Source organism: Ensifer sp. NPDC090286 (assembly GCF_044769565.1).
Classification (GTDB): domain Bacteria; phylum Pseudomonadota; class Alphaproteobacteria; order Rhizobiales; family Rhizobiaceae; genus Ensifer.
The window spans coordinates 56,107-113,777 of record NZ_JBIVYF010000004.1 but is presented as its reverse complement, the minus strand read 5'-3'; the positions used below and the strand labels follow the sequence as shown (position 1 = coordinate 113,777).

The 57,671-nt window shown below is 60.6% G+C and carries 45 protein-coding genes and 2 pseudogenes (2 of these 47 only partly in view); 12 read left to right on the top strand and 35 right to left on the bottom strand.

Annotation, left to right across the window (positions count from 1 at the left end):
• The 4 genes from ACIQUG_RS21075 to ACIQUG_RS21060 form a co-directional block, all read right to left on the bottom strand.
• A protein-coding gene (locus tag ACIQUG_RS21075) for an amino acid ABC transporter permease (protein ID WP_402323877.1) crosses the window boundary here: on the bottom strand, positions 1 to 362 show its 5' portion. 304 nt of this gene lie to the left of the window's left edge; the window shows 362 of its 666 coding nt (coding positions 1-362); it begins with the start codon at positions 360 to 362; its stop codon lies beyond the left edge, outside the window.
• A 12-nt stretch (positions 363 to 374) separates the two neighbouring features.
• Complete coding sequence (locus ACIQUG_RS21070; RefSeq protein WP_402323876.1) at positions 375 to 1,043, bottom strand: amino acid ABC transporter permease; 669 nt, start codon at positions 1,041 to 1,043, stop codon at positions 375 to 377.
• Between the two features lie 10 nt (positions 1,044 to 1,053).
• Positions 1,054 to 1,824, bottom strand: a complete 771-nt coding sequence (locus ACIQUG_RS21065; protein WP_402323874.1) for an amino acid ABC transporter ATP-binding protein — start codon at positions 1,822 to 1,824, stop codon at positions 1,054 to 1,056.
• A gap of 63 nt (positions 1,825 to 1,887) precedes the next feature.
• Positions 1,888 to 2,718 (bottom strand): substrate-binding periplasmic protein, encoded by an 831-nt coding sequence (locus ACIQUG_RS21060; RefSeq protein WP_402323873.1) that lies wholly within the window; start codon positions 2,716 to 2,718, stop codon positions 1,888 to 1,890.
• Between the two features lie 203 nt (positions 2,719 to 2,921).
• On the opposite strand from ACIQUG_RS21060, the gene ACIQUG_RS21055 reads away from it, so the two are divergent.
• Together ACIQUG_RS21055 and ACIQUG_RS21050 are read left to right on the top strand one after the other, a co-directional pair.
• Positions 2,922 to 3,641 carry a GntR family transcriptional regulator gene (locus ACIQUG_RS21055; protein ID WP_402323872.1) on the top strand — a complete coding sequence of 240 codons (720 nt, stop codon included), beginning with the start codon at positions 2,922 to 2,924 and terminating at the stop codon, positions 3,639 to 3,641.
• Between the two features lie 2 nt (positions 3,642 to 3,643).
• On the top strand, positions 3,644 to 4,426 hold the full coding sequence (locus ACIQUG_RS21050; protein ID WP_402323871.1) for a pyrroline-5-carboxylate reductase: 783 nt from the start codon (positions 3,644 to 3,646) through the stop codon (positions 4,424 to 4,426).
• Positions 4,427 to 4,847: 421 nt separating this feature from the next.
• Here the strand turns inward: ACIQUG_RS21050 and ACIQUG_RS21045 are convergent, their stop codons facing one another.
• Positions 4,848 to 5,531 carry a GntR family transcriptional regulator gene (locus ACIQUG_RS21045; protein ID WP_402323869.1) on the bottom strand — a complete coding sequence of 228 codons (684 nt, stop codon included), beginning with the start codon at positions 5,529 to 5,531 and terminating at the stop codon, positions 4,848 to 4,850.
• A gap of 185 nt (positions 5,532 to 5,716) precedes the next feature.
• Here ACIQUG_RS21045 and ACIQUG_RS21040 point away from each other — a divergent pair, with 185 nt between their 5' ends.
• Positions 5,717 to 6,826, top strand: a complete 1,110-nt coding sequence (locus ACIQUG_RS21040; RefSeq protein WP_402323867.1) for a mandelate racemase/muconate lactonizing enzyme family protein — start codon at positions 5,717 to 5,719, stop codon at positions 6,824 to 6,826.
• Positions 6,827 to 7,085: 259 nt separating this feature from the next.
• Here the strand turns inward: ACIQUG_RS21040 and ACIQUG_RS21035 are convergent, their stop codons facing one another.
• The 7 genes from ACIQUG_RS21035 to ACIQUG_RS21005 form a co-directional block, all read right to left on the bottom strand.
• Entirely contained in the window at positions 7,086 to 8,132 is a 1,047-nt protein-coding gene (locus ACIQUG_RS21035; RefSeq protein ID WP_402323865.1) for an ABC transporter ATP-binding protein, read from the bottom strand.
• Positions 8,133 to 8,145: 13 nt separating this feature from the next.
• Positions 8,146 to 9,852 carry a GH32 C-terminal domain-containing protein gene (locus ACIQUG_RS21030; protein WP_402323864.1) on the bottom strand — a complete coding sequence of 569 codons (1,707 nt, stop codon included), beginning with the start codon at positions 9,850 to 9,852 and terminating at the stop codon, positions 8,146 to 8,148.
• Positions 9,853 to 9,854: 2 nt separating this feature from the next.
• The gene (locus ACIQUG_RS21025; RefSeq protein WP_402323861.1) at positions 9,855 to 10,748 is read right to left on the bottom strand and encodes a carbohydrate ABC transporter permease; all 894 of its coding nucleotides are present in this window, start codon (positions 10,746 to 10,748) and stop codon (positions 9,855 to 9,857) included.
• Positions 10,741 to 11,673 carry a carbohydrate ABC transporter permease gene (locus ACIQUG_RS21020; RefSeq protein ID WP_402323859.1) on the bottom strand — a complete coding sequence of 311 codons (933 nt, stop codon included), beginning with the start codon at positions 11,671 to 11,673 and terminating at the stop codon, positions 10,741 to 10,743. Before ACIQUG_RS21020 ends, ACIQUG_RS21025 begins: the two co-directional genes overlap by 8 nt.
• Before the next feature lie 73 nt (positions 11,674 to 11,746).
• Positions 11,747 to 13,039: an ABC transporter substrate-binding protein gene (locus ACIQUG_RS21015; protein WP_402324604.1), complete on the bottom strand. Its 1,293-nt coding sequence runs from the start codon at positions 13,037 to 13,039 to the stop codon at positions 11,747 to 11,749.
• A 53-nt stretch (positions 13,040 to 13,092) separates the two neighbouring features.
• Positions 13,093 to 14,091: a LacI family DNA-binding transcriptional regulator gene (locus ACIQUG_RS21010; protein ID WP_402323858.1), complete on the bottom strand. Its 999-nt coding sequence runs from the start codon at positions 14,089 to 14,091 to the stop codon at positions 13,093 to 13,095.
• Positions 14,092 to 14,295: 204 nt separating this feature from the next.
• Entirely contained in the window at positions 14,296 to 14,781 is a 486-nt protein-coding gene (locus tag ACIQUG_RS21005) for a BA14K family protein (protein ID WP_402323857.1), read from the bottom strand.
• Between the two features lie 584 nt (positions 14,782 to 15,365).
• Here ACIQUG_RS21005 and ACIQUG_RS21000 point away from each other — a divergent pair.
• Positions 15,366 to 17,453, top strand: a complete 2,088-nt coding sequence (locus ACIQUG_RS21000) for a PBP1A family penicillin-binding protein (protein WP_402323856.1) — start codon at positions 15,366 to 15,368, stop codon at positions 17,451 to 17,453.
• A 447-nt stretch (positions 17,454 to 17,900) separates the two neighbouring features.
• On the opposite strand, the gene ACIQUG_RS20995 is transcribed toward ACIQUG_RS21000, so the two are convergent.
• The 11 genes from ACIQUG_RS20995 to ACIQUG_RS20945 form a co-directional block, all read right to left on the bottom strand.
• A complete protein-coding gene (locus tag ACIQUG_RS20995) occupies positions 17,901 to 19,139 on the bottom strand; it encodes a saccharopine dehydrogenase C-terminal domain-containing protein (RefSeq protein WP_402323855.1) in 1,239 nt (412 codons plus the stop codon).
• Positions 19,140 to 19,201: 62 nt separating this feature from the next.
• Positions 19,202 to 20,299 carry a carboxynorspermidine decarboxylase gene (locus ACIQUG_RS20990; protein WP_402323854.1) on the bottom strand — a complete coding sequence of 366 codons (1,098 nt, stop codon included), beginning with the start codon at positions 20,297 to 20,299 and terminating at the stop codon, positions 19,202 to 19,204.
• A 443-nt stretch (positions 20,300 to 20,742) separates the two neighbouring features.
• The gene (locus ACIQUG_RS20985; protein ID WP_402323852.1) at positions 20,743 to 22,044 is read right to left on the bottom strand and encodes an alpha/beta hydrolase; all 1,302 of its coding nucleotides are present in this window, start codon (positions 22,042 to 22,044) and stop codon (positions 20,743 to 20,745) included.
• On the bottom strand, positions 22,045 to 22,173 hold the full coding sequence (locus tag ACIQUG_RS20980; RefSeq protein WP_402323851.1) for a hypothetical protein: 129 nt from the start codon (positions 22,171 to 22,173) through the stop codon (positions 22,045 to 22,047).
• A 323-nt stretch (positions 22,174 to 22,496) separates the two neighbouring features.
• Complete coding sequence (locus ACIQUG_RS20975) at positions 22,497 to 23,255, bottom strand: SDR family oxidoreductase (RefSeq protein WP_402323849.1); 759 nt, start codon at positions 23,253 to 23,255, stop codon at positions 22,497 to 22,499.
• 55 nt (positions 23,256 to 23,310) lie between these two features.
• Positions 23,311 to 23,721, bottom strand: coding sequence for a cupin domain-containing protein (locus ACIQUG_RS20970; protein WP_402323848.1), 411 nt, complete (start codon positions 23,719 to 23,721; stop codon positions 23,311 to 23,313).
• A 144-nt stretch (positions 23,722 to 23,865) separates the two neighbouring features.
• Positions 23,866 to 25,353, bottom strand: coding sequence for a cyclic nucleotide-binding domain-containing protein (locus tag ACIQUG_RS20965; RefSeq protein ID WP_402323846.1), 1,488 nt, complete (start codon positions 25,351 to 25,353; stop codon positions 23,866 to 23,868).
• Positions 25,354 to 25,509: 156 nt separating this feature from the next.
• Entirely contained in the window at positions 25,510 to 26,457 is a 948-nt protein-coding gene (locus ACIQUG_RS20960; protein WP_402323844.1) for an MBL fold metallo-hydrolase, read from the bottom strand.
• A 115-nt stretch (positions 26,458 to 26,572) separates the two neighbouring features.
• Positions 26,573 to 28,168, bottom strand: a complete 1,596-nt coding sequence (locus ACIQUG_RS20955) for an MFS transporter (protein WP_402323843.1) — start codon at positions 28,166 to 28,168, stop codon at positions 26,573 to 26,575.
• Positions 28,165 to 29,259, bottom strand: a complete 1,095-nt coding sequence (locus tag ACIQUG_RS20950) for an HlyD family secretion protein (protein ID WP_402323842.1) — start codon at positions 29,257 to 29,259, stop codon at positions 28,165 to 28,167. The genes ACIQUG_RS20955 and ACIQUG_RS20950 overlap by 4 nt, the downstream gene beginning before the upstream one ends.
• A gap of 76 nt (positions 29,260 to 29,335) precedes the next feature.
• Positions 29,336 to 30,088, bottom strand: coding sequence for an SDR family oxidoreductase (locus ACIQUG_RS20945; protein WP_402323840.1), 753 nt, complete (start codon positions 30,086 to 30,088; stop codon positions 29,336 to 29,338).
• Between the two features lie 203 nt (positions 30,089 to 30,291).
• Here ACIQUG_RS20945 and ACIQUG_RS20940 point away from each other — a divergent pair, with 203 nt between their 5' ends.
• From ACIQUG_RS20940 to ACIQUG_RS20925, 4 genes are all read left to right on the top strand, one after another.
• Positions 30,292 to 31,887 carry a winged helix-turn-helix domain-containing tetratricopeptide repeat protein gene (locus ACIQUG_RS20940; RefSeq protein WP_402323839.1) on the top strand — a complete coding sequence of 532 codons (1,596 nt, stop codon included), beginning with the start codon at positions 30,292 to 30,294 and terminating at the stop codon, positions 31,885 to 31,887.
• A 284-nt stretch (positions 31,888 to 32,171) separates the two neighbouring features.
• On the top strand, positions 32,172 to 33,101 hold the full coding sequence (locus ACIQUG_RS20935; protein WP_402323837.1) for an MBL fold metallo-hydrolase: 930 nt from the start codon (positions 32,172 to 32,174) through the stop codon (positions 33,099 to 33,101).
• Positions 33,102 to 33,795: 694 nt separating this feature from the next.
• The gene (locus tag ACIQUG_RS20930) at positions 33,796 to 34,647 is read left to right on the top strand and encodes an alpha/beta fold hydrolase (RefSeq protein WP_402323836.1); all 852 of its coding nucleotides are present in this window, start codon (positions 33,796 to 33,798) and stop codon (positions 34,645 to 34,647) included.
• Between the two features lie 153 nt (positions 34,648 to 34,800).
• On the top strand, positions 34,801 to 35,469 hold the full coding sequence (locus ACIQUG_RS20925; RefSeq protein WP_402323834.1) for a response regulator transcription factor: 669 nt from the start codon (positions 34,801 to 34,803) through the stop codon (positions 35,467 to 35,469).
• Between the two features lie 338 nt (positions 35,470 to 35,807).
• On the opposite strand, the gene ACIQUG_RS20920 is transcribed toward ACIQUG_RS20925, so the two are convergent.
• The 4 genes and pseudogenes from ACIQUG_RS20920 to ACIQUG_RS20905 all read right to left on the bottom strand — a co-directional run bounded on the left by ACIQUG_RS20920 (position 35,808) and on the right by ACIQUG_RS20905 (position 40,584).
• On the bottom strand, positions 35,808 to 36,446 hold the full coding sequence (locus ACIQUG_RS20920; RefSeq protein ID WP_402323833.1) for a response regulator transcription factor: 639 nt from the start codon (positions 36,444 to 36,446) through the stop codon (positions 35,808 to 35,810).
• A 101-nt stretch (positions 36,447 to 36,547) separates the two neighbouring features.
• Positions 36,548 to 36,973 (bottom strand): response regulator, encoded by a 426-nt coding sequence (locus ACIQUG_RS20915; RefSeq protein ID WP_402324603.1) that lies wholly within the window; start codon positions 36,971 to 36,973, stop codon positions 36,548 to 36,550.
• Positions 36,950 to 37,582: pseudogene (locus ACIQUG_RS20910) on the bottom strand (response regulator transcription factor); the annotation flags it as partial. The gene ACIQUG_RS20915 and the pseudogene ACIQUG_RS20910, both read right to left, overlap by 24 nt.
• On the bottom strand, positions 37,579 to 40,584 hold the full coding sequence (locus ACIQUG_RS20905; protein ID WP_402323831.1) for a PAS domain-containing protein: 3,006 nt from the start codon (positions 40,582 to 40,584) through the stop codon (positions 37,579 to 37,581). The pseudogene ACIQUG_RS20910 and the gene ACIQUG_RS20905, both read right to left, overlap by 4 nt.
• Positions 40,585 to 40,935: 351 nt before the next feature.
• Between ACIQUG_RS20905 and ACIQUG_RS20900 the strand changes: the two genes are divergently transcribed.
• Both ACIQUG_RS20900 and ACIQUG_RS20895 read left to right on the top strand, forming a co-directional pair.
• Positions 40,936 to 45,090, top strand: a complete 4,155-nt coding sequence (locus tag ACIQUG_RS20900; protein ID WP_402323830.1) for a PAS domain-containing protein — start codon at positions 40,936 to 40,938, stop codon at positions 45,088 to 45,090.
• A gap of 456 nt (positions 45,091 to 45,546) precedes the next feature.
• Complete coding sequence (locus ACIQUG_RS20895) at positions 45,547 to 46,275, top strand: prolyl oligopeptidase family serine peptidase (protein ID WP_402324602.1); 729 nt, start codon at positions 45,547 to 45,549, stop codon at positions 46,273 to 46,275.
• Between the two features lie 69 nt (positions 46,276 to 46,344).
• On the opposite strand, the gene ACIQUG_RS20890 is transcribed toward ACIQUG_RS20895, so the two are convergent.
• From ACIQUG_RS20890 to ACIQUG_RS20855, 8 genes are all read right to left on the bottom strand, one after another.
• Positions 46,345 to 47,187 (bottom strand): ABC transporter ATP-binding protein, encoded by an 843-nt coding sequence (locus ACIQUG_RS20890; RefSeq protein ID WP_402323828.1) that lies wholly within the window; start codon positions 47,185 to 47,187, stop codon positions 46,345 to 46,347.
• Positions 47,184 to 48,245, bottom strand: coding sequence for a FecCD family ABC transporter permease (locus ACIQUG_RS20885; protein ID WP_402323827.1), 1,062 nt, complete (start codon positions 48,243 to 48,245; stop codon positions 47,184 to 47,186). The genes ACIQUG_RS20890 and ACIQUG_RS20885 overlap by 4 nt, the downstream gene beginning before the upstream one ends.
• The gene (locus ACIQUG_RS20880; RefSeq protein WP_402323825.1) at positions 48,242 to 49,276 is read right to left on the bottom strand and encodes a FecCD family ABC transporter permease; all 1,035 of its coding nucleotides are present in this window, start codon (positions 49,274 to 49,276) and stop codon (positions 48,242 to 48,244) included. The genes ACIQUG_RS20885 and ACIQUG_RS20880 overlap by 4 nt, the downstream gene beginning before the upstream one ends.
• Positions 49,273 to 49,977, bottom strand: coding sequence for a siderophore-interacting protein (locus tag ACIQUG_RS20875; RefSeq protein ID WP_402323823.1), 705 nt, complete (start codon positions 49,975 to 49,977; stop codon positions 49,273 to 49,275). Before ACIQUG_RS20875 ends, ACIQUG_RS20880 begins: the two co-directional genes overlap by 4 nt.
• Positions 49,974 to 50,984 (bottom strand): iron-siderophore ABC transporter substrate-binding protein, encoded by a 1,011-nt coding sequence (locus tag ACIQUG_RS20870; protein ID WP_402323821.1) that lies wholly within the window; start codon positions 50,982 to 50,984, stop codon positions 49,974 to 49,976. The genes ACIQUG_RS20875 and ACIQUG_RS20870 overlap by 4 nt, the downstream gene beginning before the upstream one ends.
• 9 nt (positions 50,985 to 50,993) lie before the next feature.
• Positions 50,994 to 53,498 carry a TonB-dependent siderophore receptor gene (locus tag ACIQUG_RS20865; RefSeq protein ID WP_402323819.1) on the bottom strand — a complete coding sequence of 835 codons (2,505 nt, stop codon included), beginning with the start codon at positions 53,496 to 53,498 and terminating at the stop codon, positions 50,994 to 50,996.
• Between the two features lie 110 nt (positions 53,499 to 53,608).
• Positions 53,609 to 54,625, bottom strand: coding sequence for a FecR family protein (locus ACIQUG_RS20860; protein ID WP_402323818.1), 1,017 nt, complete (start codon positions 54,623 to 54,625; stop codon positions 53,609 to 53,611).
• A gap of 103 nt (positions 54,626 to 54,728) precedes the next feature.
• On the bottom strand, positions 54,729 to 55,244 hold the full coding sequence (locus tag ACIQUG_RS20855; protein WP_402323817.1) for an RNA polymerase sigma factor: 516 nt from the start codon (positions 55,242 to 55,244) through the stop codon (positions 54,729 to 54,731).
• 496 nt (positions 55,245 to 55,740) lie between these two features.
• On the opposite strand from ACIQUG_RS20855, the gene ACIQUG_RS20850 reads away from it, so the two are divergent.
• Positions 55,741 to 56,460, top strand: a complete 720-nt coding sequence (locus ACIQUG_RS20850) for an IclR family transcriptional regulator (protein WP_402323815.1) — start codon at positions 55,741 to 55,743, stop codon at positions 56,458 to 56,460.
• Positions 56,461 to 57,671 (top strand): annotated as a pseudogene (locus ACIQUG_RS20845) (hypothetical protein); it runs 525 nt beyond the window's last position. It abuts the gene before it with no gap.

Sequence of the window (57,671 nt, the reverse complement as noted above, 5' to 3'; positions counted from 1 at the left end):
TCCAGTTGCTCGCGGCCAACGGACTTGAGCGATGCACGGAAGGTCTCGCTGCTGATCGCGCCCATATAGAGCGTTAAAGCGATGATCCCGGATGCCATGTTGGAAAGTTCAACGCCGAGGATCAGCGGCAGGCAATAGAAGATCCAGAACAGCTGAACGAGCACGGGCGTGCCGCGAAAGAACTCTACGTAAACACCGGATACGCCGCGCAGGATCGAACTTTTCGATGTCCGGGCAAGCGCCAGCAGGAAGCCGAGTACGCAACCGAGCACGATGCAGATCAGCGTCAACTTGAGCGTGGTCCAAAGGCCGAGAAGGAGGGCCTCCTGGAACTTGAGCACGATGGCAAAATTGAAGGTCATGGGTCCGTATCCTCAGCTTGCCAAGGCTTCGCGGCGGCGTTCGAGATAGCCGACGATCTGGGAAACCGGGAACGAGACGGCGAAATAGAAGAGCGCGACGATGGTAAAGGTCTCGATCGGACGGTAGGTCTGCGTGGCCAAGGTTTTGCCCTGGTACATCAGGTCCTGAACTGCGACGATGGCGACCAAGGCGCTCTGCTGGAAGATGCCGATCCCGTTGGTGAGCAAGACCGGGATCGAGTTTCGCACGGCAGTCGGCAGCACGATGTAGAGGATACGCTGAAACGGCGTGAGGCCGAGGGCCACACCGGCATCCAGCTGTTCTCTTGGAACTGCCTGGATCGAGGCGCGGTAGGCTTCCGCGTTGAACGCCGCGAGGTTGAGACCGAGCGCCATGATGCCCATCGTGGTCGACCCGAGGAACACGTTGAACAGCATCGGGACGCAATAGAAGAACCAGACGATCTGAATGATCGCCGGCGTACAGCGGAAAAACTCGATGAAGAGCGTAATCGGCAGGCGGACTGCCGCCCAACGGCTCATGGCGAGCAACGCCAAGACGAAACCAAGACTAAGGCCGATCAGGTTGGCCGCAATGGTCAGTTGGATCGTGACGAAAAGGCCATCCCACAACGGTCCGAAGTTACGAACGACAGACGCGAAATCGAAGTTGTAATTCATGGTCCGTCCCTCAGTGTTTGATGTGGAAGACCCGTTCGATGAACTCTCGCGTGCGCTCTTCCTTGGGGGAGCCAAGCACCTGCTCGGGCGGACCGTCTTCGACGACGACGCCACCGGCACAGAAGATCACCCGAGACGCGATGTTCTTGGCAAACCACATATCGTGGGTCACGATGACCATCGGCATCTGCTGCTGGGCGAGCTGCAGGATCACCTGTTCGACCTCGGCCACAAGTTCCGGATCGAGCGCCGACGTGACTTCATCGAAAAGCATCAGCTTCGGATCGAGCATCAGGGCACGGGCAATGGCGACACGCTGTTTTTGACCGCCGGAGAGCTGTGCCGGATAGAAATTTGCCTTTTGTGCCAGACCGAACCGCGTGAGCAGCGCCATCGCCCTTGCCTGAGCTTCGGCCTTCTTCTCTCCCCTTACCTTCATAGGGGCGAGGATGAGGTTGCCGATGACATCGAGATGTGGAAACAGCGTGTAGTGCTGGAACACCATGCCGATCGAGCGTCGAACCTTTGCATCGATCGAAGTTTTGCCTTTGCCGTTCGCAGAGATATAGGGCTTGCCGCCGAAGGCGACGGCGCCACGATCAATCTGTTCAAGCCCCATCAACACCCTGAGAAGTGTGGACTTCCCACCACCGGAAGGGCCTATGACAACGACGCGGTCGCCCGCCTTCATCTGAATATCTAGGCCCTGCAGCACCTTCACGACGCCGCCGTAGCTCTTGTGCAGTCCTTCGATCTTAACCAGCGGAGCGGTATCCGACATCGTCCAAACTCTCCTCCTCGGGGACAGGGCACGGAGCCGCCCTCAAGGCGGCCCCGCCAGGGCCTAGTTGCCGGCCTTGAGTACGTCGTCCACGGCTTTCTTGATCAGCGCATCCACGTGGCCGGTCGCGACCCGCTCCTCGAGGAAGATGTTGACCACTTCGACGTCCGAGGCTGAAAGCTGAAGCGGCAGGCCGAAGGCGACACCCTGCTTTGCGAGCGCCGGCTTGGGGTTAAGAGCGACTGCCCAATCCGGGTTCGACTGGGTGAAAAGCTGGTTGGTATCGGAAGCGTCGACGAGAATATCAGCGCGTCGCGAAACGACCGCAAGGCGGGTCTCGTCGTTGGTCGGCAACCGCAGGATCGTCGCGGTCTTGACCGCAGCGGAGATCGCCTTGTCTTGGGCCGTTCCGGACATGACGGCGAGCGTAACGTCCGCCTTGTCGATATCGGCGACCGAAGCGGCGCCTGCCGGTATTTTCGGGTTTTCCTTATTGTAGGCGAGCGAGATCTGGTACTCCATTGCGGGAATGGAAAATTGCACGGCCATGGCGCGAGCCGGCGTGCGGTTCAATGCCAGCGACACATCCCATTTGCCTGCCTGAAGGCCCGCGACGATGTTGTCCCAGGTCGTATCAACGAACTCAGGCTTTACCTGCAGGGCGTCGGCGAATTCGCGGCACAGGTCGGCGAAGAACCCAGAGTATTCACCCGTTGCCGGATCACGCATCACATAGGGAGGAGCGACGGCGGCGCCGCAACGCAAGTTGCCGCTCTTCTGGACGCCTTGCCAGTATCCTTCCGCTGTCTGAGCCGCAGCGGTATTCGACAGCCCGACCATCAGGGCAAGCGTCGCCGTCGCCCGCAGCGCGGACGTCATCACATTCGAGAGCATGTGCATCTTCCCATGTTTTAGAGCGCTTGAAGCGCGGTTCCACCTGTCGGCTTTGGCCGTTCTTATGATGCTTTTCTTGTCGGCTCCGTGTCGACTGGAAAAATTATGTCGTCTCCGTGTCGACAAAGTCAAGCGGAAATTTTACGATTGCTGCGCCTCGGTTTTTCTGGCCCAATGGCCCTGAATTGCAGAAAGGGAGTTAAGTGTCTGACGAAGTTGAATCGAAGCGGGTGCGCGGCATGGGCTCGAAAAGCGTGTACGACACGCTACGCCATGAGATTTTGGCGCTCACCCTGCCGCCCGGTCAGCTGCTCGATGAAATGACGTTGGCCGAGCGGTTCGACATGTCGCGCTCACCGATACGCGAGGCGCTGATCCGGCTGGCGGGCGAAGAACTGGTCGTGACACTTTCCAACCGCAGCACCATTGTCGCACCCATCGAGGTGGCGAGCTTCCCGAAATATGTCGAAGCCTTGGACGTCGCGCAGCGTATGAACACGCGGCTGGCCGCCGCACTACGCACCGATGCTGATCTGAAGATCATCGCGAAGCGCCAGAAGGAATTCGAGACGGCGGTCAAGACCGGCCAGCACCTGAAGATGTCGGAGGCCAACAAGCAGTTCCATATGGCCGTCGCCTACGCCGGCAAGAATGCCTATCTGGCTTCGTTCTACGAGCGGCTACTCAACCAGGGCCAGCGCATGCTGCATCTTCACTTCGAGTATCTTGAGCGCACCGGCGACGGTTACCTGCTGACGGACGAACACGAGCTGATGCTGGAAGCGATCCGGGCCAAGAACGTCGAGCTTGCTGACGAACTCGCCCATGCTCATACCCGGCAGTTCCAGGACAATTTCATCGCGTTCCTGCGCGAAAATTACACGACCGACGTCTCCTTCGGTCCGCTTGCAGCTGCTGAATAAACATGCCCTTGCCCGAAAAAATTGGATTCATCGGAACCGGCACCATCACCGACGCCATGGTGCGCGGGCTGCTGGCAAAGCCGAGCGCGGCGTCTCAAGTTGTGGTGTCCGAGCGCAGCACGAAAGTTTCCAGCAGGCTCGCCGCCGATTTCCCGCAAGTAATCATCTCCGCAGATAATCAGGCGATCGTCGATGGCTGCGACGCGGTCGTGTTGGCCATTCGCCCGCAGATCGCTGAAGAGGCCACCCGCCCGTTGCGCTTCCGCGATGGTCAGAAGGTGATCAGCGTCGTCGCCGCGACGAGCCGGCCTGCACTGCTGGACTGGATCGGCGCGGATGTTTGCCTCTCGCAGGCGATCCCCCTACCTTTTGTCGCCCGCCGCAAGGGCGTCACGGCCGTCTATCCACCCGACGCGGATACAGCCGCCCTCTTCAACGTGCTCGGCAATGCTGTCGAATGCGAGACGAAGGCGGAATACGACCTCTTGGCCGCCGCAAGCGCCCTGATGGCCACCTATTTCGGCATCATGCACCGCACGACGGAATGGCTTGCGGAAAACGGTCTGCCGGAAGAAAAGGGCCGCGCTTATCTCGCTCCACTCTTTGCTGGTTTGTCAGACGTCGCGCTTCTTGCTGGCGGGGATAGCAAGTTCATCGAGATGAGCCGCGAGTTCGCCACCAAGGGCGGCTTGAACGAACAAGTGTTTCAGGATTTCGACACCTCGGGCGGGTCGGAGGCATTGAGGCGTGCGTTGGCTCGCGTGCTCGAGCGGATCACAAGATAAGGGACCTTTCCGGACGATACATTATGAAACTCCAGGCGCATATGAAGGAAACAAACACGGCACATTCGTCGCGTCGCCCTGCGTTAAACTTCCCGACCTGATTGGATCAATCGGTTGTTCGCCGTCCCTAGAAGTTGAAGCCTATAGTTCAATGGTTAGAGCCGTCGCATGCCTAAATGGTTGCAGGTTCGAGTCCTGCCAGGCCCCACCATTTGTTCTCACGTCACTCCTGTTAGCTGCGGCGCGGCTGGCGACAGCACCGACCTCCATTGGAAGGGTTCTCGAGATCTGACTTCAACGGGCAGTGAAACCATCTAGGAAGCTTTTCAGCAAACCCGGTAGCGCGGGTGAATGGCACGCTCGCGCCGCGCAGCGACACATCTGCCGATTACGACCCGGGCCTCGGATTTGCCTCCAAGGATCAGACCTCGACGCTTTCCTCACGGCTGAGCAGGGCCACAAGTCCGGCGCGTATATGGTCGATATGCGCATACATGAGCCGAGCTCCCTCCTCGAAGGCACCCTGTTCGCAAAGGCGCAGGAGTTCGGCATGCTCTGCGACGGCTCGCTCACGATCGCCTCGGATCGTAGACAACTGAATTCGGGTGTGCCGGTCGCACTCGACGAGCAAGTTGTGAACCGTCAGGACGACGCGTGGACTGTACGCGTAACGATAGAGGGTGAGATGAAACTCAGTGTTCAACTCGTTCCACGCCTCGATATCGAGCTTGTCAATTGACTCGGCGTAGCGCGTTTGGATCAGGTGCAGCACCTTGAGATCCTCTTTCGTCAGCAAGGGAGCCGACCGCTTGAACAGGAACGGTTCAAGGAGAAGCCGCATGTTGAACAGTTCCTCGATTTCCTCGGCTGTGAGCTTCACGACGATCGCCCCCCGATGCGGCAGGATCTTGAGCAGTCCCTCGCTTTCTAGCTGCACGAGAGCCTCCCGGATCGGGATGCGGCTCATGCCGAGATCACCAGCCAAACCGTCCTGCCGCAACTGGAAGCCTGGAGGATAACTGCCCGACAGGATCCGATTGCGAATTTCCTCGGCCGCGGCGGATGCCATTGTTTTGTGCTGGAGGCCTTTTCCGACTGCAGTCATATTCAGTTTCCCGATCGAATTTTGCCGCTGCCTATAGCGAGCACGTGATTTTATACAATATCCGCATCGACCTGCCACCGATGTCTGCAGCGTCTCCTCGCATATGCGCTCGCCGCCAGACTACCGAACGCCCTTGATTGCCGACAATCAATATTTTATACAATATACAATTGATGGAGGATCCAATGAAAATTGTCGGTATCGATGTGTTCAAATACCAGGTCGGCTATGCCCACGGCACCTACGTGATGTCCGGCAACCGCGTCGCGAGCGCCGAAGACGGCACGGTCGTGCGCATCCGCACAGACGAAGGGCTCATCGGCTGGGGCGAAATCACGACGCTCGGCAAGGTCTATCTGCCCACTTTTCCTGACGGCATCCGGACCGCCCTGAAGGATCTCGGCGAGGCGCTGATCGGTGCGGACCCGACCAACATTGGCAAGATCGCGCGTATTATGAACCGCACCCTGATGGGACAGGACTTCGCCAAGAGCCCGATCGACATCGCCTGCTGGGACATTCTCGGCAGGTCTGTTGATCGGCCGATTTCGGCTCTGATCGGCGGCGTCCTCAACGAGCGTTTCCCGATCTATGAAGCCGTGCCACTCGATCGTCCGGAGGCAATGGCGGAGTTTATCGGCGAACGCCGCCGCGCCGGCATCAACCGCTTCCAGCTGAAGGTCGGCAACAATCCGTTCGATGACATCGCCCGCACGCGGGCGAGCGTGGAAGCGGGCGATAGCGAAACGGTGATCGTCGCCGATTCCAACGGCGGCTGGTCGCTCGGCGCCGCCAAGCTGGCGCTGCAGGGAATGGCCGGTCTCCCCGTCTATGTCGAACAGCCCTGCCGCAGCACGGCCGACTGCATTCTCGCCCATCGCGGTTCGTCGGTTCCGCTGGTGCTCGACGAATCCATCGTCAACCCTGACGAGATCTACCGGGCGAAATACGAAGCCAATGCGGTTTCCATCAACCTGAAATTCGGAAAGCTCGGCGGCCTCACCAATGTGGTGAAGGCCCGCGATCTGCTCCAGGACCTGAACATGGCGGTGTCGGTCGAAGATATGTGGGGCGGCGATATCATCACCGCCGCGACCTCCCACGTCGCCGCAACCACGCGCCCGGAATCCCTGCTGATGACGCCGTTTTTTAATGATTGGACGGACGGGCATCTTGCGAACCATTCGCCGCGCTCGTCGGCAGGCTTCGGCTCCGCGCCGGCGACGCCGGGCCTCGGCATCGAGGTCGATGCGGCGCGGCTGGGAGAGCCTTTGTTCACCATTGGCACAAAATAGCCTCGCAGGCTCCGGCGTCGTCGACGGCGCCGCCGGAGCCGTAAGAAGCTTCTCGCCACGGGCAGAATCGTTCCAGCCGCTTGGGAAAGTCAGCGTTTCAGCCAAAGCGCTTTCGCCGCTTTTCAGTAGCGCAAAAAGGGGATTGTCTGCTTCTCGGCCGCGAGCGCCGGTGCCCGAGCGAAAAGGCGGCAAGGCGAATGCTAATCCCTGGTCTTGAAGAGATTCGAACTCGCGACCCGCGTCTAGGGGTACCAAAAGCTCAGTTAACCCGGGCGCCTTCGGCGGAAAACAGATGGATCTTCTGGTTCTTCGGCGAGAGGTATATCTGCTCATCAGGATTAAGGTCCACGCGGCGATGCAACACCAGCACGGCAGTCTGAGTGCCGACGCGCACCAGAAGATGGGTTTCGGCGCCGGTTGGCTCGACCGTAAGCACGGTCGCCGGGATACCAGTTTCAGCAAGCTCCAGGTCTTCGGGGCGAATGCCGTAGGTGCGGGCAGTCCCGCTGCCAACCGACGCCGGTAGTGGCAGGCAAACCCCGCCTGCAATGCAGAAGCCGCCATCGCTGACGGTTCCTTCGAAAAGGTTCATCGCGGGCGATCCTATGAAGGTGGCAACGAAGGTGTTGCCCGGGCGGTCGTAAAGGTCGAGCGGTCTGCCGATCTGCTCGATCCGACCGGCACGCATGACGACGATCTTGTCGGCCATGGTCATTGCCTCGATCTGATCGTGCGTGACATAGACGATGGTAGTGCCGAGGCGCCGGTGCAGTTCCTTGATCTCGCTGCGCATGGTCACACGCAACTTCGCGTCGAGGTTCGAGAGTGGCTCGTCGAACAGGAACACCTTGGGGTGACGCACGATGGCCCGCCCCATGGCGACGCGCTGGCGCTGGCCGCCGGAAAGCTGCTTTGGCAGGCGATCAAGCAATGGGTCGAGGGCGAGGATGCCGGCCGCCTCCTTCACCAGTTTATCGATCGTCGCCTTGTCGCGACCCTGGAGCTTCAGAGAGAAACCCATATTCTCCTTGACCGTCATGTGCGGATAGAGTGCGTAGCTCTGGAACACCATTGCGATGTCGCGCTCCTTCGGCGCAACGTCGTTGACGACGCGGCCGTCGATGCGGATTTCGCCACCGCTGATGTCCTCGAGGCCCGCCAGCATGCGCAGGAGTGTGGACTTGCCGCAGCCGGAAGGTCCGACGAGCGTGACGAATTCTCCGTCCTCGATGTCCACGGAAACGCCGTGAATGACGGAGGCCGCGCCGTACTGTTTCAGAACGCAATCGATCGCTACCGATGCCATTTTTCTTCCTCCTTCAAAGCTTGATTTGCCAGATTTTCGCGCCCATGACGGCGCCGGTCAGCCTTGCTGATCGCGCGGCGGCAAATCCCGGAATGCGCTTGGTGCCTGTCCAGCGGCCGTTGTCGGCAAAGACCTCGATCGAACCGGCGTCGAGGAAGATGCGAAGTTGCGAAGGCCTGGCGCCGGATGCGAGATATCGCGGTGGCGGTTTGCCGGTGCCGGCGTCGAAGACGATCGCAAGACCATCGCTGTCGAGCCTGACGCCAAGTTTGGTGTCCGGGTGCTCGAAAGCGAGCTCGAACGCCGCGCCGGGCTTGGGCAATGCGAGCACGATCTCAACCGCACCGTTTTCGAGTGGAACCGTTTCACCCGCGGCAAGGGCCGTTTCATCGAGCAACCTGTGGCGCAGGCTTTCGACCGCGACGACCGGTGGCGTCAACACGGCGTCCCCGTCGAGGAGTAGGCGACGCGGCAGGGTCAACGCCGTCGGGAAATCGTCCTTCTTGGAAAAATCCGTCCAGTTGGCGAGCCAGGCAATGCCGACCGGCTCATTACCGTCGACGAAGGCCTGGAAGGCGTAGGCGTCGGAGCCGAAATCCAGTTCCTGTTCGAACTCGGCCATGAACGCCCGGCCGTCGAAGCGGCCGACGGTGATAGAGGTTAGGTTGCGCCGACCGGTCGCCGGATCACGGCTCGTCAGCAGACCGAAGATCAGCGCCCAGCGGGTATCCGGATCTTCCGGCTTGCCGCCGACCGGCACCATGCAGGGGCATTCCGCCGCGGTCATGCCGAAACCGTCCTCGCGGTGGATGATGCCGAGGAAGGTCCAGCCCGTCGCGCCCTGCAGATCCGCCGTCTCGTAGAGCAGAACGACACCGCCCGATCGGTCACGACTGCCAAGCAGCATCTTCCAGCGGCCGTCCGGGCCCTTGAACACATAGGGATCGCGGAAATCCTTGGTGAGATTCAGATCTTCCGGACGGACCGGCAGGACCACCTCGGACCGGCCGGCGATGATGCCGTCGCGGCTGAGGGCGGAGAGCTGGATCTGCTCCTCCGGTTCCCGATCGCGAACGTGTTCGGTGTAGAAGACTCGGATATCATCTCCGTCCGGCCCGGAGACAGGGATGGCCGAACCGGAGAAGGCGCCGCCACGACCATCGTCGGTTTCCGAAAGATGGTCCGCCGGAAACAGGAACATCGGCAGATGCGTCCAGCGGACCAGATCCTTGGAGACAGCATGGCCCCAGTGCATGGTGTTCCAACGCAAGCCATGGGGATAGTGCTGATAGAAGAGATGGCCGAGGCCTTTGAAGCGGCCGAAGCCGTTTGGGTCGTTCATCCAGCCGAAGGGCGGACGGAAATGGTAGCCGCCGGCAACTTCAGGCGGCGCCGTGCGGACGTCGTGATGCAGGACGCGGATCCCCTCCTCCAGCACAGTCTGCGGGTGAAACGCATAGGCGACGGAGAGCGCGGTTGTTTCCGCATCATAGACAAGCACCGTGCGACCACCCGTTCCGAGCGTCACCGTGAAGAATTCGAATTCTTCCGCGCGCCGAGTGGTCGGGTCAGCGACATGCCCACGATCGACGGTGACCAAGAGCTTAGCCTCGCCGCCGGCCGTCCGCGCCTTCAGCCAGAGATGCAGCACTGTGCCTGCTGGAAGCTCGGCCTCAGCAATTTCGAGCGCTGAGCTCACGGGTCTTGTTTGGACAGTCATAGTCAACCTTTCACGGCGGAGCCGACGAACGAACTTACGAACCAGCGCTGGAAGGCGAGGTAGAGTATGAGGACGGGGATCATCATCAGCACGGACGCAGCCATGGCGCGGTCCCAGTAGATGCTGTCCTGTCCGAAGAAGGTGGCGATCGCGACCGAGATCGGTCGGGCATAGTCGGTCTGGGTGACGAGCGTCGGCCAGAGATACTGGTTCCAGCTCTCGATCCCCATCAGGATCGAAACGGTCGCAAGTGCCGGCAGGCTGAGCGGCATATAAATCGACCGGTAGATCCGAAACGCCGACGCCCCGTCCATCTCCGCAGCTTCGTAGAGTTCCTTCGGCAGTTGCGCGAAGAACTGGTAGAACAGGAAGACATAGAGCGGGCTTGCGACCCAAGGCAGGATCTGCACGGCGAACGTATCCGTCAATCCGGCGCGCGACATCATCACGACGAGCGGCATGATGATGCTTTCCTGCGGGATGACGTAGAGCGCAACGACGAGGGCGAGCAGGACCGCCTTTCCGCGAAGCGTCCCCCAAGCGAGCACGAAGCCGGCCATCGAATTGATGATCAGCCCGGATACGACGGTGACGACGAGGATCACCAGCGAATTGGCGAGATAGCGGCCATAGGCAAGTTCGCCTGAAAAGTTGGCGATTTCCCGGTAGTTCGACAGGGTCGGCTCGCTGACCCAGAAGGCACGGAAGCTGCCCATGTCCGCAAGGATGCGGAAGCGGTCATCCTTAAGGCTGGCGATCAGCAGCATGAAGAGCGGCGAGATCATTACCAGAGCGATGATGAAGATGCAGATGGTCTGGACGATACGCAGGCCCGTCTTGCTGTTGCCGCGGGGGATCGCCAGCGGGGCTGGCTGGCTGAGAACGAGATCAGACATCGAAGCGCCTCAGGAGTTTGCGCTGGAGAAGCGCGATCAGAAGAACGATGACGAAGAGAATGACGGAGACGGCGGATGCGTATCCGAGTTTCTGTTCCTCGAAGCCGGCGCGCACCATGTAGTGCACCACGGTCTCCGTGCTCTCCTTCGGTCCGCCCTGGGTAAGGATCGCAACCTGGGTGTAAAGCTTAAAGGCCTGGATCGTGGTGATGACCAGCACGAAGACATGGGTCGGACGCAGGCCCGGCATGGTGACGTGCCAGAAGCGGCGAAGCGCGCTCGCGCCGTCGATGCGGGCCGCGTCATAAAGCTCCTCCGGAATACCCTGCAGGCCCGCAAGATAGATGATCATCTGGAAGCCATAGGCCTGCCAGGCCGACAGCAACACGATCGAAAACATCGCCCATTCAGGGTCGCCCAGCCAGTCGATCGGCTGGATCATGCCACCGGACAGGAAACCGACGATCTGGTTGAGCGGACCACTCGGATACTGGAAAAGCGTGCCCCAGATTACGCAGACGACGACCATAGAGGTGATCGCCGGCAAGAAGAACATACCGCGCAGAACGTTCTGCATCGGCAGCTTCTGGTGCAGCAGCAGCGCCGTCAGAAATGCAAGACCGCACTGGACCGGCAGCACCCACACCGTGAAGCGCGTGACATTCCAGAGCGAGGTCCAGAACAGCGGGTCGGTGAAGACCCGCTGGAAATTCAGCAAGCCGACGAAACGCACCGGCGTCGGGCGCGGCACCAGCGGCTGATTGGTCATCGCCGTCCAAAAGGACAGAAGAAACGGCGTGATCAGGAAGACGGCAAGCAGCAGCACGGCCGGTGCGATCATTGCGACCTCCTGCCAGAACCGCTGCCGATCGCGCCGCCTGGCGGGGCGCGGCAGCGCGGCCGCGGACATCTGTTGCAAGGTCATGGTCTCCTCCTCATTTGCTCATCCTCCCAAGGTGGCGCGGGGCCGCCCAGCCAGGCGGCCCAGCAAAGGACGCCTATTGCTGCTCGTCGAAGGGCGGGTAGCCGGCGTTGTCCTCGATATCCTGGTCGATCTTCTTCGCCGCGGCCGTCAGCGCCTCCTGCACGTCGCCTCCGTTGAAGATCTTGTCGACCGCTTGCATGAAAGCCGAGGTGATCGTCGGATAGGCCGGGTGCGGCGGACGGGCGACGGCGGTCTTGGAGGCCTGCTCGAACGCAACGGCAAGCGGCCCGCCATCAGCGTAGAGCGGGGATTCCGCCGCGAAGCTCTTCAGACCGGGATACGCCGACTGGGTCTTCGCATAGTCGCGGTAATCCTTGTCCTTCAGAAGGAAGCTCAGGAATTTTCCGGCGGCTTCAGGGTTTTCGGAGGTCGCCGAGATGCCCCAGATCCAGGTGCCGTTCGGGCTGACGCCCTTGTCGCCGATCTTCGGCAGCGGCATGACGACGATATTGTCCTTCATCGCGGCGGCGGCTTCCGCGTAGAACCAGTGACCACCCATGGCGAGCGCTGCCGGCTGCCCCTCCGCATAGAACTGGTTGGTGCCGGACGACGTGGGAACGATCCAGCCGTTCTTTACCCACGTCTGCATCATCGTCAGCGCCTTGACGCAGGCTTCGCTGTCGAGCGTGCCGCTCGCCTTCCAGGCCTTGCGATCGATCAGGTCGCAGCCAGCGCTTTCAAGCAGCGGGCCGTAGGCATAGGTGATCCACTCGGTCTTGATGCCGTAGCCGCGGAACGTGTCGATCGGCCACTTCACGCCTTCGAGCTTGGAGAGCTTTTCGAGATAGCCTTCGAATTCCTCGCGCGTCCAGGCATCATCGACGGATTTCGGAATGCGTGCCCCGATGGCTTCAAGATACTTCTTGTTGCCGTAAAGCACGACCGAGGAGTCGGTAAGGCCGATCGCATAGAGATCCTTGTCGATCGGATAGGTGCCCTGGGCGATGTTCGAGCCGGTCATGTCGTCGAGCACATCCTTGTCGACAAGCGGCTTGATGGGCTGCAGGTAGCCCGACCAGACGTAGTTCGCCAGAAACGGCGCATCGAGTTCCATCACATCAGGCAACTGCTTGGCCATGACGGCGGCGCTGAACTTCTCATTATAGGCGTCGTGAGGCGCGTAGATCATCTCGACATCGATATCGGGATTGGCTTCCTCGAAGCGCTTGGCGACGTCGCCATAGGCCTTCACCCAACCTGGATCACCCTGGTGCATCACGTGGATGACGGATTTTGCCTCTGCAAAACCCCCACTCCACAAGAGTGCAGAAGACACGAAAAGCGCACCAAGTAAACGATTACCCAAATATGTCGTCATTGATCTTCTCCTCCTATTCAATTCGACAAGAATGCTGGTTGCTAAACCGATGCCCGCACGACCAGATGAAACGGCAGCTTTCGCAAATGCGGCGGCTCAGGCTCCCCTGCGAGCAGGATCTCCATGGCCAGGCGGCCCATCGCGCGGTGCGGCAGGGCCATCGTGGTCAACGGCGGATCCAGCCGCGAGGCCAACTCGACCTGGTTGTCGAAGCTGGCCACCGCAATGTCGTCCGGGATTTTAAGGCCGGCGCGCGCAACGGCCGCATAGACTTCCATTGCGACACGGTCGTTGCCGCACAGGACCGCGTCCGGCCGCTGACCGGTAGCCAGCAATGCCTCGACATGCGAGGCGACGAGGCTCGGAGCGCGATCGCTGTAAACGCTGCGGCGCACGGCCGGAAGCACGCCCATCGGTTCGATGCCTGCCTCTTCAAGAGCGGCGCGAAAACCCTTCTCTCGTAGCGCCCCAGCAAGGATGCCCGGCAGGTTGATGAAGGCGATCCGGCGGCGGCCAGAGGCGAGCAGGTAACGCACAATCTCGCGCGCCCCACCTTCTTCGTCGGGCACCAGTGAGGTCACACGGCCGGAGGCCTCGCGGCAATTGATCATCACGCCGACGGAGCCCGCGAGCGCTGGCGGCAGGTCGATGTCCTTGTGGTACATGGCGGCATAGGCAACGGCACGGGGCCGGAACTGTTGCACCTCGTCGACCACTGAGCCGATTGACTGTCCGCTGCTGTGGTTGACCGCAAACACCGCCATGCCGGCACTGCGCGCGGCACCGTCAAGCCCGCGCACGATTTCGGTGGCGAACGGTGACGTAATCAAGCCATCGGAAACGACGCCGACCAGCGGCAACCACCCCTGTCGCACACCGCGCGCGGCGAGATTGGTCACATAACCGAGTTCCTCGGCGATCGCCTTCACTTTCTGGCGCGTATCATCCGACATGCGGGCGGAGCCACCGTGTAACGCGCCGGAAACCGTCTTTACCGAGACGCCCGCACGCTCCGCGATATCAGAAAGCGAAATTGCCACGATCTTTACACAACCTTAGTTGGGTTATCGATTACCCTATATTTTGATCCGTAGCCGTTTGTCAAGCCCACCGGGATGCGGTCGCCAATATCACCTCGGCGAGTGGGAGGATTTTTTTTGATCAAATTTCCGGCCCAAGGCCGCACCTGTCGGGAAGCGTCTAAAGCGGGCCGGTTTGGTTGTGGAAGCGTGGAGCCGAGCTGATCAGTAGTACGGCGACACGCATTCCTGGCGTGGCCCGTAATAGGGCTGGAAACTGTTGTCGTAGGCCCTGTAAGAGCGATAACGGTCATAGCACCATTCGACATGCGCCGACGAAGCGTTGGAATAAACCCTGCGAGGTGGCGACACGATCGCGCCGCCAATCACCAGTCCGGTCCCGAATGCGGCCAGAGGATACCACCACCCGTCACTGTGCCGACGATACCCGTCGCGACGATAGCGGTATCCCTCGTAGCCATTGTAGTAGCCGTATCGTGGGCCCGCATTGTAACGGCTCCCGTTGTAGCGGAAGTCGTTGTAGCCACGCTTGTGCGGCGGGCCACCGTAATGTCCTGGCTTGTGGTGAACCAGTTCGACCGGCTCGGAAGCCAGTGGCCCCACTGAAACGGGAGACAAAGGCACGGCCTGCGCCGAGACCGCCGACAGTGCCATGGCGGCGGCTGCGAGTACTGCACCGATTCTTTTCATCAAAGTCTCCTACCAAGTGTGTCCAGTGACTGAGTGCTTTTCCCAGAGAGAACGATATGCCCGCAGCACGCGGCACATCGTGAACAGAACGAGAGAACCTCAATTAATTGGCTCCGATCATTCGGCCATTGGACCTTCGTCCTACCGCCGCCCCGCAAAAGTCCTAACCGATCGGACCGGTCACCCTTGTCCACAGAACAACACGCATCTGGCGTGCCGATGCCAAGTCAACCGACATGGTTTTAACGAAATGTGCGGACAGGAACCCAACCAAAGGCGGGGCAAAGCGTTGTTGCCGTACGACCGGAAACCGCCACGGTGCTTTAAAGCTGAACGAGTTTGAACGTTAACAAATGCCGTACCCTCCCAAATCCTCGTCACGAAATGCCACGGGCTCCGACAACCATGGCAAGCCGGAAGTACCTGCAGAGGGTGCCGAAGTAAGGACAAAGATATCGGAGTACGGGGAAGAAGCTGGCCCGTCGACCCAAGATGATGAGACCGAGCGCCAGCCGGTAGCTTTTGAACGAAGCAGACGCGCAACTCGCGCACTCCTTGGCGCGCTTGGCCATGATGTGCGCGAAATGTTGATTGCTGCAACCGTCAAGGCTCGCGCGGCCACTTCCTCCATCAGGATGAAGATCCAGGATCTGGATAGGCCAACGGTTTCGTCCCTCGTTCGCAATTTCGGCGGGTCGCTCAGAACCGTACCGGCAAAGGCAGCGAGAGCGGTTCGTCGTTTCGGGATAATGGCCGGAACGACAACCCAGCGGGCTTGGCAAAGCGACAGTAGATGGAAAACGTCCGTTCTGCTGACCGCCGTTGGCTCTATTTTGCTTGCCGCAACAGTCCTGGTGTGGGCGCTGAAGGATGTCCCCTGGAGCGAGATTCGAGACGGCACGTTAAGGCCAATCGTGGTGTTGGAAACCGCGGATGGTGGGCCGCTCGTCAGACAGGGCCCTTATCAAGGTCCTTACGCAGAGTTTAGCCAATTCCCGCCACAGCTGATCAATGCGGTGTTGTCCGTTGAGGACCGGCGGTTCATGGATCACTTCGGCCTCGATCTCAGAGGCATCGCACGAGCGCTTGTTCGAAACGTGGAAGCCGGGTCGGTGGTAGAGGGCGGCAGCACGATCACCCAGCAGCTCATCAAGCTGCAATACCTTGACAGCGATCGCACGATAAAGCGGAAGATCCAGGAGCTCGTGATCTCCCTCTGGCTGGAGTGGAAGCTGGGCAAGCAGGAAATCCTGACACGCTACCTCAACAGCGCCTATCTCGGCGCCGGCGCAACGGGCATGCCGGCGGCCGCACGTATCTACTTCAACAAGGACATTGGCTCGCTCAACCTTTCGGAATCGGCACTGCTGGCGGGATTGCTGCGGGCGCCGAGCCAGTGGAACCCGATCGACAATTTTGAAGGTGCCCGAAAGCGTACATCCGTCGTCCTCGACGCGATGGTGGGTAATGGCAAGATCACGGCATCCGAGGCCGCTCAAATCAAGGGGAGCTTCGCCACGCTCCATCCGACGACGCCGACGCCACGGTCCGGGAGTTGGTTCGCGGACTGGATTTCGCCGCAGGCGAGCGAAACCGCCGGTGGATCACCGGGCTCGACCACAGTTCGCACGACGCTTGACCCACGGCTGCAAAGGATTGCCGAAAAGGTCATCAGGAACGCCCTGGACACCCAGGGAAAGGCTGTAGGGGCATCCCAGGCGGCCTTGGTTGCGATGACGCCGGACGGAGCGGTTGTCGCCATGGTCGGGGGGCGCGACTATAAAGAGAGCCAGTTCAACCGCGCAGTCACGGCGAAACGGCAACCGGGCTCTACCTTCAAGCTGTTCGTCTACTATGCGGCCCTTAAGGCCGGGCTCTCCCTGTCCGATCAAGTCCTGGACGCGCCAATCGACATCAATGGCTGGTCACCGGAGAATTCCGGCGGTCGCTATCGTGGCTGGGTCACGCTCGCGGAAGCCTTCGCCCGGTCGCTGAATGCGCCAACCGTAGCGCTCGCCCAGGAGGTGGGCATGGACAAGGTGATCGCAGCCGCGCGGGAACTCGGGATCGATGCGCCACTTGCTGACACACCAGCACTGGCCCTCGGCACTTCAGAGGTCAGCTTGCTCGACCTGACGAGCGCTTACGCATCTGTGCATTTGGGCAAGGCGCCTGTCGAGCCTTGGGGCATCATCGGGTTTCAGGCGGCTGGTCAAGCAAGGGCATTTCGGGTCGGCTCGCAGGCCAACCCGAGCGTTGATCTTTCCGCCTATCGGCCAGATCTCCTTGCGCTTCTGCAGTTGGTGGTCCAGCGCGGAACAGGGCGCGAAGCCGACCCCGGCGCATTCGCAGCTGGGAAGACCGGTACCAGCCAAAACAATCGCGACGCCTGGTTTATCGGCTTTACGGAGCCACTTGTTGCAGGGGTTTGGGTCGGCAATGATGATGATACCCCGATGAAGGGTGTTACCGGCGGCGCCTTGCCAGCGCATATTTGGCGGGACTTCATGCGGGAAGCAATGGCGGCGCCGACCACACGAGCGCTGGCGGACGGTGGAACCTCACCTCAGAGCTGCAACATCATGGCTTGCTCCCGCAGCTACCGTTCCTTCCGGCCATCCGACTGCAGTTATCAGCCTTACTCCGGCGGACGGCGGCTCTGCGAGAAATGATCAATGCAGATCGCTATTCGCGCTGGCCACTCGTTGGCGCTTCACGTCGATATTCAACGAAGACTCCGGGCGATCCTTGTCCCCCTCTCTCGCCTTCCAAATGCTGCCAGTGGGTCGAACGAAACCATCGCCCCGCCATTGTCCGCTGATAGTAGGACGGCCAGAGTGATCTCGCGGCAGCAACGTGACGTCAATCGGTCGCCCGACCCCGTTCTAAAGATAACGGCGATCGCGTCCTTGAACACTTTTGACAGTCCGGCGACATTTAGTCCAGACGCGGCCCAAATGCGGTTTGGCAGGCACTATACCGGCCCGCCAAAGTGGCCGTGGAATTGACTGCCGCTTTGCGCACGCTTGCCTCCACCGTCCCGGACCATAACAAATCTCGGATCACGATTGCTGCCGCGATCCGAGCGCCATCGAGTGTTGGACACGATGATAGACGTGTTACCAGGACAGAGGTCTGTCGCCATTCTCATCCTGGATGCGGGTCGGTAGCCCCATACCGTTTAGCAGTTTGATAAATGGAATGGGCGGGAGTTCCTCGACGTTGACCATCCTTTTCGCGTCCCACTCACCCGTGGCCACGAGCAGGGCGGCTGCAACGGGTGGGACACCCGCAGTGTAGGAGATGCCCTGCGAACCGACTTCTGCATAGGCTTCCTTGTGGTCGGCCACGTTGTAGATGAAAACTGTCTTTTCCTTGCCGTCCTTCAGGCCCTTTACATAGTCGCCGATGCAGGTCTTGCCTTCGTATCCCGGCGCGAGCGAGGCTGGATCAGGCAGGCAGGCCTTGACGACCTTAAGCGGGACGACCTCCTCGCCGTCGACGAGCTTGACCGGTTGTTCGGAGAGCAGACCGATCGATTTCAGCACTGTGAAGACGTTGATATAGTGATCGCCGAAGCCCATCCAGAAACGCACATCAGCGCCGTCCATGTTTTTGGCCAACGAATGCACCTCGTCATGGCCGCACAGATAGGCCATGCGCTTTCCGACGACCGGCAAGTCGTATTCCTTGCCGATTTCGAACATGCGGTTCTCCTGCCACTCGCCCTTTTGCCATGAATAAACGACGCCGGTGAATTCGCGGAAGTTGATTTCCGGGTCGAAATTGGTTGCGAAATACTTGCCATGAGTCCCGGCATTGATATCGACGATGTCAATGTCGGTAACCTTATCCAGATACTCGTCCTTTGCGAGGCGCGCATAGGCGTTGACGACGCCCGGATCAAAGCCGGCGCCGAGGATGGCGGTGATGCCTCTCATCTCGCATTCAGCGGCTCGTTTCCACTCGTAGTTACCGTACCACGGCGGGGTCTCGCAGATCTTGTTCGGTTCTTCGTGGATCGCGGTATCGATATAGGCAGCGCCGGTGTCCATGCAGGCCCGAAGCACAGACATGTTGAGGAAGGCGGTGCCGACATTGATGACGATCTCGGATTTCGTCGCCGTGATGAGCGTCTTCGTGGACTCGACGTCGAGCGCGTCGAGAGCATGGCCCGTAAGCACGCCCGGCTGTTTCATCGCACCCTTCTCGTGAACAGAGGCAATGATCGCATCGCATTTCGATTTCGTTCGCGAAGCGATGTTTATGTCGCCGAGAACATCGTTGTTCTGGGCGCATTTGTGCGCAACGACCTGGGCGACGCCGCCTGCGCCGATGATGAGTACATTCTTTTTCATGATGAGGACGAGTTCCTTATATCCAATCGTCAGAAAGTCCTCCTGCCGGCTGAGGGCCAGGATCAGGAGAGGCTCTGTTCGTAATCCGCGTAGCCGAACTCGCGGACCGTCCTGAGGCTGCCATCAAGTTCGCGGATGGCGATTGCCGGCATTTTCACGCCGTTGAACCAGTTTTTCTTGACCATCGTGTAGCCGGCAGCATCCTGGATCGAAAGACGATCGCCGACGTTCAGCTCGTTCGGAAAATCAAACTCGCCGAAGATATCGCCGGCCAGGCAAGATTTGCCGCAGACCATGTAACGATGAGGTCCCTGGTTCGGAGAGACCTTCGCGCTCTCGCGGTAGATCAGAAGATCTAGCATGTGCGCTTCGATGGACGAATCCACCACGACAAGGTCCTTGCCGTTGTAAAGCTTGTCGAGCACGGTGACTTCCAGCGTGGTCGATTTGGTGATCGAGGCCTCACCCGGTTCCAGATAGACCTGCACTTCATAGTCGCCAGCAAAACGTTTGAGGCGTTCGGCGAACCTTTCGAGCGGATAGTTCTCTCCGGTAAAGTGGATGCCGCCGCCAAGGCTGACCCAACGAACCTCTTTCAGGAGCGAACCAAACTTTTGCTCGATATGGCCGAGCATTCGCTCAAACAGATCGAAATCGCTATTCTCGCAATTGTTATGAATCATGAAGCCCGACACCAGGTCCATGACCGGTTCCACTCGCCTGAGATCCCATTCGCCGAGACGCGAGAAGGGCCGGGCGGGATCGGCAAGATCGAAGCTCGATGAGGAGATCCCGGGGTTCAGACGAAGGCCGCGGGCGATGACCGAGGACTGAGCCTTGAATCGTTGAAGCTGGCCGATCGTATTGAAGATGATCTTGTCCGCATGAGAAACGACCTCGTCGATCTCATAGTCTGCATAGGCAACGGAATAGGCATGTGTCTCTTTACCGAAACGCTCGCGCCCCAAGCGCACTTCGTTAAGCGAAGACGAGGTCGTACCGTCCATATAATCGTGCATGAAATTAAAGACGGACCACGTGGCAAAGCACTTGAGCGCCAGCAGGGCCTTGGCTCCCGATAGCTCACGAACAAGTGCGATCTTCTCCAGATTGGAGAGGAGCCTGCCTTTGTCGATAACGTAGCACGGGGTTTGAATCACGATGAACTCCCTCAGAGTGAATGGAAGATACGCTAACCCTACCGTTGGCAATCAAGGCTTCGGCTCGCATCACAAACAACACCCAAACAGGGAGAATGCGTGCGGGAAGGACCCTGAGCTGCTGCGAGGCAGAGGACGTTTGGTTAAGATTTCAGATCATTGGTGCGGCGGTAACCGCGAAGGTGGCGCGTTGTTCGGGAGGAGTTCCTGGAGACCCCGAACGCAAACCAGGTGTCACCTGCGTTCGGGCTGCGAACCGTTTTTAGAGCGCGAAGGCTCTCTACGAAGCTGGACGATGGCGTTTAGCATAGCGGTTCATCGCCTCCCGGCGCCACAAAGTCAACCTCCAGCCGGATGTTAATACCGACACGGGATTGGCTTCCACTTGGTACATTATGTGATCGCCTCACAAATGGACTGTCTCTTCCAAATCCTTGGGACAGTCATCGCACCGCCTGTGGGGTATTCGACGTTCGCCAGAATGGGCGTCTGATTTCGATGAGCTGGCGTCGGGGATCGCCAGATTTGGCTCTGTCGCGAATGAGCGCGACCAAGTCCGCCCTGATGGTGGCGTCGGACAGGAAGTAGCTGTGGCCGATAAAGCCGTCGCCGCCGGGGTATTCGACGAAATCGACCAGCCCTCCCATATGCGATCCTGCCCATCTGGACGCCGCCTCGCTCCTGTCGCGAGGAAGATTGCCGACGGCGAGCTGACCAAGCCGTAGGGCGCTGCCGGAGATCAGCGTCGAGGCTTTCAACGCCTCGTCCCTTGGCGACGAATAGACCGTAAGGTGCATCGAGCCTTGAGCGGGCAATGTGTTTGGCGTCGATTTGCTCCCGAATGCAAGATCGGGGTCGGAGACCCAGGCGAACAACTTGGACGACGCGACATCGAGATCGATATCGGGGGCGAAAAACACAGCATTCGCGATCTTGTAGCGCTGCCAGAGCGAGGATCGGCTGACATAGGCTTCGATGGCAAGCTGCTGGACGACGCTCGCCAGCACATCGGTTCCGCGACTATGCGCCAGGAGGTGAAGCCTCTCTACGCCCTTCGTTGCGGCGATGACGCGAACGGCCTTCTTGAAGTCCGCAACCGCAAACTCGCTCGACTCACGGTCGATGCTGTAGCCGAAGAACGAGCCGCCGACGCCTCCGGCGGGCCAGGTCAGGACAATGCAGACAAACTGGTTTTGCAGCGAACGGCAGATCTCATCGGTGGCGAGTGCCGCGTCGTCGAAGCTGTTGTTGTATCCGTGAACGAAGACGACGACTTCCTTACGTCCGGCCGTTGCGAGACGCCGGGCGATGTCCGCCTGCAGTGATGCGACAGCCTGTTCATGTGCCGCAACTGCTTGCGGAGTGCGACGCAGGCCGTTCGCCGTTGCCACGATCCCGTAGGGCGTTGCCGGAAACCGGCCGGTCTCGGAAATAGCGTCGACCCGGAATTCTCTCTTGCCGGCAGAAGAAGAGCGTCTTGGGGCGATCGATACCGATCCGAAGCTTAAGTAGATCGCCCGCTTGGCGCCGTATGACAGCCTGTTGCCGGAAACGACCGTCGGCGCGCGGTCGGTGATGTAAAGGAGTTTGGATGCCTCGGACCCTTGCTGCTTTCGGACAGGCTGCGCGCCGCGCGATGCCGGTGACGTGGCAGCGGGCAGCGCTGTGAGCGATGCACGCTCTAAGGCACAGCCGACAAGGCAGACAAGCATGAAGAGCCCCGCCATTGCCCGACGAAAATCCATCTAGAGACCGTCCAATCCGTAGACCTTGTCGGCCGAGTCAGGAACGGCGCAGGCCGCGACACTGATGCGGTTCCAGGCACAGATCACCATGATCCGGAAGGTGAGATCGGAAATCTCCTCATGCGTCATGGTGCTTCGTCCTCCGCCTGACATGATCGACCGACATCGCCGCTCGTCATCGTGCCGGAAACCCGCCGCGTGCGGCAGCTATACATCCGTTTATGCGCCGTCCGATCGCCGACCGTTCCTCTGAGGTGGGGCAGACTGAAAACGGGATCTTCATGATGTCATGCGGTCATTCATTCAAGGCTGGCCGACCCGGCTGCGGCCACCCAGCGCCCACTCGGACCAGCACGCCGGCAGGATAGCCGCGGCAGCTTTGCCTTGCACCGAAGACAAAAGGCGTCGGGCCGATGCGCTTTTCGTTGCCGCATCGGCCCGACGGCGCGATCTCAGGCGGCCGCCTGAGGTTGTTGGGCATTCCAACTCCTGAAGTCGAGCTTACCCAGCTTGGCGGATCCGAGAGGAACCAGCGACTGATCGTCGACGCGCGAACCGAAGTACTTGGCATCCGGGTCGGCAACGACCTTGCGGCTATCGCCGACGGCTGCCAGATACTCGGAAATGAAGTCGCTCATGGGCTTCTTTTCAGGCCCGGCGATTTCGATCGTCTGGTTCTCAGCCTTGCCGATCGTCGCTTCTGCGACGAACGTCGCGACGTCGTCTGCAGCGATCGGCTGGAACGCGCCGGACGAGACCTTTGCGGTCCTGTCGACAGTTGCCTCATCGGCAATGCCGCCGAGGAACTCCAGGAACTGCGTTGACCTTACGATGGTGTAAGGAACGCCGCCCTTCTTGATCAGGCTCTCCTGTGCGACTTTGGCGCGGAAATAGCCATTGTCCGGCGATCGTTCGATACCGACGATGGAGAGCGCGACGTGGTGGCCGACACCGGCCGCCCGCTCCGCCGCAAGCAGGTTCGAGGTCGACCGCTCGAAGAACGAAAGAACGGCGCTCGGCTCAAAGGACGGAGAATTGCTGACGTCGAGGACCACCTGGGCGCCGGCAAGCACATCGGCCAGGCCTTCACCCGTCAGTGTATCGACGCCCGTGGAGGGTGCCGATTGCACAACGTCGTGGCCGTTGCTTCTGAGGCGTTCTGCAACTTTTGACCCGATGCGGCCAGTGCCGCCGATAATGACGATTTTCATGGTTCTGCTCCTTGCAGGCTCGTCTGAGGATCGCGTTAGATTGAGAAGAAGGGTGCTACTTCGCGGGCAACACCATGTCCGTTTCGGTCGTATCAAGAACGAAAACGGCCAAGATCTTCGCCGGCTCGCTGTCGCTTGCGTTCGCGCTGACGCGGTGATGATCGCCCGGGACTTCGATCCAGTTCTCGCCGGTCTTGTAGACCTTCACGTCGCCGTCGTTGATCTGGCTCTTGATGCTGCCTTCGATCACCGTCGCATAGATAAAGGCGCTCTTGGGGTGGGTGTGTGACGGGTTGTGGCCGCCAGGGCCATATTCGACCAGAACGCCGCGCATGCTCTTTCCCGGCACATTCGGAAGCGCGTGGTCGAACACCACTGTGACCTTGGCATTATAGGGCTCGTCGGAGGCCGCTACCGGTCCGGTGATCAGCGTTGCAAACAGCAAACCAATCGCTAGTTTTCGCATGGATTTCTCCTCCATTCACGTTGTTGGCAATGCGTGGGATGGTATGGCGGGCCTGCGGAGAGAAACAGATATACGTAGGTTTGCCGCAGCGGCGATTGTGTATCGGCAGCGGCGCGATCGCGTACGAACCGCCGTGTCGCCGCCTCAGCCGTTCGCGCTTTCACGCTGGCTTCGAAAGATGGAGCGGATGGCATGAAGCAGGTCCAGCTTGCGCCGCTCGCGCTGGTTCGCAGGCAATTGCGAACCAGCTCCGATCGCTTCGCGTTGCGCCAAGTGGGCCGCGAGATCCTCGGCAATTTCCGGGCGCTTCGCCAAAAGCGGCGCGAACGCGTACTGATCAACTTCGTAGACGGTAAGGCGGGTCACGGCATGGAGGTCGTGCTTCTCCTTTACCCCGGCCAAAAGGCCGTCCTCGCCAAAGAAATCACCGGGGGCGAGGCGCGCGATTTCGACATCGCCGCTCTTCAGCGCCACCACGCCGTTCTTAATCATCATCAGGCTTTGGAGCGACCGGCCTTCGCGGACGATTTCGGCACCGGCGGCAAAGCTGCGCGGCGTCGCCGCAGCCGCAAGTGTATCGCGTTCTTCCTGGCTGAGATTAGAGAAGATCGGGATCGCGTCGATCAGGTCCTGTGCCGGCGCGACAGCGTGCTGCAGGTCGGACCTGCCAGGACCTTGCATGAGCGTGCTCTGTGGCGGTAGAGCCAGCTGAACGCCGTTTGCCCTGCAATGCCGATAGACCAGGTCGATGATTTCGTTGCGCGCCGGGCCACGCTGGGCCGGGCTTGTGACCCGAAACTGGAGTTCCACCGTGATGGCGCTGGCATCGATCCCCACAAGCCCCACCGTTGGAGGTGGCTGCTTCACGATCGCGTTGCAACTGTCGAAAACAGCATGCATGACGTCGACGATCATGCGCGGCATGTGGGTCGGAGCCACGCGAACCGAGACGATGATCTGGTGGTTCTCGTCGGGCTGGCTGATGTTGGTCAGCCCCATCTTTGCCAGGACGCTGTTGGGCAGGACGACGAGATTGTGGGCTGCGGTCAAAAGATGCGTCGACCGCCAGTTGCTTGAGACAACCCGGCCTTCCGTTCCGTCACTGAGGCTGATCCAGTCACCAAGGACATAAGGGCGACCGAGGGTCAGTGCTATGCCCGAGAAGACGTCACCCAACGTGCTCTGCAACGCGAGACCGAGAATGATCGCAATGACGCCCGACGTTGCCAGCAAGCCCCCGATTGGCACGCCGAAGACGAATGCCAGGATCGAGAGCAGCACGCCGAGATAGACGACTGCAACGACCAGATCCTGGATCAGTCGCGCTTCCCGCGGTCGGCCATCGAGGACAAGGTAAAGCCGAATGAACCCGATCGCCGCCCAGGAGAGATGCACCCACCAGAGCGTCTTTGCCGCCACGAGCAGTGTCTGCGCGCCGTCGAGATCGGTCCGGTCGTAGCGAAACGGATTGAGGCGGGTGTAGGCGAACACGGCCGTCATCGACGCGAAGAAGGCGATCTGCACCACCAGCCGCGCCGTTGGGCGCGCCCTGCCCTGCAGATGCCAGACGACAATTCCGGCGATGCCCAGAACGCAGACGAGGACGGGGAATAATTGGGGTTGCTGGTCCATTTCCACTCCCTGCGAGGCGACTTTTCTCCCTCCGCGACACTCCCTGCGAGGCCGCCCTTGTGGCCATGAAACGCAAAACCATCGGCCGTGCTCTGCTCCGGGATGGAGAACAAGACGAACCGATGGTCCTTGCGCGCAATCGCTAAGCTTGAGACGTCAGTAGTCCCAGAACACCGGAACCCACCGGAAGCGATCGCCGTCGATCGCTACATGACCGACGGACGGGAAAGGCAGGTGCGTGGCCACCAGCGACGATCCCGTCTCGGCCAGTTCGTTCATGAGACGCACCCGAACGCGAGCTGCCTCCTCGGGGTCGTGTTCAAAACCGTTGAACCAATCGGGATGGTCGAAGGCGACGGCGAACAGGGCGTCGCCGGCAAACATCAGCCGGTCGCCTCCCGAAGCCACCCGGACCACGCAGTGCCCAGGCGTATGGCCGCCGGTGCGCTCGGCAACCACACCCGGCGCGACCTCGCACTTGTCTTCGAAAGGTCGAAGATGGTTGCGGTACTCGTTCGCAAAGCGTTTGGCAGTTTCCCTGAGCGCATCCGGGAAACCCTGCGGCATGACCGCGTGGGTGAAATCAGGCGATTCCCAGAACTTGATCTCGGCGGCGGCGACATGTATCCGCAAATCCGGGCGCAGTTGCTCCTTCACGCCATCAACCAGCAACCCGCCGATATGGTCCATGTGCATGTGCGTAAGCACCACATCGGTCACGGATCCAAGGTCGATGCCTGCGGCCGTCAGTCTTCTGATCAGTTGGCCGGCCCGCGGCAGGTTCAGGTCCGGATCCAGGCCAAGCCCGGCATCGATAAGAATGGTTTGTGCGCCGCTTCGCACCACGACCACGTTCAGCGACCAGTCGAAGGCGTCGGCCGGCAGGAACATGCCGTCGAGCCAGGCTGCCCGATCGGCGGCGTCGGCGTTGTGTCCCAGCATCGTGGTTGGCAATGGCAAAACCCCATCGCTGACGACCAGGACCTCGATGTCACCGACCTTGACTGCATAGCGCGATGGAACCAGCTCTTCCGGAGCCGACCGACCGGACAGCGCGGGTTCGACGATCGTATTCGTGTGAGATCTTGCTTCTGCCGGCGTCATGATGTCCTCCTGTTTTCCCTGATGAGACGTGTGGTTCTCGGTTGATGTGGTGGACTCTAGGTTCGAGCGACGTTGACGGTCGAGCTATACCTCGGTTTAGGGCTGTCCCGTTGGGTCAGCGGTCGGGGTGCGTGTGGCGTGCCTTGGCGCGCCGGGCCAGGCCGACCTTGATGGCCACGAGCACGGGCGCTGCGAAGACGAACAGCAACGCGACGGCGTTGAACGCCGTGTCGAAAGCGATCACGATGGATTGCCCGGCAACGGCCCGGCCGAGAAGCGCCATCGCGGCCCGACCGGCAGGAGCGGCATCCATGCCCCGTGCCGCAAGCATGGCAGTCGTTGCAGCCAGACGTTCGATGACGGCCTGGCCTCCGGCATTGACGCTCGCGCCGAGGACTACGACATTTCCCGCGACATTGTGGTCGATAAGGGTCTGAAGCCCGGCAACGCCGACAAGGCCGCCGAGCTGGCGCCCCGTGTTGAACAGTCCGATCCCGGAGGCGAGGTTTCGCCTGTCGAGATTGGTAAAGGCAATCAAGGTAATCGACAGAAACAGGAACCCAAGGCCAAGGCCGCGCAAAAGGATCGCCGCCATCATGTCGGGGGCACCGCTTTCACTCGTCGACCCGGACAGCATCCACATCGCCAGCATAATCATCACAATACCGAAGGGCACGGTCGCGAACGGGGGAAGCCGACGGACCTGCATCAGGAAGGCGGACAGGAGCAGGGCCGCAACGAAGAGGGCGCCGCTTGGCAAAAGAAGCAAGCCCGCCGCCGTCGGCGTAAACGCCAGCACGGACACGGCAAAGGCCGGGATCAGGAACGCACTGCCAAAGAGTGCGGCCCCGGCGACGAAACTGACGATGAAGGCGAAGGCGAAATCGTCCGATCCGAACAGGGAAAAATCGAGCAGGCCGGTGCCCTTGCGCAGCACCTGCTGCCCGAGAAAAAGCAGCAGCGAGGCCGCGCCTGCGACCGAGAGCCAAAGGATGCGCGGCTCTTCCAACCAGTCCCAGCGGCTGCCCTGGCTGAGGACATAGCTGAAGCAGAAAAGCGCGACCGAAACCAATAACAGCCCGACCCAGTCGAAGGGACGTCGCCTCGTCGCGGCGGGTGCCGGATCCTCGACCATCAGGAGAAGTCCGGCGGCGCCGAGAGACAGGACGACATTGCAGTAGAAGATCCAGGTCCAGGACTGGCTGTCCAACAACCACCCCTGAAGCGCCGGGGCGAGCGTTGCCGGCGCGACCACCGCGCCCATGGCAAACAGCGCCTGAAGGATTGGCTGATGGGCGCTCTTGAAAGCAAAGAAGATGGTGGTCTGCCCTGCAACGAGCAGAACGCCGCCGGCAAGACCTTGAATGACCCTGAGAACAATCAGGAGATCGAGCGACGTCGTCGCGGAGGCAATCCCTGACGCGATCCCCATGATGAGTGTCGACCCGATGACGAGACTGAGCGGCCGAATGCGGTTGAGCATCGAAGCGGCGGCCATGAAGCCGATGAGCTTGAAGGCCGTGTAGCCGACGTCGAGCCAGGCGAATTCGTCCGTCGTTGCATGGATGTCGCCGATGATGTCGCCGCGGCTGAGCGAAAGAACGGTGCTGGCAATCGCCTCCGTCAGCGCCGCGAGCACGATCCCGGCGACCATCAGCGCGCCTGACGCAGACGCCTCGCGATTCTCCGTAGCGGCTACGTGCGCGGTCATGACCCACTCCCCAGGTCCACGTCGACCCTCGCAGACAGCCCGGGCACAAGGCGCCCAGCCAAGGGGTTGCGCGCAAATCGGATCTTGACCGGTACCCGCTGGACGACGCGAACGAAGTTGCCCGTTGCGTTGTCCGACGGCAGCAGGCTGAAGGCGGAGCCGCTGCCGGGCGCAAAGCTGTCAACCTGGCCGTCAAGGACCTGCCCCGGATAACCGTCGATGGTAATCCGCACGCGCTGACCCGGCTGGATACGCTCGAGTTGCGTTTCCTTGAAATTGGCGACAACCCACACGTCGTCGACCGGAACGATGTCGAGCAGGGATGTGCCGGGTGCAACGAAACGGCCGACGCGGACCTGACGGTTGCCGATGACGCCATCGACCGGGGCGCGCACCATCGTGCTTTCGAGGTCGATCTGGGAAAGGTCGCGTGCAGCCTCCGCCTGGGCCACGGCCGCGACGGCGGCCTCACGCTGGGCCGCAAGGACGGCGATACGTTGCTTCTGCGCTTCGATCGTCGCAGAGGCCGCCGATACGCTTGCCTCGGTCCTCGATCGCGCCGCGTCGCTTTCATCGACATGCGCCTGGCTGATGGTGTTGCTGCGGATCAGCTCGCGGCGCCGTTCGTACGCCTTGGCAGCGAGGTTCATTTCCGCAACGGCCGAGCGTTTCTGGGCTTCGGCCTGGCGAATAAGGGCGTGCTGAAGCTCGGTCTCCGCATCGACATTGACCAGTCGAGCCCTGGCGGCTTCGACATTGGCCGCAGCCTGTGCGAGGCGAGCCCGATAATCCCTGTCATCGATCCGGAAGAGCACATCTCCCGCCCGGACGCTCTGATTGTCCTGAACTTCAACGGCCACGACATAGCCGGCAATCTTCGGAGCAAGCGACGTCACGTCGCCGCGAACATAGGCATTGTCCGTCGATGCCTCGCCGCCCGGACGGGCCCAGGCCCAACCGCCGACGATGGCAACAGCTGCACCCAGGCACATAAGCATGCCCAGCTTTTTCCGCTTGCTGGATCGCTTACCGGCAGCGCCCGTCGAGCCGCTTTCCGTGGCGGTGGCAATCCTGTCCTCGAGCGTGTCCATTGTCGTGGTTCCCGTTGAATTTCGTCGGCTGCGTCGCGCGGACGTCGCCAGCTTGCGGATGTGAATGCTTGCGATTTTAGAGCCCGGCCTGTCGGCCGACCCAGTCGGCGAAGCGGATTTCGCCGAGCCGCGGGTGGTTGCCGGGGGTCAGCGACCGGTCATCGAGCAACGCGCCGAAATAACGAGCGTGCACATCGGGAACGACCTTTCGATCATCCTTTGTCGCCCGCAGGAAATGCCTGACGACCTCATCGAGCGGCATGGCTTCCGGTCCGGCGACCTCGATCGTTCCATTGACCGGCGCCGCGACCGCGATATCGGCGAGCACCGCGGCGACGTCGTCGGACGCGATGGGCTGGAACAGCGCCGGAGAAAGTCGAACCTCGCCGTCCACCATCGCCGACTGCGCAATGCCGCCGACGAATTCAAAAAACTGCGTTGCCCGCAGGATGGTGTAGGGAGTGCCGGATGCCTTGATGAGGTTCTCCTGCGCGACCTTCGCTCGAAAATAGCCGTTGTCGGGCAACCGTTCGCTGCCGACGATCGAGAGCGCGATGTGGTGGCGAACGCCGGCCGCAGCTTCCGCCGCCAAGAGGTTGCGCCCCGACGTCTCAAAGAATTCGAGAACAGCCTTGTCGTCCCAAACGGGAGCGTTGGCGACATCGACGACGACATCCGTGCGATCCATCGCTGCAGCCAGGCCTTCACGCGTGATCGTATTGACGCCCGTGTTCGGTGCGGCCGCAAGCACGTCATGGCCACGCGCGCGCAGGCTCTTCACAAGTTTCGATCCGATAAGGCCGGTGCCTCCGATGACGACGATCTTCATGGGTTCACTCTGCTTTTTCTCGGTTGCACCATTGCTGCCGATGTGTGCCGAGTGTGTACGTGCGCGCCGAAGAAGTCCTTGGACCCGTCTTGAATTATCCTTGAGAATAGCTTGATTGTCCGTCCAAGCGATTGTGTGATCGCAACGCAATGCCTTGAGCACGCGCTTTCGTGGTTCAAGGGTAGGTAGGCCAGGAGGCTGCGGTGCAATTCAAGTTTGCGGGCTATCTGCTTCATTCGGAACGCCGGGAATTGACCCTGCGTGGGCAGGTGGTCGCCGTCGGCCCGCAAGTCTTCGACCTGTTGCTGCACCTCCTCGAAAACCGCGACAGGGTCGTCGGCAAGGATGACCTGCTGCGCGCCGTCTGGGGCGGCCGCATCGTGTCGGAATCGACGATCACCAGCCACATAAACGCCGTTCGAAAGGCCATCGGCGATAGCGGCGAAGAACAGCATCTGCTGCGCACCGTCGCCCGCAAGGGCTTCCGCTTCGTCGGTGATGTCAGCCTCGTCGACGATGGCACCGACGCCCCTGCGCAGGGTCTGGGCATCGTCGATGGCAGTCCTGGTGAAGCGCGCGTGCCGACGCCGGCGCTCCCCTTGCCCGAAAAACCCTCGATAACGGTCTTGCCCTTCCAGAACCTCAGCGGCGATCCGGAGCAGGAGTATTTTACCGACGGCGTGGTAGAGGAGATCATCACCGCACTCTCGCGGCTCCGCTGGCTGTTCGTCATCGCACGCAATTCGAGCTTTACCTACAAGGACCGGACCGTGGAGGCAGCCGAGGTCGGCCGCGAGCTTGGCGTGCGCTACGTTTTGGAGGGAAGCGTGCGCAAATCGGGAAACAAGGTCCGCATCACCGGACAGCTCGTCGACGCCACGACCGGAGCGCATCTCTGGGCCGAGCGCTTCGAAGGCACGTTCGACGACATTTTCGAGCTGCAGGACGGGATAGCCGAGAGCGTCGTCGGCGCGATCTCGCCGCAGCTCGAGCGGATCGAGATCGAACGCGCCAAGCGCAAACCGACCGAAAGCCTCGACGCCTACGACTACTATCTTCGCGGCATGGCAAAACTGCACAGCGGCACCCGCGAGGCGCTCGAAACCGCGCTGCCTCTCTTCTACAAGGCGATCGCGCTCGACGACGAGTTTGCCTCCGCCTATGCCGGCGCCGCCTGGTGCTTCTTCTGGCGCAAGCTCAACGGCTGGATGACCGACCGCACGGCAGAGATCGCCGAGGGGGCGCGGCTGGCACGGCTCGCGGTTGAGCTTGGCCGGGACGACGCTGTGGCGCTCACGAGAGGCGGCCACGCGCTTGGCCATCTCGCCGACGATCTCGACGCCGGCATCGCGTTGATCGACAGGGCCCGGCTGCTCAATCCGAACTTCGCACTCGCGTGGTTCCTGGGTGGCGTGCTTCGCGTATTTCGGGGTGAGACGGAGAGTGCGATCAAGGATCTCGCCCATGCCGTTCGCCTGAGCCCGCTCGATCCGGAGATGTTCCGCATGCAGACGGGAACGGCAATTGCGCATTTCTTTTCCGGAAACTACGACGATGCGCTGGTCTGGGCCGAGAAGGCACTTGCGAACCTGCCGACCCTGCTCGCCGCCGTCGCACTTGCCGCGGCCAGTCATGCGCTTGCGGGACGTCCTGAAGAGGCAAGACGGTACATGCAGCGCCTGCAGCGGCTAGATCCGGCCCTGTGCGTTTCCAATCTGCGCGATTGGCTGCCGATCCATCGACCGGACGATTTCAAGCGGTTTGCCGACGGCTTGCGGCTCGCAGGATTGCCGGAATGACCTTCGCCGCTCGTGGAGCGTATTGAGCGCTTCTGCAATTGTCGGGAACCTCGACCCCGACGGGTTGGTGATGTCACGACCGATCGACGCCCGCCTGCGCATAACGACGGAGGTTAAGCGATCGCCTTGACCGCCGAAACTCTATGCATGTTTGCGGAGACCCTACCCGCTCCATCCATCGCTAGCCCATACTCAGGTGTAGCTCGACCGCCGGAAAACCCGAACCTAGACTCCGCGATGTAACCCTGACCGGCACATTTCAACCGCGAAGACAGGAGCACATCATGTCGAATGCACAATCAAGTTCCCGAAAGATCGCCCCGCAGGAAAGACTTGCAGCAGAAGAGCTGGTTCCGTCACGCTATGCGGTAAAGGTCGGTGACGTCGACGTCCTGGTCATCAGCGATGGCATCTTGACCCCACCGGCCGAGTCGATGGCCACCAACGCCGACCCCGAGGTGCGCGGTGCGTGGCTGGACGACAGGTTTCTGTCAAAGGTTGCCTTCGACTGGGCGCTGAACGCCGTTGTCGTGCGCAGCGGCGACCAGACGATCCTCATCGACAGCGGCCTCGGCGAGGAGTATCCCGATTTCCCGCGGGCCGGACAGTTCGTCCATCGACTGGAGGCCGCCGGCGTCGATCTTGCGGCCGTGACCGACGTGGTGCTGACGCACATGCACTTCGACCATGTCGGTGGGCTGCTGGTCGAAGGCGTCAAGGAGCGCATGCGCCCGGACCTTCGCGTCCACGTGTGCGCCGCCGAGACCAAATTCTGGCAGGCGCCCGACTTCTCGCTTACCTCCATGCCGCCGGCGCTCGCAGACCTGGCGCGCAAGGCATCCCTTGAATTCATGTACGCGTATCGCAGCCATCTGCGGACTTTCGACGAAGAGGCCCAAGTGGCGCCGGGAGTGGTGGTGACCCGTACCGGCGGTCACACCCCGGGGCACAGCGTGGTCCGCATTTCGTCCGGCGGCGAGCGACTGATGTTCGGCGGCGACGCCCTGTTCCCCGTCTCCTTCGACCATCCCGAGTGGCACAACGGCTTCGAACACGACCCCGAGGAGGCGACACGGGTGCGACTGCGGCTTATGAAAGAACTTGCCGAGACCGGCTCCTGGCTGGTTTCCACGCACATGCCGTTCCCATCGGTCGGTCGTGTAGCAGCCGCCGGCAACCTTTATCGCTGGGTTCCGGCCTGGTGGGACTACTAGCCGACGACGTCCGTCGGGAGCGAACAGACGACTGCTCTGGGTGAGAACAACCGGTCGATTGCTGCCCACGGCGCGCCGTGCGGTATCAATCGGCCGTTTGCCTGTCTTATGGCACCGTTGGCACAACACCGCCATCCCGCGCGAAAGGGCCGACGCGTCGATCGTCAGAGACTATGCAGAAGGCCATGGGATTAGAGCAGAATACCGAGCCCCCTGAGCAGATGCTGCACTGGCTTGCGACAGGCACATGCGAAAGCCCTTGGGAAAGAAGGTTCTTGCCGAACTCTGCGGCTGCTCGTGCGCTGCGGAGTCGCGCTGAGCAGAGCGACGCTTCATCTTCGTTTGCACCATCCGCAATGGCTGAGTACGCGCATGACCTAGGTGCGCGGACAATCGGTCGCGACGGTCCAGACCATCGCTTACGACGTCGAGGCAAGTGACGCTTTTCATCAATCCTCGGGCCGCCGCCAGCGGTCGCCGAAACCAAGGTATACCTTTCTCGTCATGCGCCAGGTGCTAGCGTCTTCACGTCGCATGCCGGCCGTTACTCCCGGAGAAACAGGGCTCCCTTGAGGGCGTCGAGACGGTCTTCCCGTAAACCGCGGCACCCCCGCAGGACCGCGTCTCGGGCGCTGAGCATTGCGGCTTGAACGCATCACTTCATACGGCACGACCAACACGGAAAGGAATGGCCATGACAGCCGAGCAACCCGGTCACGGATACGTAACCACAGAAGACTCGACCAGGATCTTTTACAAGGATTGGGGTCCGCGCGACGCGCAACCGATCGTGTTCCATCACGGCTGGCCATTGAGCGGCGATGACTGGGACAGCCAGATGCTCTTCTTCCTCGCAAGAGGCTATCGCGTCATTGCCCATGACCGTCGCGGCCATGGGCGATCGGAGCAGGTTAGCGGCGGCCATGACATGGATCACTATGCCGCCGACGTAGCCTCCCTCGTACGGCAGTTGGATTTGCGCAACGCGATCCACATCGGCCATTCGACGGGCGGTGGCGAAGCGACCCGGTACGTTGCCCGCCACGGCAAGGGGCGTGTGGCCAAGCTGGTCCTGATCGGCGCGGTGCCACCGCTGATGCTGAAGACCCCGAACAATCCCGAGGGGCTTCCGATCGAGGCGCTTGACGGCTACCGCGAGGCGCTTGCGGCCAACAGGGCGCAGTTCTATCACGACATCGCAAGCGGCCCCTTCTACGGCTACAACCGGCCTGGCGCCGCGCCGTCTGCGGCGGTCAGCCACAATTGGTGGCGACAGGGGATGATGGGGGCGGCCAACGCCCACTACCTCGGCGTAAAGGCCTTCTCGGAAACCGACTTTACCGAAGATCTCAAGGTGATCGACGTGCCGACGCTGGTGCTGCATGGCGATGACGACCAGGTGGTTCCGCTCGCGATATCCGCCCCTCGTTCCGCCCAGCTTCTGAAGAACTCCACCCTCAAGATTTACGAGGGCTTCCCTCACGGCATGGCGACCACGCACGCAGATGTCATCAACCGAGACATTCTCAGCTTCATCGCCAAGTAGCGTGCGGAAGGGCGCCTCCGGCGCCCTTCGTCGCCACACGGGGATCGGACACAGAACGGAATTTCGAGCGGCTGCGAAAGCCGCCGCCGATCTCGAAGCAAAGGCAAACCTTCGTTCTATAGTCAGCGACACCAGGTCGGATAAAATGGGCGGATGTTGGTTGTTGACGATCAAGGGAGCCAAGCGATGTCTGAATGCTCAAACCCCATCGAAGCGGCCACCGACGTGAGCGTGGTCCACATCATCGACGACGATGAACGGATTCGCTCGGCGCTGCTGGAACTCTTCTGTTCCTCAGGAATACAGGCCGAAGCGTTCGTCGACACAGCGGATTTCGACGAACGGGGCGATCCGCAGGCCGTCGGATGCCTGTTGCTCGATGTGAACCTGCCCGGTGTGAGCGGTATCGAGTATCAACGGAAACTGTCGGATGCTGGCTTCGACCTTCCGATCGTTTTCATGACCGGCAATGGAGACGTTCCGACGAGCGTCACGGCCATGAAGGCAGGAGCCGTCGATTTCCTGCTGAAACCCTTCGAGGCGGATGACCTGCTTTGTGCGGTCGCCACAGCTTTGGAAGAAGGGAAAAAGCTGCGGGAAGTGGCTGCAAGGAGAAAACATGCCCGCCAGTGCGCCGCCAGCCTCACCCCGCGAGAGAAGCAGGTCATGAAGCTTGTTACCGAAGGCCTCATGAACAAGCAGGCCGCCTACGAGCTGGGGATCAGTGAAATCATGGTCAAGCTTCATCGCGCAAGCGCGATGAAGAAGATGGAGGCCCGGACCTTCAGCGACCTCGTCAGGAAATCGGAACTGCTGCAGTGAAGTCGCGAGCGGAGGTAAACACGGCAATGCTCGACCGCATCTTTTTTCCGGCTGTCATCGCCGCAATGCGTGTCGGCACGTCACGTGTCCTCAACGAACAGCGCTCTAACGGACTTGACGGGCCAAACGAACGTATAGTGATGCGGCTGCGTGAAAGTCGTTAGGCTTCCATTATCATCCTTCGCCGGCGCCTTCGTTAGGAGGTGATGATCGGAGTGCCGCCGTCCCCTCCCCGCGGTACGACCGCCAAGGCCGGCACACCTAGGGGCCGTTTGCCTGAAGGCAGGCGGCCTCTCTTTCCCCAGCGAGGGTCGAAACCTGCGGGGCTCGTCCATTGCTCAATTCCGTCGCAGCTGTTCCGTCTTGCGCACGAGATCTGCCAACGAACGGCACTGCATCTTGCGCATGAGGCTCATCCGGTGGAGCTTCACGGTCATTTCGCTGATGCCGAGCTGGTAGGCGACCTGCTTGTTCATCAGGCCACTGACCACGGCAAACATCACCTCCTGCTCGCGCGGAGAAAGAGTATCCGCCAGCGCCTGGATCCGGTCGCGCTCCGCCTCGATTTTGCGGCGCTCGGCGTCGAGCCTTATGGCACGATCCACGGCCTCGAGAAGATCCTGGTCGGAGAAAGGCTTCGTGAGGAAGTCCATGGCGCCAGCTTTCATCGCCTTTACGCTTGTCGGAATGTCTGCGTGACCCGTCAGGAAGATGACAGGAAGCCTGCTCCCGGCAAGCAGCAGATGTTCCTGCAGGTCCAGGCCGGTACCACCCGGCATACGCAGATCGAGGACAAGGCAACCCGGCGCCCGAATGTCGGCAGCCTCCAGGAACTCCGGGCCGTTCGAGAAGGCGGTCGCCCGCTTTTGGGTCACCGTGAACAGATCGAGCAACGCTTCTCGCATCGCCTCGTCGTCGTCAACGACGTAGACGATGGGTTCGGCGGGCTCTTGCGTCTTGGTTTGAGCGTGTGGCATCAGATTGACCTCTGTTTCATCCCGCACGGATCATCGACACGACGAGCACGCGTCCGCCATGACGGTGCGCGTGCGAAATGACCGTCGGCTGGAGCGGCAACTCAGGTTCCATCGCGTCCCTCCATTTCTCGGTCGCCCAACGCGGCGGCGAGCGTGGACAGCAGAACCTGCGCGTCGAAAGGTTTTCTGAAGCAGCAAGTCCGGTCGCGCGCACTCAGCTGATCGGCGATCTCGTGGCGTCCGGTCATCAGGAAAACGGGGAGATTCGGCTCTTTCGTCTTGACCAGGTCCCTGAGCTCGAACCCGTCCATGCCGGGCATGCCGATATCCGTAATCAGCGCATCCAGACCCGGCAGCCCGGCGGACAGGAGCGATCGGCCGGACGAGAAGCTGCGGGCCGAGTAACCGGCCGACTCCAGCAGATCCTCCAGCGACTCCAGCAGTCTCGGATCGTCGTCGACGATCGCGACGACCTGCCGATGCGGCAAAGCCATCGATTTCACGCCTGTCTTGCGGGCATGTGTGATGGGTATCTTCAAGCGTTCGGCGATACGCACGAGGTCGGCAAAAGAGCCTGCCTTCATCTTCTGCATCACATTTCGCCGGTGGATCTGCAGGGTCACCTCGCTAATGCCGAGTTCTGCGGCCGCCTGCTTGTTGAGCAGCCCGCTGATGACCAACGGCAGCACCTCGCGCTCACGCGGTGTCAGATCAAGATAGCGTCGCCTCAGCTTTCCAAACTCCGCGCGCTCGGCTCGCCTCTTCTCGTCCTCGGCAATGGCCGCATGAATGGCGGCCATCAGATCCGCGTCGGTAAACGGCTTGGTCAAGAAGTCGACCGCGCCGTCCTTTATGGCCCGCACCGACGAACGGATGTCTCCATGACCGGTTATGAACACGATCGGCGGATGCTCCCCTGTTGCAATTTCGCTTTGGAGATCCAGACCGTTGATGTCCGGCAACTCGATATCCAGAAGCAGGCAGGCAGGCGCATCCGGTTTTTCCGAATTGACATAGTCTCCGGCCGAACCGAAGGCGATCGCCTGGATCCCGTGGGAGGCCAACAGCTCGCACAGTGCCTCACGGATCCGATTGTCGTCATCGACGATGAAAACTGTGTACTCGTCATTCGTCATGCCGCTGCTTCCACTTCGATCGGCAAGGTAAACGTGAAGGTTGCGCCTTTTGTTTCATTGTTTTGCGCCCATAGCCGCCCCCCGTGCGACTCGATGATCGAACGACAAATTGCCAGGCCCATCCCCATTCCGTTCACTTTCGTCGTAAAGAAGGATTCGAATATTCGTTCCGGAAACTCGACACCCGTGCCGTGGTCGCTGACCTCTGTCGCGACGAAATCCCCCACGCGACGGACCCGGACGCGAACGACGCGGTCGCGGACCGCAGCGTCCATCGCATCCATGCCGTTGCGAATGAGGTTCACCAGAACCTGTTGGATATGCACCTGGTCAACCGCAACGTAGGGAAGGGTTTTCTCGATATCGACGTCGACCCGAGCGCGACGGCGCATGGCCTCTTCCGCGATGAGGTGAACGGCTTCGGCAACGACGGTCACGAGATCGGTATCGCTTTGCGGCTCGACACGCTGCTTGAACAGGGCGCGAATGCGGCTAACGACTTCTGCGGCGGAGTTGGCGTCGCGGATAATGCGTTCGGCCGTGATCTTTGCCCGCTCGAGATTGGGTGGTTCGGCCAGCAACCAGCGGTGACAGGCATTGGAGTTGGCGACGATCGCTGCCAACGGTTGGTTGACCTCGTGGGCGATTGAGGCCGAGAGCTCCGCCAGGCTCGCCGACTGGCTGGCTCTGGAAAGCCTTTCCTGCGCAAGACGCAATTCGTTCTCTGTCTGCACCTCGCCGTCGATATCAAGGCAAATGACGTTCCATTGGATGATCTCGCCTTCCAGATTGCGCATGGCCGCCGCTCTGGTCTCGACCCAGCGATAAGCACCATCAAACCTGCGCAGACGGTGCTTGCGCGCATAGGGTTCGCCGGTCGCCAGGCAATGCGCATACCGCTCCTTGACGCCGGCGATATCGTCGGGATGCACCCCGGCATCGAGCGTCGCGTCCAGCCGTGACTTCCCGACGCCGTCCAGCTCTTCAAGATTATACCCGAGAAATTCCCGCAACTGCTGGCTGCGATAAACCGGCTCGCCGTTTGGCGAGGCACAGTCGATCATCGCCGGCAATGTTTCCACGAGTTGCCAAAGTGAGCGCTCGCGCTCGCGGAGCGTCTCCTCGACGCGCAACTGATCATCGATATCATGCGACAGGCCGTACCATTGCACGATCTGTCCATTTTCGTCGCGCAAGGGTTCCGCGCTGCTCTCAACCCAGCGATAGACGCCATCCGATCGACGCAGGCGGAACCGTTTTGAAAAAATCTCGCCCGTCGCAACAGAGTGTTTCAACGCCTCCTCAAGGCCGGATGCGTCGTCGGGATGGACGCCCCCCCGGAAGGCAGCGGCCAGGCGGCGTTTGTGTGGCGGATCGGAATTCGCCGCATCCAGACCGAGAAAGCGCATCAGCCGCTTGTTGAAGAACGTTGGCTCGCCCTGACGGTTCAAGCGCCAGAGCAGGCTTGGAACGATGTCGACGAGCTGTAGGAGTTCCCTTTCGCGTTCGCGCAACGCATTTTGCGCGCGCATCTCATCATCGATGTCGATCGAGATCGCATACCAGTTTACGATCGCGCCCTGCTGGTCGATCAGCGGCGCCGCACGTCCGTCGACCCAACGGTAGACGCCGTCGGAGCGGCGCAACCGGTATTTCATGCCGTAAGATTCGCCCGTCGCAACGGAATGGCGGACCGCTTCCAGGAGGCGAGCGGAGTCGTCCGGATGCACGAGCATTTCCATCGCCGTCGCCAGCCTGCTGTCAGCCAACGTTTCCAGGTGTGCCAGATCTTTCCACCCGTAGAAGTCAAGCAGACGCTTGTTGAAGAAGGTCGGTTCACCCTTGGGCGTCAGTCGGCGGATGTGGACCGGGACCATGTCGACAAGCTGCGAGAGTTCGAGCTCTCGGCCACGCAACGCCTCAACGGTCTTCTTGTAGACATCGATGTCGAGCGCTATGCCGAACCACCCGACGATGCGGCCTCGCGCGTCGCGCGCGGCCCGGGCGGCAGTCCTGGCCCAGACATAACTCCCGGACACGCGGCGGAAGCGAAACTCGACGTTGAAGTCATCGCCCGTTTCCAGGCATCGGTTCCATGCCGCCGCGATGCGCTCGTAATCGTCCGGATGCAGCAATTGCTTCCAGGCCGTGTAGCCTTCGTCAACCGAGACGTTCAGTTGCTCGGGAGTGACACCGAGCGAGTTCTGCGCAAATGGATGCAGGTAAATCCAGCGTCCACGCGCATCGAACGCCCAGCCGTTGCCGAATATGCTTTCGACAGCGCGCGCAGACCGCAACGGTTCTGGTTCGCCAGCGGTATCGGATGCCGCAACCATGTGGGGCTCGCGATCCGTCACCAACTCATCGATGTCGACGCTGACGCTGTACCCGGGCTCGGCGCGGGTTTCCGTCCACCGGTACTTGCCGTCGGGCTGCCGCTGTCTGTGCCTCGTGACCTGGGGAACGCCCGTCCAGAATGCACGCGCGGCGGCATGCGCCGCCGCAGTTCGGTCATCGGGGTGAATTTTGCTCAGCGAGCTTGGCAATTCCTGCACGGCCTGCTCCGCCATGTCGGCAAAACGAGCAGCGTCGGCGGACGTTTCGATGTCGATTATCGCGCCGTACCAGCCAAGGACGTGATCGTCACCGTTGCGCAAGGGCTGAGCAGACGTACGGCTCCAACCGTAAGCGCCGCTCGCGCGCAGAGTTCTGTGTTCGATGCTGAAATGCTGGCCGGTCTCAAGGCACGAGCGCCAGAGCGCGATTGACCGCTCGTAATCATCCGGATGGATCATACGCCTCCAGCCGAGCGGACCACCATCCGACTGCGAGCCGAACTCCTCGAGCGTAAGCGCCAACCGCGACAGCACCGCAGGGCTGACGCAGACGATCTCTCCGGCCGCATTCGCCGCCCAGGCGTTGCCGACCACACTTTCGATGATCCGCACCGCCTGCATTGCTTCCAGCCCGATTTCGTCAGGTGATCCGAACGCCTTCGTCATTGCCTTCTCCTGCAGGACGAGGAAAGCCACTATCAGCGCTCTGCATAGCAGTAATTCTCGAGATTCGGACTGCGCGAACCAGCCGCCATCCTATTCTCGCCGCGCCTCGCCTGCATCCTATGGAAATCTATGACAACTGGGCGGTATATTCTAAGCTGTACTTCAGCATAGGCGAGGAGTAGCACCCAGCCTCGCCTGCCAGCGTGCACCTCATGGACTTCCATAGGCTGCGGCGTGGCCGTGATTGCGATAGGGTTGAGGGAATGGCTGGTTCGCCCCGCCGGACTTCGTTTATAGTGGCTTGGTAGGGCCGACTGTGCCCAGGCTTTCTCTGTCCGATCGGAGCAGCCGATGGAATCCGCTTCTAAAGCAATTGGCGACCGCCATCCACAGACAGTCAGCCATCCGGAGCAGGCGCTCGAGCGAACGTCGCCCGGGCACGCACGAAGTGCGTTGCCGCGTCCGTCGACCACCGCCCCGTCTGCCGAGCGGTCTTCATCACTATGGCAGCGGTTCCGATCAAGCCGCCCGCAGTTCTTGCATCTCGTGGCGTTCTTCGCCGCCTACGTGCTGGGCTGCGGTTTTGCAAATGTGCTTGCGATCGTCCCGGGCATCACTGTTTCGATCTGGCCTCCAGGCGGCGTGTTCATGGCAACGCTTCTCCTCACGTCTCCCTACAGCTGGCCATGGTGGATCATCAGCGGTTGCCTTGCCGAGATGTTTGCCCAGTTCGTGTGGTTTCACAGCCCGCTTCCCGCGGGATTGTTGATCTTCGTCGGCAACGCGCTCTGCGCTTCGGCCGGCGCTATGCTGCTGAGCAGCGCCACCGGTCGCCCTGTCCGGCTGGAAACCCTCCAGCAGGTCCTGGCTTTCGTCATTTTGGGGGCGGGCGTAGCCCCCCTCGCAAGCGCGACCGTCGGGAGTGCAACCCTTGCCTGGTTCGGCGTGAAGTCCCAGACGTTCGCGTCGGTGTGGCCATTGTTCTGGATCGGAGATGCAACCGGCATCCTGCTGGTAGCACCGCCGGTGCTCGTCCTCGTCCGCTCCTGGCGGGGAGAAACCGGCCTGTCGGTGACACACTGGACCGAGGCTGCCGTTCTCTGTTTCATCTTCCTGGGCGTTGCTGCCCTTTCCTTGAGTGCGCGCTTCTTCCCCTCGCCCTACATCATCCTGCCGTTTCTGCTTTGGGCCGCCGCGCGTTTCGAATTCCGAGGTGCCGCGGTCGCCTTGACGCTGCTGGCGCTGATTACAATGGCACTCACGATCTCCGGAGACAGTCAGTTTATCGGTGATGCCGGATCGCAAAGGCAACAGCAGGTCATGCTGCAGCTCTTCCTGGTGATTTCCGCGTTCTCGGCGCTCGTCGTTGCGGCCATTTCAAGGCAGCACCAGCTGGCGCTGCTCACCGCGCGCCAGAGCGAACTGCGGCTGCAACGCTTGATCGACGCCGTTCCGGCTCTCATCTGGAGCGCCACGCCCGACGGAACGCCGAGCTATCTCAACAAGTGGGCCACCGACACGACCGGGCTGGCGTTGACGGATCTGATTGCTACCAGTGGCAAGCGATCGCTGACGGATATTCACCCGGATGACCGCGCCGCCACCGACGAGGCGCTGAAACGCGCGTTCGAAGAGGGCACGACCTTTGCGGGAAGATACCGTCAGCGGCGCGCGGATGGTCCCCATCGCTGGGTCGAGAGCCGGGCAGCGCCCTTGCGCGACGAAGCCGGAACGATTTTGCAATGGTACGGCGTTTCGGTCGACATCGAAGAGGCCGTCAGCGCGCAGGCAGCACTCAGCGAACGGGAACAGGAGCTGCTGCAGCTTGTGAACATGGTGCCAAGTCACGTTTGGCGCTTGACGCCTGATGGCGAGCCGACCTTCTTCAACAAACGCATGGTCGACTTTCTCGGCATGGACATTTGCGACACGGACAAGGCGGGCAAGACCCGACTGGTGGCCATGGTCGAAGCCTCCGTGCATCCCGCCGAGGCAGATGCGTTCGTCGAGTCGCTTCGACGTTGCCTCGATACCGGTGAGGCCTTTGCCATGCGGTATCGCCTGCGCCGCGCCGATGGCGTCTTTCGCTGGATGTCGAGCCGGGCAGAGCCGATGCGGGATCACTCCGGCAACATCGTCCAATGGTACGGCATGTGCCATGACATCGATGACCTGACGCATGCCGAGGACGCATTGCGCCGCAGTCAAAGGCAGCTTCAGCTGATGATCGACGCAGTGCCGGTCCGCATCTGGAGCGCGACGCCATCTACAGGCTCGGTCTACTTCAACAAACAGTTCAGAGACCGCTTCCGCTCGGTTGTCGCGAGCTTCGAGGCGCACGGGGAGCAGAGCATCGAAAGTCTGCTCCAGAAGCTGATCCATCCGGACGACGCTTCAGCCGTCGGGAACACGCTGCAAAGATGTTTCAAGACCGGCAGCAGCGCAAGCCTGCGCTTTCGCTGGCTCGAAATTGAAAGCGGATATCGCTGGGTGGAATGCCGGGTCGAACCGCGCCGCAATCAGGAAGGAGAGATCGAGGAGTGGTATGGCGTTTCGCTGGATATCGACGATCAGATGCGTGCACAAAACGCATTGCACGATCGCGAGCGCGAATTGTCCCTACTCGTCGACATGGTGCCGGCCTTCATAGCCCGTCAGACCGCCGGCGGTGAATTGAGCTTCCTGAACAAGCGGTTGGTTGACTTTCTCGGATTCGACACCATCAACGCCGACAAGCCGGGAATAACCCGCGCGGGCGCAATGATGCGTGCTGTCGTCCATCCGGACGATATCTCATCCGTGCGGGAGAATGCCACGCACGGCTTCTCCGCCGGTGAACCCTTCTCCAACAGATATCGCATGCTGCGCGCCGACGGGGCGTACCGCTGGGTGGATGGTCGGTGTGAACCACTGCGCGACCAAGATGGGACCATCGTACAGTGGTATGCCGTTGCCATCGATGTCGACGACGAAGTGCGGGCCCAACAACGGCTCTTCGATCGAGAACGCGAACTCTCGCAGTTGGTAGACATGGTCCCCAGCCCACTCTGGCGGCTAGACCCAGATGGTGAAGCGGTCTTCTTCAGCAAGAGTCTGATTGAATTCCTCGGATATGACGTGAAGGACTATTCGGGCACCGGCGGCGTTCTCGCCGCTGCCATTGCGGCCGCGCTTCACCCGGATGACGCAGCGAAGATGGATGCCACGCTTAGAGAGGCTTTCGTCACCGGCGAGAACTTCTCCTTGAACTACCGGCTACGCCGTGCCGACGGCGTCTATCGTTGGATGTCGGGCCGCGGCGCCCCCTTGCGGGACGCCAGCGGTCAGATCCTGCAATGGTTCGGCATTTGTCACGACATCGACGATCAGCTGCGTGTCGAACAGGTGTTGCGCGAGCGTGAGCGTGCGCTTCGACAACTCATCGAAACCTTGCCTGCAATGGTCGAATGCACTGACGCGAACGGTGATCCCGTCTACCGCAGCGAGCAGCTTCGCGAGTATCTGGGATACAAGTTGGAAACGCCGGACGCCTCAGGAGAAGCACGACCGTCGAGCGCGCTTGGTGCTGCCGTCCATCCCGACGATACGCCTCAGGTCCTCGAGAACGGCGGCCATGCCTTGTCCACCGGCACACCCTATGCGCAGAAGCATCGACTTCGTCGGTCGGACGGGGAGTATCGCTGGGTGGAAACCCGAGCAGCGCCCATGAGGGACGCCGATGGGATGGTTGTCCAATGGAACGTCATTTGCATCGACATAGACAGCGAAGTTCGGGCCCAGGAGGATTTGCGGACTGCGCGCGATGGTCTCGCGCGTGCGTCTCAAGCCGCTAGCCTCGCCGAACTTTCCGCCTCGATCGCTCATGAAGTGAACCAGCCGTTGGCGGCGATCGTAACAAATTCGCATGCATGTCAACGCTGGCTTTCTGCTGAACCGCCAAACCTTGAGCGAGCACAAAGGACGGTGGAACGCATTACGCGCGACGCAAATGCCGCCGCAGACGTCGTGAGCCGCATCCGTGCGTTGTTCACGAGGTCCGTGGAACCCGGGATGAGCACAACGGTGGACAGCGTTGTTACCGAAGTTCGCAGCCTTTTGATCGAGGAAGCCATGCGGCGCCGCGTTCGCATACAGGTTGACGTCGAAAGCGATCTGCCTCCGGTCGCCATGGATCGCGTGCAACTTCAGCAGATACTGGTCAACTTGATCCGAAACGGCATAGAAGCGATGGCATCCACTGCTGATCTGCGACTGGTCAGCCTGCATGCGACCCGTATTGATGATGCGATCCGCATCATTGTGAGCGACCGTGGCGCGGGGGTCCAAAACCCCGACAGGATATTCGAACCCTTCTTCACCACGAAGAACGACGGTATGGGCATGGGTTTGGCGATCTGCCGTTCGATCGTCGAGTCTCACGGCGGACGTCTGTGGGCAGAAATGAACGAACCCCAAGGCTCGAGGTTCGTCTTCACATTGCCGATCGAATCCAGCGCAACGACATGACGGCTGCCTTACTGGACCACTTCAGACGAGAGGTGCTGTTTCTGGCAAACAAAGTTTTCACCCGAAATCGCAAAGCGGAACCCATTGCTCACGCATAATGTCAGCCGTTGTCGAACCTATTTCGCCACGTTGAAACTGATTGCGCCGAACTCGCCGAGCCGAAGGGGGCTCAGCAGCGGTTGCCGTTCCGGTCGATACATTATGCGACGCTTTGGGCCCAGAAGGTGAACATGGCGGCAACGCTGCCGGGCCTACCATACTACGTCACTCGCATCCACGAACACATCGACTCTGCTCTAGAACACCTTGGCCGTTGAGTTGTCGGTGCTTTTCACAAGATGCCTTCTCGACAAACGGCGCCATCCCCGGAGTGTGAGACTTGAGTTCGAGTTCTTCGGCCCCATTTGTGCCCACAGGTCCGACATCATGAGGAGGTGATCGATGAGGCGGAACATCATGGGACTGGTTTTCACGGCCATAATCGGAACGTGCAGTGCCACCGTGACGCATGCCGAGCAATTGGCAGCGAGATCAAGCACCAGCATAAACAGTGATCTCAACTATCTCCTGTACACACCAGACGACTATGCGTCGTCCAGCAGCGCATATCCGCTCGTTGTATGGCTACACGGCGGCGATCAAGGTGGGGCTGATATCGAGAAAGTTAGATCGAGTGGCATTCCGAAACTGATCGCGGGGGGGAGAAAATTCCCCTTCCTAGTGTTTTCGCCCCAGAATCCGAGCGAAGAACTGCTTTATCCGATCGAGAAAGTGAAGGCGGCACTCGACGAGGTTATGACGAAGTATCGTGTCGATCGCTCCCGCGTCTATGTCATGGGCTTCAGCCGCGGCGGTTTCGGAACCTGGGCCATGGCTGAACAGTTTCCCGAAACATTCGCAGCTGTCGTTCCGATCGCTGGCGGCGGTAATCGTCACTACCTGAGCAGGACAAACGAAAGGGCGGCGTTCTGGGTGTTCCACGGCACGAACGATGGAGTCATCCCTTTGTCGGATTCGGTTGTGCTTTATGAACGCCTCGTGGGCCTGAAACGCAATGTTCGATTGAGTGTTCTGGAAGGCGTGGACCACTCAGGTGTCGAGTGGGCCGCTCTAAACGAGCCGCTGCTTTGGGATTGGCTTTCGAAACAGCGACTTGAGCTCGCGGCTGAACCTACCACGCCTTGAGGTGTACCGCGGATGCGCGCGAGGTTGCACAAGGCAACCTAGCGCACTTCCGAACGCTCAGAGGAGAGATTAGCTCTCATGCCGATCACCTCTCGCGCGATCGGAAGAGTTAAGGCGAACCGAAGTTGTACCTTGTCGGCCTTTCGGCACAATCAGTGGCGTTTCAGAAACCGGATCGGAGATGATGACGGACGACAGGCCGAACACCTCCTCGACCAGCTGCTCGGTAACAATCGCCGATGGTCTGCCTTGTGTAACGATCGCGCCGTTCTTCATCGCGATCAGATGCGTCGCATAACGGCAGGCGTGGTTGAGGTCATGCAGAACTGCGACAATGGTATGCCCTTGCCGGTTTAGATCGGCCAAAAGATCCAAAAGTTCCACCTGATGAGCGATGTCGAGAAATGTGGTGGGCTCATCCAGGAGCAGGATCGGAGTTTCTTGGGCCAGAACCATGGCGATCCATACCCTCTGGCGCTGGCCGCCGGAAAGCTCGTGCACCAGCCAGCTCGAAAGCTCGGAAACGCGGGTCGCATGCATTGCCAGGATGACAGCTTCCTCGTCGGCCTTCGACCATTGTCGGAAGAAGGACTGGTGCGGATAGCGGCCTCTTGCCACCAGGTCAGCAACGGTAATACCTTCCGGTGCGATGGAGTTTTGCGGCAGGAGGCCGAGACGGCGTGCAACCTCCTTGGGGGCAAGATCGGTCATGCTCCTGCCGTCGAGGATCACCTGGCCTGCCGACGGTGTAAGCAGCCGCGACAGAGCGCGCAACAGCGTCGACTTACCGCAGGCGTTCGGCCCCACAATGACGGTGAAGGCACCATCCGGAACGGAGACCGAAAGATCCCGTGTGACAATCCGCTCGTCGTAGCGCAAGGTCACATTGTCTGCGTGAAGGCGATCAGTCATCTGCGCCCCTCCCCAACCAGTAGCCAGATAAAATAGAACCCGCCTATGCTCACAGTCATGACGCCGACGGGGAGCTGGACGTTGAACGCGTTTTGCGCGCCCCAGTCGGCAGCAAGAAGCAAAAGGCCGCCCATGAGAGCGCTGGGGATGAGGGTGACACCGGCCGAGCGCGTCAACCTTTGGGCGATCTGCGGAGCTGACAGGGCAATGAACGGAATGGGACCGGCTGCGGCCGTTACCGTCGCGGTCAGAGAAACGCCAACCACCATTAACAGCAGCCGCGCCCGGTTGGCGTTGACACCCGTCGCCCGAGCCGCGTCCTCACCCATTTCAAGCTGGCGCAGCGGCCGGCCGAAAAGAAGCGCCAATGGAAAGAGCAAACAAAGGGCAATGGTGACCGGCATGAGTTGTTCAAAGCCGAGGCCGTTGAGCGAGCCGGCGCCCCAGATGGCCGCCCCGAGCGCCAACTCAAAGTCCGCTTCGCGGATCATCCAGGCATTGACGGCAGACAACATGGCAGCCACGCCAATACCAACAACAATAAGGCGGAAGCCATGAATGCCTTGCCGATAGGCCAGAAGATAGACAGCGACCGCCGTTACGACACCACCGGCCACTGCCCCCGCTGCCGTCTCGTAGTAGCCGCCCGACAGAAGCAGAATAACCACCAGGGAACCGGTATAGGAGCCAGCCGAAAACCCGATAATGTCGGGTGAACCGAGAGGATTACGGGTGAGGCTCTGGAAGATCGCCCCACTGATGGCCAATGCCGCGCCGAGGGTGAACGCCAGCGCCACCCGCGGCAGTCGCCATTCGACCACAATCATCCGGACCTTCTCATCGCCTCGGCCGAAAAGTGCGCTGAATACGTCAGCAAGCGCGATCGGGTACTTCCCACTGGCAAGCGATAGCGCGGCGACGACAGATATGGCCACGACGAGCACCAGGCCAACGAAAATTGAAAGCCTGTCGAACCGGGCAGACAGGCGGCCGCCGCACCGCCGCACGATCAGCATGGATCGCCGGAAGTCGACCGCGGATCGCAATTCGGAGTTCATAGGCCGCTCGCCTGCCTGCGTCGGGCCAGCAGGATCAGTGCGGGAGCGCCGAGAAACGCAGTGACGATGCCCGCCTCCAATTCACCCGGAAACAGGATGAGACGGCCGACGATATCGGCGGCCAGCAACAGAACCGGCCCGTAGATGATGCTCATCGGAATGATCCAGCGTTGATCTGGCCCGACGAACCACCGCACAAGATGCGGCACCACCAGACCGACAAAGCCGATAGGCCCAACCGCCGCCGTTCCCGCGCCCGCGAGAAGGGTCACGGCCAGGAGCGTCAAAACCCGGGCGCGCGGAAGAGTTGCGCCGAGCGCGCCCGCAAGATCATTGCCCAGCGCCACGACGTTGAGAGATCGAGCGACAATTAACGCCACAGCAAGACCGGCCGCGATGAACGGTGCGACCGCCGTGACAATCGCGGTGTTTCTCCCGGCAATCGAGCCGATCGACCAGAAGCGCATGGAATCGAAAGCTTCCGGTTTGAGCAGTGCGATACCCGAACCGATACCGCCAAGGACAGCGGAAAGCGCAACGCCCGACACGACGAGGCGACCAGGCGTTGGACCGTCCTTGCCCGCAGCGCCGAGTGCGTAGACGGCAAGCGTGACGAGGCTCGCGCCGACAAGCGCGAACCATAGGTAACTCTCTATCGAATGGAAGCCCAGCAGACCGACCGCCAGCGTAACGAAGAAGGCCGCACCGGCATTGACGCCCAGAATACCCGGATCGGCCAGCGGATTCCTCGTTGCCGCCTGGATCAGCGCGCCAGACACGCCAAAGCCGGCTCCGCAAAGGAGACCAAGCAACGTGCGCGGTAAGCGATGGTCGCGGACGATCATGTGCTCGGCTAACCGCCCATCATACGCAAACAGAGCGTCGAAAACCGTCGATACCGCGATCGGTCTTGCCCCAATGACAAAGCTCGCGAGCACCGCCGCCGCCACGAGTGCAAGACCAAGAAGAAAGACCGCCAGCCGCCTGCGACCAGCGGGAAACTGCACACCTTCGAGATCAATTGCACTCATGAGCGAGCCTGCCCATGGACCCAGTAGCCGACCGATGTGATGTGATCCTTGTCAAACCCCATGACGTCGCGGAGGTACTTGCGGCTTTGGGAAACGGCTTTCGCTTCCCCCGCGATCCAGACGTACCCTGGTCCGTCCGGAAACCTCACGGCCCGAGCAATGTCAAAGAGCCGCGTCCTCTGATTTCCGCACCCAGCCGTTTCGTGCCATTGCAGGGTAACGTGGCAGGCTGTTTCGATGATCTGACGCTCATTCTCGTGCGGAATCTCAACGTGAGCAATCACACTTATCTTGTCCGGCAACTCTTCGAGAATCCGTCCGACAGCGGGAAGCCCCGTCATATCGGCGATAAGGGCAATATACCCAGCATCTGACGGCGGATTGAAGCGAAAACGGGGAGCGAGGAGGCGTATCGCGTCTCCCTCACGGGCCTGTTGCGCCCAGTTCGTCGCGATACCGATCTCATGTTTTACGAAATCGATGGTCATCTCCGCACGGGCGGAATCCCAACGACGAACCGTATAGTAGCGCCCCGTCCCCTCTTCATCGTCGTCAGTCGGAAACGATAACCAGACAAACTCATCGGGCCGGCCGGTGCTGGCGAAACGATGAAGGTCGCCACCCTCCAAAACGATCCGGATCATCGATGCGGTAACGGCTTCACGATGCTTGACCCTGGCCGTGAGGTAATCGTGGGTCATGGTGTTAGTTGCTCGGTGAGTACGATTGCTTTCGACAACCGCGAAACGAAATCCGGAAATCCGTACGGAATCGATAGAACGCTTGGATTTGATGTCACCCACATCGAGATCGGATCGTCCAGAGCGATAAATCCCCCTTTGCGAACCGGCGCGTATGACTGGAAGAGCGACTGCCTCTCGAGTTCGCCTTTTGCCCCGGGAGGAAACCAGACGATCAGCAAATCGGTCTCAACGTTATCCAATTGTTCAAGGCTGACGGACGTGCCTATCTTGCCGGAATTGGACTCGGCCAAAGCTTCGACCTGTGGCGAAATTTGCAGGCCAAGATCCATCAGCGTCGAGACGCGAAGATCCGCCGGCAAATAGACACCGAGGGAGCTGCTGCCAGGGAAGTATGAGCCAAAAACAAAAGTCTTGCCGGAAATATTCGGATGGGCTGCCCTCAGTTCCTGCAGCCTGGATTTTGCCTGCTGGATGCGAGTTTTCGCAAGATCAGGTTTTCCAAGACACAAACCCGCCAACTGGGTGATTTCCTGCCAATCGGCCTGCAGCGGACCAGATCGATAAGCGACCGTGGGAGCGATCGAGTTCAATCGGCGCCAATCGTTGATGTCGATGTTCGTTCGCACGGCAAGGATCGCGTCGGGCTTGAGAACAGCGATCCCTTCGAAATCAGTCTCGCTCTGCGAAAATAGAACAGGTTTCGCTTCACCGAGCTCCCTTTCGACCCACGGCAATATCCCGCTTTCGAACTGGTCATAGCGGGGCATGCCGATCGGGATCGTGCCGAGAGCAATGAGGGCGTCTTCGCCGCCCCACCCAAGCGTCACTATGCGCTTGGGTGGGGCGCTAATGATCGTGTCCCCGAAGACATGGGAGATCGTGGCAGGAAATGCCGTTTCGACCGACGAAGTCGCGCACAATGCTCGGGGCAATCCGAGTGTCATCAAGGCCGATACGACAAGCAGGCGTCTTCCTCGGTCGACCGGTGACTTCTGTCCCACCATGCCGATACCTCAGAATGTCGCTTTGAGGCTCAAGGTGACAGAACGAGGCTCTCCGTAGAAGTTGCCCCATCCCGGCGCGCTGACGGTCTGATAATATTTCTTGTCGAAGATGTTATCGACGTTCACCGCTGCGGAGAAATGATCGTTGATATCGTAGCCGATGCGCGCGCCCCACACCGCGTAGGCGGGCTGCGACACCGTTACGGCACCCGATTTGCGGCTGCTCTCCGTCTGGAAGCGAACACCGCCACCGAGGCTGAGGCCCTCGAGCTGATCCTTGAACTGATAGTCGCTCCAAACCTTGACGATATGTTCGGGATTGTAGGTTGCGAATGACTGGGCGACGTTGTTTTCACCCTCGAGGTACTTCGTGTGAGCATAGGTGTAACTCGCAGCCAACTGAAGATTGGGGAGGATCTCACCGCTCGCCTCGACTTCAAAGCCTTCGCTGCGCACTTTGCCGCTGGCGACGTAGCATTCGCCCCACATGCCGGTCGCGCACGGATAATTGTCGGCGTCGAACTCGGCCCTGTTCTTGTTGTCGATGCGGAAGAGGGCAAAGGATGTGTTCAGTTGTCCGTCGAGCAGGCTACCCTTGACGCCCACTTCGTAGTTGGCGCCTTCGATCGGCTTCAGCGCTTCACCATCTGCGGTCACCGCGTCCTGTGGCTTGAAGATGCTCGTATAACTCGCATAGACCGACCAGTCGTCGGTGAGGTCATAGATGATGCCGCCATAGGGCGTGAAAACGCCCTTCTCGCTGTAGGGGCTGACGTAATCCTCCCCCGTCTCGCGGTAGCGGGACGTCATCTTGTACCAGCTCAACCGGCCTCCCAGAACGACGCTGAGCGGATCGGTGACGCTCAGTCGCGTCATCCCGTAGATACCTTCTTGACGAACTCGGGTTCTGACGTCGGCGCCGCGATAGCTATTTGACCGGATCCAGGTATCCGACACCTCCGGAATACGCACCGGGTCGAAAACGTTCTGGCTGATCCCCAACTGAGCCAGCGAGGTATCATTGTCGCTGACAAGACTGTTGGTACTGGCGCCGAAGGTGAGTTCGTGCGTGCGGCCCAAAAGGTCGTATTGACCATTGACGTAGGAATCGAGCGCGATATTTGCCGAATTCATGTCGAAAATGCCGGCGTACATTCTGGAGCCGGAGAGCGTCGTCGGGTCGATGGCACCCTCGGAATACCCGTACTTCACGTCGTGCTGTTCGTTCCAATAGTTGAGAGACGTCTTCCACGTCCAGCGGTCATTTAACTCGTGTGTGACGTCCGCAAAGAGGGATAGCTGCTCGGTGTCCCACCGGTTCCAGCTCTGTCCGAGGCATGTGTCGCGGGGAAGACCGATATCGGAGCCATCCTTGTACATCGGAAGTCCGTGGAAGCAGGGCGTCGATGTCTTGTGCTTGTAGCTTCCACCGAAGCCGACAGTGGTGTCATCGGTAATATCCGCTTCAAGAATTCCATAGAGGAAGAGGTTCCGGCTTTTCGCCAGATCGGTGAAGTATTCGCGATCATTGAAGGAACCAACGAAGCGGCCCCGCAGGCTGCCTTCGGAGTTCAACGGCGCCGTCGCATCGACGACCGTGTTGAAGTTCTGATAGGAACCGATCTCCTGGGTGACCGTCAGCTTCTGTTCGTCCAGAGGGCGCTTTCTGACCAGGTTGACGGCAGCACCGGGATTGCCAGCGCCCTGGAGCAGGCCCGTTGCTCCACGAAGAACTTCAACCCTGTCAAAAGCAGCCATGTCCTCCGAAAAACTGTTGGCTTGGGGATAATAGACGGATCTGTTCACGCCATCATACTGGTAGGTATCGACCATGAAGCCGCGCGCATAGACATAGCGCGCACCCATTGGACTGTCATACATCGCGACGCCCGGGGCTTCTTCCAGCGCATCGTCGATGGTGACGACGTTGCGGTCGTCCATCTGCTTGCGGGTCACCACCGAGACCGACTGCGGGATATGGCGAATGTCCTGTTCGCCCTTGCCGATTGTGACCTCGTCGCTCGTATAGGAATTTGAGCCTTCTGTCGTAGCACCCTGCCCGACGGCGACGATCGGCGCCAGCGCGGTGGCGCCGCCGGTCGTCGTCGCACCACTCACGGTCGACGCCACCACGAGCGCGGCGGTCCGCGACCCGGACATGCGCACATTTATGCCAGTTCCGGACAAGAGCGTTCGGAGCGCCTGCTCAGGCGACATTTGGCCGGCTATTGCCGTCGAGCGCTTCCCATTCACGGCATCGCTTGTGTATCCGACATCCCAGTCGCTTGCTTTCATGAAGTCTGACAGTGCCGACGCAAGTGGCTGCGCCGGTATGTTGAAAGCGATCGCCTGGCTCGACTGCTGCTGCGCATGCGCCGCAGATGACACTGCGACCAAGCTGGTGGCGAGGACGGTGGAAGCAATCAGCGCGTGGACAACACGAGAGAGTGAGTAGTGCCTCGCCGCCTCGGCTCGTCCTGATTTCTTACCTCGCGCCAGATCATGCCCCGTCATTGCAATGCCCCTCTCAACCAATTTCGAGCGGGCCGGACTTCGATGCTGGAAAGCGGCCCCTGTAGTGAGGACACGCGGGGAAGTTCGATCTCACAAAAAAAGTTGAACTTTTAACGAAGGATTAGAATACCACCGGGCAACCGCGTCACGTTCAAGCCAACCGTTGTCGCTAATGAGCGGATCGCCCGCTCCGGATCGTCCAGGCGATAACGGCCGTTCACCCTCACATTGTCGAAACCGCTTTCGGCCCTTACGACAGAGTGGCGGTAATAGCGGGCGAGTTCACGGACCACCGCCTTGAACGGCTGGTCCTCGAAGACGATCTGGCCCTGCAGCCAGGCAAAGGTCACCGAACCGTCGATCGCTTGCACCGCGGAGATTGCGGATGCGGTCGCTCTGATCGCTTGCCCCGGTTCAAGATCCGCTTTGTCGCTCGGATCCGCCAGGCTTCTCACTTCGACATGCCCGCGCTCCAGCGCAACGGCATCCTCGTCGTCATCGCGCCGAACGGAGAAGGCGGTTCCCGTGACTTCGACTTCTGAAAAGGCGGCTGTTACCTCGAACGGACGCGCAGAATCGTGCACCACATCGAAATAGGCCTCGCCCTTCAACAAGCGGACCAAGCGCTTATCTCCTTCAAAGTCGAACGCAATGGCGGAATCGGTATTTAGAACAACCTTCGACCCATCTGGCAGGTTGATCGCCTGCTGAACGCCCGCCGCCGTCACATAGTCCGCCTGCCACTGAATGCTAAGGGCCGGATATTGCTGAATGCCGATCGCAATCAGTAGAGTGGCAGCCACCGCACCTATCCATCGCGCAAATGTTCGTTTTGGCCGGCGGAACTCAAGGACCGTTGCCGCCAAAGCTGCATCTCCGCGTCCAAACTTGTGGCCAAGGATGCGCGCAACCTCGTCCGCCTCGGGTCGCGCCCAGGCAGCAGCCACCTCGTTGAACGCGCGATCGTGGGCGGGGCTCGCGGACCGCCATTCCTCAAATCTTTCCGTGACGTCGCGATTTTCCGGCTCGCCTTGCAACAGGAAGAACCAGTTCAGGGCAGCATCCGTCACCGCGTCCGGATGGACGAAGCTCTCTTCACTGGCGGAATTTGGTCGATCGTGTCCCACTCAATTCAATTCCGTCACGGGTTCGGCGAAAACAACGGCCTTATACATGAGACAGTTGCCGCCATGAAATCTCACAAAAACCTTAGATTCGAGCATTAGCACATCATCCTCGGTCGATCCTGGCGAGCGCTTCCATGCAATGGGCGTGGGCCATCTTGAGGTCGTTGAAGACGGTATTTGGCGACACTCCGAGATGCTCGGCGATCTTCGGATAAGGCCATTTTTCGATCTTGCTCAAGGCCCACACTCTTTGCGCCCGCTCGGGAAGCTTGGCCATGGCCGCTTGTAGCTGTTGGAGACGCTCGCGGTGAAGGAGTTCGGCTTCCTGGGACGGGGCAGTCGAGGCGACATTCTCGACGTCCGTCTCGCAGACATCACCTCGTTCGATCTCGCCTCGAACCTGACGGCTCCGTTTGTGGTTCAGTGCAAGGTTGCGAGCCGTCTGAAAGAGAAAGGCTTCAACATGCTCGACGGAGCCCCCCTCGACGGCCCTGCTGACACGCACGAAGGCTTCCTGGGCGACATCTTCTGCAGCCTGAGGATCGGCAACGATGCGCTTGACGGACCTTATCAACGCCATGCGGTTGCTCAGGAATATGTCGGTGAAGCTCGCGCCCACGCGGCTACCTCGTTCCGCGTTACAAGGAGGAGGTCAATTCGAGGCCAGCCTCGCTTTACGCTCCGTTGAAGCGCTCCGATAGCGCGCGAAAGCGAAGATGACAATAGTGGAGTATCTTACTCATATTTATATTCGCGACGGAATTGCCTTTTTCGGGCGAATTCCTTTTGCGATCCCATCGCCACACCCACTGCTCGATAAATCCTTTCCCAAGCCGCCATCGGGTGCCCGATTGGACAGATGCAAAGTAGGTCCTGTCCGCCAACACATTCCGACATCCGGCGCTTGCTAACGCCGTGGTTCTTTGCGCGGAACCTTCGAAATTTTCCCCTCAGCAATTCGGACGATAAGGCCTTGCTTGGTCGCGCACGTGTGCCTGGGCGCAGATTTTTTCATGCCCACAGGATTCCCAAGTTGACAGATATCAACACATCGTCCAACATATATATACAACGTCTTCTAATGTTGGACAATAGCAAAAAGAAAGAAAATCCGAATGGCAGTCCGCCCTCTTTCATCCGTGCTGAAGACACTTGCTGCATTTGACTGTGTTGCGGCCGCTGCAGAACCGATGCGGCTGGCCGAGATCGCCAAGCAGCTCGGTGAAGCCCGAGGCGCTGCCCATCAGCGCCTCGTCACACTGGTTGAAGCCGGCTGGATCGAGCAGACGCCAGATGGTCGCTACCGGCTGACACTGCGGGTCGTCAGTCACGCGGCGATGGCGCTGGAGCAGTCCAATCTCGGCGCGCGTTTTGCGGGTGTACTCGAGGAAATGGTGACGCAGAGCGGTGAAACGGCCTCGCTTGCAGTCCTCGATGGCAAGGATGCCGTCATCGTTCGTCGGGTGGAATCGCGCGGTGTTCTTCGGGCCGACCTCAAGGTTGGCGCGCATCTCAGGCTCGATCGTACCGCCTTCGGCCGCGTGCTTGCCTCCCACGCACGCCCAGAGATCATTGAGCGGCTGCGTGTGCAGGACGTCAGCCTTCCTGACGACGACATGATGGCGCTGGTTCGCCAGCAGGGCTATGCGATTTCGGAAGTCGAGGGCCCACGCACTGTCTCGGCTGTCGCCGCCCCCATCCTGGACGCCCAGGGCGAATGCATCGGCGCACTGGCCCTTTCAGGCCCCTTCCAAGGTTTTGACACTGAAAAATGCGCTGGGATCGTCGTTGCGGCAGCGGCGGCGAGCTCCGGGCGTATGCGAGGAGACCAATAAATGACCGCCCTTAGACGACCCGCTCCCGAGCCGGACGCTTACCGCATCGCGCGGCTGATGCGTTCAGCCGGAGAAATGATGGCGCCTGAACGCCTGGCCGCCATCCAGCCGTCCCGCATCAGCGCGTCGCGCGCGCTGCTGAGCCAAGCAATCCGGGGACGCTGGCAGATCCTGTGCAAGCGCTTCGAGATCGATGAGAAGGGCAACGGTGTTGCCGAGTACCGTATCGATATCGGCAGCTGGCGCTTCAGCTTCCCCGTCTACTCTTTCGAGCCCTCGCCCCACGGCCGCACCGGGCGGATCATCGGCCGAGCCTGGGACATGATGGGCGCACTGGTCGAGGGCGACATGAGCCCGGCCGATTTCGAGACCACGCGCAGCGAGCTTCCCAAACTCTACGAAGGGCGCGCCACGCCGGGCACGCTTATCTGGTGCCGCTCCAACCGCAGCGGACGCTTCTTCGAGAGTGCCCGTCAGGCGCTGACCACGGGACGGCAACCGGACGTCGCCGAACTTGCGCAGACTTGCTACCTCATGCGCAACACCGGTCTCGACGGCAACGGCACATTCGGAACAAAGACATTTCTTGCGTACGAAGGCGACCATCCGCTTCGCTGGTCACTCGCCGCCCAGATGCTGTGCGCCTATATGATGCGCGTCTTTGCCCAGGACCTGCTGCAGCATCTTGTCCGCCTCGGCTCGCCGCAGGCGCCGGACATGGCCAAGGATCTTCGCCGTTTCTTGGGCGTTGGAAACGGCTCGGCGCTCGGTCTGATGTTGTTCGTCAACAACCATCCGCGACTGATCGAACGCTGGCTCTTCGTTCGCGAAGAGGCAATTGCTCGCGCCAAGGCCATTCTTCCCGATGAAGCGGGCTCGCAGATCTCCAAACTGCTGACCCTCGTCGACAAGGCGATCACGTTCCGCACCCAGGATCGTGCAGCCTACGAAAACTTCACGCGCTCCGACGTGCTTGCAGAAGAACTGCAGATCATTCGGCGCGCCGTCGCTGACCTGCTGCAACGCTGGCAAGCGGGCAACCGCTTCGAGGCCGAGCCCCTTGCAGAACTCGCCGCTTCCCTTGAGGGGCTGTCCATGCGGAAGCCATGGAAACCCTTCATTCTCTCCTGATCGAGCTGGTTCCTGAAGAGGCTGACGCTTTGGTCTCGAGCCTGGTCATCGACGAAGAGCTGACGGGGCGACCGGAAATG

Coding starts and splice junctions, on each gene's coding strand:
- ACIQUG_RS21025 (WP_402323861.1), bottom strand. CDS start 10,748: ATGTCTGATCTCGTTCTCAGCCAGCCAGCCCCGCTGGCGATCCCCCGC.
- ACIQUG_RS20975 (WP_402323849.1), bottom strand. CDS start 23,255: ATGAAAATCGTCATTATCGGCGGCACTGGCCGCATCGGGTCAAAAGTT.
- ACIQUG_RS20930 (WP_402323836.1), top strand. CDS start 33,796: ATGACAGCCGAGCAACCCGGTCACGGATACGTAACCACAGAAGACTCG.
- ACIQUG_RS21040 (WP_402323867.1), top strand. CDS start 5,717: ATGAAAATTGTCGGTATCGATGTGTTCAAATACCAGGTCGGCTATGCC.
- ACIQUG_RS20895 (WP_402324602.1), top strand. CDS start 45,547: ATGGGACTGGTTTTCACGGCCATAATCGGAACGTGCAGTGCCACCGTG.
- ACIQUG_RS20935 (WP_402323837.1), top strand. CDS start 32,172: ATGTCGAATGCACAATCAAGTTCCCGAAAGATCGCCCCGCAGGAAAGA.
- ACIQUG_RS20890 (WP_402323828.1), bottom strand. CDS start 47,187: ATGACTGATCGCCTTCACGCAGACAATGTGACCTTGCGCTACGACGAG.
- ACIQUG_RS20970 (WP_402323848.1), bottom strand. CDS start 23,721: ATGCGAAAACTAGCGATTGGTTTGCTGTTTGCAACGCTGATCACCGGA.
- ACIQUG_RS21050 (WP_402323871.1), top strand. CDS start 3,644: ATGCCCTTGCCCGAAAAAATTGGATTCATCGGAACCGGCACCATCACC.
- ACIQUG_RS21035 (WP_402323865.1), bottom strand. CDS start 8,132: ATGGCATCGGTAGCGATCGATTGCGTTCTGAAACAGTACGGCGCGGCC.
- ACIQUG_RS20885 (WP_402323827.1), bottom strand. CDS start 48,245: ATGAACTCCGAATTGCGATCCGCGGTCGACTTCCGGCGATCCATGCTG.
- ACIQUG_RS21060 (WP_402323873.1), bottom strand. CDS start 2,718: ATGCTCTCGAATGTGATGACGTCCGCGCTGCGGGCGACGGCGACGCTT.
- ACIQUG_RS21005 (WP_402323857.1), bottom strand. CDS start 14,781: ATGAAAAGAATCGGTGCAGTACTCGCAGCCGCCGCCATGGCACTGTCG.
- ACIQUG_RS20900 (WP_402323830.1), top strand. CDS start 40,936: ATGGAATCCGCTTCTAAAGCAATTGGCGACCGCCATCCACAGACAGTC.
- ACIQUG_RS20955 (WP_402323843.1), bottom strand. CDS start 28,168: ATGACCGCGCACGTAGCCGCTACGGAGAATCGCGAGGCGTCTGCGTCA.
- ACIQUG_RS21020 (WP_402323859.1), bottom strand. CDS start 11,673: ATGACCTTGCAACAGATGTCCGCGGCCGCGCTGCCGCGCCCCGCCAGG.
- ACIQUG_RS21065 (WP_402323874.1), bottom strand. CDS start 1,824: ATGTCGGATACCGCTCCGCTGGTTAAGATCGAAGGACTGCACAAGAGC.
- ACIQUG_RS20875 (WP_402323823.1), bottom strand. CDS start 49,977: ATGACCCACGATTACCTCACGGCCAGGGTCAAGCATCGTGAAGCCGTT.
- ACIQUG_RS20950 (WP_402323842.1), bottom strand. CDS start 29,259: ATGGACACGCTCGAGGACAGGATTGCCACCGCCACGGAAAGCGGCTCG.
- ACIQUG_RS20985 (WP_402323852.1), bottom strand. CDS start 22,044: ATGGATTTTCGTCGGGCAATGGCGGGGCTCTTCATGCTTGTCTGCCTT.
- ACIQUG_RS21070 (WP_402323876.1), bottom strand. CDS start 1,043: ATGAATTACAACTTCGATTTCGCGTCTGTCGTTCGTAACTTCGGACCG.
- ACIQUG_RS20965 (WP_402323846.1), bottom strand. CDS start 25,353: ATGGACCAGCAACCCCAATTATTCCCCGTCCTCGTCTGCGTTCTGGGC.
- ACIQUG_RS20870 (WP_402323821.1), bottom strand. CDS start 50,984: ATGGTGGGACAGAAGTCACCGGTCGACCGAGGAAGACGCCTGCTTGTC.
- ACIQUG_RS20905 (WP_402323831.1), bottom strand. CDS start 40,584: ATGACGAAGGCGTTCGGATCACCTGACGAAATCGGGCTGGAAGCAATG.
- ACIQUG_RS21030 (WP_402323864.1), bottom strand. CDS start 9,852: ATGACTGTCCAAACAAGACCCGTGAGCTCAGCGCTCGAAATTGCTGAG.
- ACIQUG_RS20945 (WP_402323840.1), bottom strand. CDS start 30,088: ATGAAGATCGTCGTCATCGGAGGCACCGGCCTTATCGGATCGAAACTT.
- ACIQUG_RS20880 (WP_402323825.1), bottom strand. CDS start 49,276: ATGAGTGCAATTGATCTCGAAGGTGTGCAGTTTCCCGCTGGTCGCAGG.
- ACIQUG_RS21045 (WP_402323869.1), bottom strand. CDS start 5,531: ATGACTGCAGTCGGAAAAGGCCTCCAGCACAAAACAATGGCATCCGCC.
- ACIQUG_RS20960 (WP_402323844.1), bottom strand. CDS start 26,457: ATGACGCCGGCAGAAGCAAGATCTCACACGAATACGATCGTCGAACCC.
- ACIQUG_RS20920 (WP_402323833.1), bottom strand. CDS start 36,446: ATGCCACACGCTCAAACCAAGACGCAAGAGCCCGCCGAACCCATCGTC.
- ACIQUG_RS20980 (WP_402323851.1), bottom strand. CDS start 22,173: ATGACGCATGAGGAGATTTCCGATCTCACCTTCCGGATCATGGTGATC.
- ACIQUG_RS20925 (WP_402323834.1), top strand. CDS start 34,801: ATGTTGGTTGTTGACGATCAAGGGAGCCAAGCGATGTCTGAATGCTCA.
- ACIQUG_RS20865 (WP_402323819.1), bottom strand. CDS start 53,498: ATGACGGGGCATGATCTGGCGCGAGGTAAGAAATCAGGACGAGCCGAG.
- ACIQUG_RS20850 (WP_402323815.1), top strand. CDS start 55,741: ATGGCAGTCCGCCCTCTTTCATCCGTGCTGAAGACACTTGCTGCATTT.
- ACIQUG_RS20995 (WP_402323855.1), bottom strand. CDS start 19,139: ATGAAAAAGAATGTACTCATCATCGGCGCAGGCGGCGTCGCCCAGGTC.
- ACIQUG_RS21000 (WP_402323856.1), top strand. CDS start 15,366: ATGTTGATTGCTGCAACCGTCAAGGCTCGCGCGGCCACTTCCTCCATC.